This window comes from Clostridium sp. HBUAS56017 (assembly GCF_007115085.1).
Taxonomy (GTDB): domain Bacteria; phylum Bacillota; class Clostridia; order Clostridiales; family Clostridiaceae; genus Clostridium; species Clostridium cibarium.
The window spans coordinates 260938-318608 of record NZ_SULK01000002.1; the positions used below are offsets into that span (position 1 = coordinate 260938).

At 29.4% G+C, this 57671-nt stretch carries 54 protein-coding genes (1 of these 54 running past the window's edge); 49 read left to right on the forward strand and 5 right to left on the reverse strand.

Going from position 1 to position 57671, the window contains the following annotated elements; all coding sequences use genetic code 11:
- The 4 genes from FAY47_RS03550 to FAY47_RS03565 all read left to right on the forward strand — a co-directional run.
- On the forward strand, positions 1-969 hold a 969-nt coding region (locus FAY47_RS03550), incomplete at its 5' end, for a BMP family ABC transporter substrate-binding protein (RefSeq protein ID WP_243129532.1).
- A gap of 92 nt (positions 970-1061) precedes the next feature.
- Positions 1062-2600, forward strand: coding sequence for an ABC transporter ATP-binding protein (locus tag FAY47_RS03555; RefSeq protein ID WP_143315037.1), 1539 nt, complete (start codon positions 1062-1064; stop codon positions 2598-2600).
- A complete protein-coding gene (locus FAY47_RS03560) occupies positions 2587-3660 on the forward strand; it encodes an ABC transporter permease (RefSeq protein WP_143315038.1) in 1074 nt (357 codons plus the stop codon). The genes FAY47_RS03555 and FAY47_RS03560 overlap by 14 nt, the downstream gene beginning before the upstream one ends.
- A gap of 1 nt (position 3661) precedes the next feature.
- Positions 3662-4609, forward strand: a complete 948-nt coding sequence (locus tag FAY47_RS03565; protein WP_143315039.1) for an ABC transporter permease — start codon at positions 3662-3664, stop codon at positions 4607-4609.
- A gap of 70 nt (positions 4610-4679) precedes the next feature.
- On the opposite strand, the gene FAY47_RS03570 is transcribed toward FAY47_RS03565, so the two are convergent.
- Together FAY47_RS03570 and FAY47_RS03575 are read right to left on the reverse strand one after the other, a co-directional pair.
- The gene (locus FAY47_RS03570; protein ID WP_143315040.1) at positions 4680-5525 is read right to left on the reverse strand and encodes an LD-carboxypeptidase; all 846 of its coding nucleotides are present in this window, start codon (positions 5523-5525) and stop codon (positions 4680-4682) included.
- 122 nt (positions 5526-5647) lie between these two features.
- Positions 5648-6133 (reverse strand): CarD family transcriptional regulator, encoded by a 486-nt coding sequence (locus FAY47_RS03575; RefSeq protein WP_143315041.1) that lies wholly within the window; start codon positions 6131-6133, stop codon positions 5648-5650.
- 361 nt (positions 6134-6494) lie between these two features.
- On the opposite strand from FAY47_RS03575, the gene FAY47_RS03580 reads away from it, so the two are divergent.
- The 39 genes from FAY47_RS03580 (at position 6495) to FAY47_RS03770 (ending at position 48207) form a co-directional block, all read left to right on the forward strand.
- Positions 6495-7691 (forward strand): sensor histidine kinase, encoded by a 1197-nt coding sequence (locus FAY47_RS03580; protein ID WP_143315042.1) that lies wholly within the window; start codon positions 6495-6497, stop codon positions 7689-7691.
- Positions 7666-8343, forward strand: coding sequence for a response regulator transcription factor (locus FAY47_RS03585; protein ID WP_143315043.1), 678 nt, complete (start codon positions 7666-7668; stop codon positions 8341-8343). Before FAY47_RS03580 ends, FAY47_RS03585 begins: the two co-directional genes overlap by 26 nt.
- A gap of 459 nt (positions 8344-8802) precedes the next feature.
- Positions 8803-9465: a SprT family zinc-dependent metalloprotease gene (locus FAY47_RS03590; RefSeq protein WP_143315044.1), complete on the forward strand. Its 663-nt coding sequence runs from the start codon at positions 8803-8805 to the stop codon at positions 9463-9465.
- Between the two features lie 309 nt (positions 9466-9774).
- The gene (locus FAY47_RS03595; RefSeq protein WP_143315045.1) at positions 9775-10764 is read left to right on the forward strand and encodes an ABC transporter substrate-binding protein; all 990 of its coding nucleotides are present in this window, start codon (positions 9775-9777) and stop codon (positions 10762-10764) included.
- Complete coding sequence (locus FAY47_RS03600; RefSeq protein WP_143315046.1) at positions 10764-11666, forward strand: ABC transporter permease; 903 nt, start codon at positions 10764-10766, stop codon at positions 11664-11666. The genes FAY47_RS03595 and FAY47_RS03600 overlap by 1 nt, the downstream gene beginning before the upstream one ends.
- On the forward strand, positions 11632-12426 hold the full coding sequence (locus FAY47_RS03605; protein ID WP_143315047.1) for an ATP-binding cassette domain-containing protein: 795 nt from the start codon (positions 11632-11634) through the stop codon (positions 12424-12426). The genes FAY47_RS03600 and FAY47_RS03605 overlap by 35 nt, the downstream gene beginning before the upstream one ends.
- A 126-nt stretch (positions 12427-12552) precedes the next feature.
- Entirely contained in the window at positions 12553-13800 is a 1248-nt protein-coding gene (locus tag FAY47_RS03610; protein WP_143315048.1) for a replication-associated recombination protein A, read from the forward strand.
- 98 nt (positions 13801-13898) lie between these two features.
- Positions 13899-14420, forward strand: a complete 522-nt coding sequence (locus FAY47_RS03615; protein WP_143315049.1) for a hypothetical protein — start codon at positions 13899-13901, stop codon at positions 14418-14420.
- A gap of 279 nt (positions 14421-14699) precedes the next feature.
- Complete coding sequence (locus FAY47_RS03620; protein WP_143315050.1) at positions 14700-15923, forward strand: C40 family peptidase; 1224 nt, start codon at positions 14700-14702, stop codon at positions 15921-15923.
- Between the two features lie 298 nt (positions 15924-16221).
- Positions 16222-16674, forward strand: coding sequence for an Rrf2 family transcriptional regulator (locus tag FAY47_RS03625; protein WP_143315051.1), 453 nt, complete (start codon positions 16222-16224; stop codon positions 16672-16674).
- A 2-nt stretch (positions 16675-16676) separates the two neighbouring features.
- Positions 16677-17858, forward strand: coding sequence for a cysteine desulfurase NifS (gene nifS, locus FAY47_RS03630; RefSeq protein ID WP_143315052.1), 1182 nt, complete (start codon positions 16677-16679; stop codon positions 17856-17858).
- A gap of 1 nt (position 17859) precedes the next feature.
- Positions 17860-18294: a Fe-S cluster assembly scaffold protein NifU gene (nifU, locus tag FAY47_RS03635; RefSeq protein WP_143315053.1), complete on the forward strand. Its 435-nt coding sequence runs from the start codon at positions 17860-17862 to the stop codon at positions 18292-18294.
- Positions 18295-18302: 8 nt separating this feature from the next.
- The gene (gene mnmA, locus FAY47_RS03640; RefSeq protein ID WP_143315054.1) at positions 18303-19379 is read left to right on the forward strand and encodes a tRNA 2-thiouridine(34) synthase MnmA; all 1077 of its coding nucleotides are present in this window, start codon (positions 18303-18305) and stop codon (positions 19377-19379) included.
- Positions 19380-19396: 17 nt separating this feature from the next.
- Positions 19397-20035, forward strand: coding sequence for a pentapeptide repeat-containing protein (locus FAY47_RS03645; RefSeq protein WP_143315055.1), 639 nt, complete (start codon positions 19397-19399; stop codon positions 20033-20035).
- A 406-nt stretch (positions 20036-20441) separates the two neighbouring features.
- Complete coding sequence (locus tag FAY47_RS03650; RefSeq protein WP_143315056.1) at positions 20442-21116, forward strand: Wzz/FepE/Etk N-terminal domain-containing protein; 675 nt, start codon at positions 20442-20444, stop codon at positions 21114-21116.
- Positions 21117-21129: 13 nt separating this feature from the next.
- Positions 21130-21810: a CpsD/CapB family tyrosine-protein kinase gene (locus FAY47_RS03655; protein WP_143315057.1), complete on the forward strand. Its 681-nt coding sequence runs from the start codon at positions 21130-21132 to the stop codon at positions 21808-21810.
- A 37-nt stretch (positions 21811-21847) separates the two neighbouring features.
- Positions 21848-23704: a nucleoside-diphosphate sugar epimerase/dehydratase gene (locus FAY47_RS03660; protein ID WP_185966709.1), complete on the forward strand. Its 1857-nt coding sequence runs from the start codon at positions 21848-21850 to the stop codon at positions 23702-23704.
- 67 nt (positions 23705-23771) lie between these two features.
- Positions 23772-24989, forward strand: a complete 1218-nt coding sequence (locus tag FAY47_RS03665) for a DegT/DnrJ/EryC1/StrS family aminotransferase (protein ID WP_143315059.1) — start codon at positions 23772-23774, stop codon at positions 24987-24989.
- Positions 24990-25024: 35 nt separating this feature from the next.
- Positions 25025-25642, forward strand: coding sequence for a sugar transferase (locus FAY47_RS03670; RefSeq protein ID WP_143315060.1), 618 nt, complete (start codon positions 25025-25027; stop codon positions 25640-25642).
- Between the two features lie 27 nt (positions 25643-25669).
- Positions 25670-26401 (forward strand): GNAT family N-acetyltransferase, encoded by a 732-nt coding sequence (locus tag FAY47_RS03675; RefSeq protein WP_143315061.1) that lies wholly within the window; start codon positions 25670-25672, stop codon positions 26399-26401.
- Between the two features lie 35 nt (positions 26402-26436).
- Positions 26437-27639: a glycosyltransferase family 4 protein gene (locus tag FAY47_RS03680; RefSeq protein ID WP_143315062.1), complete on the forward strand. Its 1203-nt coding sequence runs from the start codon at positions 26437-26439 to the stop codon at positions 27637-27639.
- Positions 27640-27807: 168 nt separating this feature from the next.
- Positions 27808-28866 carry a glycosyltransferase family 4 protein gene (locus FAY47_RS03685; protein WP_143315063.1) on the forward strand — a complete coding sequence of 353 codons (1059 nt, stop codon included), beginning with the start codon at positions 27808-27810 and terminating at the stop codon, positions 28864-28866.
- 19 nt (positions 28867-28885) lie between these two features.
- On the forward strand, positions 28886-30007 hold the full coding sequence (locus FAY47_RS03690) for an EpsG family protein (protein ID WP_143315064.1): 1122 nt from the start codon (positions 28886-28888) through the stop codon (positions 30005-30007).
- Between the two features lie 133 nt (positions 30008-30140).
- A complete protein-coding gene (locus FAY47_RS03695; RefSeq protein WP_143315065.1) occupies positions 30141-30878 on the forward strand; it encodes a CatB-related O-acetyltransferase in 738 nt (245 codons plus the stop codon).
- Positions 30853-31728: a 6-hydroxymethylpterin diphosphokinase MptE-like protein gene (locus FAY47_RS03700; protein WP_143315066.1), complete on the forward strand. Its 876-nt coding sequence runs from the start codon at positions 30853-30855 to the stop codon at positions 31726-31728. The genes FAY47_RS03695 and FAY47_RS03700 overlap by 26 nt, the downstream gene beginning before the upstream one ends.
- 43 nt (positions 31729-31771) lie before the next feature.
- Positions 31772-33187 (forward strand): oligosaccharide flippase family protein, encoded by a 1416-nt coding sequence (locus FAY47_RS03705; RefSeq protein ID WP_185966707.1) that lies wholly within the window; start codon positions 31772-31774, stop codon positions 33185-33187.
- A gap of 100 nt (positions 33188-33287) precedes the next feature.
- Complete coding sequence (locus tag FAY47_RS03710) at positions 33288-34361, forward strand: nucleotidyltransferase family protein (protein ID WP_143315068.1); 1074 nt, start codon at positions 33288-33290, stop codon at positions 34359-34361.
- Positions 34362-34377: 16 nt separating this feature from the next.
- Positions 34378-35370, forward strand: a complete 993-nt coding sequence (locus FAY47_RS03715) for an NAD-dependent 4,6-dehydratase LegB (RefSeq protein WP_143315069.1) — start codon at positions 34378-34380, stop codon at positions 35368-35370.
- A 70-nt stretch (positions 35371-35440) separates the two neighbouring features.
- Positions 35441-36541, forward strand: a complete 1101-nt coding sequence (locus tag FAY47_RS03720) for a LegC family aminotransferase (protein ID WP_143315111.1) — start codon at positions 35441-35443, stop codon at positions 36539-36541.
- Between the two features lie 10 nt (positions 36542-36551).
- Entirely contained in the window at positions 36552-37184 is a 633-nt protein-coding gene (locus tag FAY47_RS03725; RefSeq protein WP_143315070.1) for an acetyltransferase, read from the forward strand.
- 1 nt (position 37185) lies between these two features.
- Positions 37186-38187 carry an N-acetylneuraminate synthase gene (gene neuB, locus FAY47_RS03730; protein ID WP_143315071.1) on the forward strand — a complete coding sequence of 334 codons (1002 nt, stop codon included), beginning with the start codon at positions 37186-37188 and terminating at the stop codon, positions 38185-38187.
- On the forward strand, positions 38184-39341 hold the full coding sequence (gene neuC, locus FAY47_RS03735) for a UDP-N-acetylglucosamine 2-epimerase (RefSeq protein WP_143315072.1): 1158 nt from the start codon (positions 38184-38186) through the stop codon (positions 39339-39341). Before neuB ends, neuC begins: the two co-directional genes overlap by 4 nt.
- A gap of 13 nt (positions 39342-39354) precedes the next feature.
- A complete protein-coding gene (locus FAY47_RS03740) occupies positions 39355-40047 on the forward strand; it encodes an acylneuraminate cytidylyltransferase family protein (protein ID WP_143315073.1) in 693 nt (230 codons plus the stop codon).
- A gap of 618 nt (positions 40048-40665) precedes the next feature.
- On the forward strand, positions 40666-41691 hold the full coding sequence (locus FAY47_RS03745; protein ID WP_143315074.1) for a polysaccharide biosynthesis protein: 1026 nt from the start codon (positions 40666-40668) through the stop codon (positions 41689-41691).
- The gene (locus FAY47_RS03750; protein ID WP_143315075.1) at positions 41688-42797 is read left to right on the forward strand and encodes a capsular polysaccharide biosynthesis protein CapF; all 1110 of its coding nucleotides are present in this window, start codon (positions 41688-41690) and stop codon (positions 42795-42797) included. The genes FAY47_RS03745 and FAY47_RS03750 overlap by 4 nt, the downstream gene beginning before the upstream one ends.
- Positions 42798-42799: 2 nt before the next feature.
- The gene (gene wecB, locus FAY47_RS03755; RefSeq protein WP_143315076.1) at positions 42800-43939 is read left to right on the forward strand and encodes a UDP-N-acetylglucosamine 2-epimerase (non-hydrolyzing); all 1140 of its coding nucleotides are present in this window, start codon (positions 42800-42802) and stop codon (positions 43937-43939) included.
- Between the two features lie 136 nt (positions 43940-44075).
- Positions 44076-45332 carry a glycosyltransferase gene (locus FAY47_RS03760; RefSeq protein ID WP_143315077.1) on the forward strand — a complete coding sequence of 419 codons (1257 nt, stop codon included), beginning with the start codon at positions 44076-44078 and terminating at the stop codon, positions 45330-45332.
- A gap of 108 nt (positions 45333-45440) precedes the next feature.
- Positions 45441-45938, forward strand: a complete 498-nt coding sequence (locus tag FAY47_RS03765; RefSeq protein ID WP_143315078.1) for a hypothetical protein — start codon at positions 45441-45443, stop codon at positions 45936-45938.
- Between the two features lie 430 nt (positions 45939-46368).
- Positions 46369-48207 (forward strand): APC family permease, encoded by a 1839-nt coding sequence (locus tag FAY47_RS03770; protein ID WP_143315079.1) that lies wholly within the window; start codon positions 46369-46371, stop codon positions 48205-48207.
- Between the two features lie 34 nt (positions 48208-48241).
- Here the strand turns inward: FAY47_RS03770 and FAY47_RS03775 are convergent, their stop codons facing one another.
- Positions 48242-49651, reverse strand: coding sequence for an aspartate ammonia-lyase (locus FAY47_RS03775; RefSeq protein ID WP_143315080.1), 1410 nt, complete (start codon positions 49649-49651; stop codon positions 48242-48244).
- A 382-nt stretch (positions 49652-50033) separates the two neighbouring features.
- On the opposite strand from FAY47_RS03775, the gene FAY47_RS03780 reads away from it, so the two are divergent.
- On the forward strand, positions 50034-50474 hold the full coding sequence (locus FAY47_RS03780) for an Lrp/AsnC family transcriptional regulator (protein ID WP_143315081.1): 441 nt from the start codon (positions 50034-50036) through the stop codon (positions 50472-50474).
- Between the two features lie 42 nt (positions 50475-50516).
- On the opposite strand, the gene FAY47_RS20200 is transcribed toward FAY47_RS03780, so the two are convergent.
- The gene (locus FAY47_RS20200; RefSeq protein ID WP_185966708.1) at positions 50517-50672 is read right to left on the reverse strand and encodes a hypothetical protein; all 156 of its coding nucleotides are present in this window, start codon (positions 50670-50672) and stop codon (positions 50517-50519) included.
- A 244-nt stretch (positions 50673-50916) separates the two neighbouring features.
- On the opposite strand from FAY47_RS20200, the gene FAY47_RS03785 reads away from it, so the two are divergent.
- The 3 genes from FAY47_RS03785 to FAY47_RS03795 are packed head-to-tail and all read left to right on the forward strand — an operon-like array spanning position 50917 to position 54471.
- Entirely contained in the window at positions 50917-51669 is a 753-nt protein-coding gene (locus FAY47_RS03785) for a DeoR/GlpR family DNA-binding transcription regulator (protein ID WP_143315082.1), read from the forward strand.
- Positions 51669-52574 carry a 1-phosphofructokinase gene (pfkB, locus tag FAY47_RS03790; protein ID WP_143315083.1) on the forward strand — a complete coding sequence of 302 codons (906 nt, stop codon included), beginning with the start codon at positions 51669-51671 and terminating at the stop codon, positions 52572-52574. Before FAY47_RS03785 ends, pfkB begins: the two co-directional genes overlap by 1 nt.
- 19 nt (positions 52575-52593) lie before the next feature.
- Positions 52594-54471, forward strand: a complete 1878-nt coding sequence (locus tag FAY47_RS03795) for a PTS fructose transporter subunit IIABC (protein WP_143315084.1) — start codon at positions 52594-52596, stop codon at positions 54469-54471.
- Between the two features lie 48 nt (positions 54472-54519).
- Here FAY47_RS03795 and FAY47_RS03800 read toward each other — a convergent pair whose 3' ends face one another.
- Positions 54520-56073, reverse strand: a complete 1554-nt coding sequence (locus FAY47_RS03800; protein ID WP_143315085.1) for a ClC family H(+)/Cl(-) exchange transporter — start codon at positions 56071-56073, stop codon at positions 54520-54522.
- 344 nt (positions 56074-56417) lie between these two features.
- On the opposite strand from FAY47_RS03800, the gene FAY47_RS03805 reads away from it, so the two are divergent.
- Positions 56418-57194 (forward strand): class I SAM-dependent methyltransferase, encoded by a 777-nt coding sequence (locus FAY47_RS03805; protein ID WP_143315112.1) that lies wholly within the window; start codon positions 56418-56420, stop codon positions 57192-57194.
- 328 nt (positions 57195-57522) lie between these two features.
- On the forward strand, positions 57523-57671 hold the start of the coding sequence (locus FAY47_RS03810) for a PQQ-dependent sugar dehydrogenase (RefSeq protein WP_143315086.1). Its footprint extends 949 nt past the window's final position; only the first 149 of its 1098 coding nucleotides appear in the window; its start codon is at positions 57523-57525; the stop codon falls past the right edge of the window.

Sequence of the window (57671 nt, forward strand, 5' to 3'; positions counted from 1 at the left end):
GGAACAATAGATGATAAGTCATTCAACCAAGGAAGCTGGGAAGGAATTTTAAAAGCAAAAGATGAATTTGGTATCACAGAAAAATATCTTCAACCAGATGGTCAAACTTTAGCAGATTATACTTCAAAAATTAAGGATTTGTATGATGGAGGCTTTAAATTTATAGTGGCACCTGGCTTTAAGTTTGAGCAAGCAATATTTGAATCTCAAGATAAGTATAAAGATGCTAAATTTATAATAATAGATGGATCTCCTAACAATGGATTAGAAGGAGATAAAAAGCAAGCAAAAGTTGGCGATAATACAGTTGCTGTATTCTTCGCAGAGCAAGAGTCAGGCTTTATGGCTGGTGTAGCTGCTGCAGTAGAATTAAAAGATGGAGATTTAGGATTTGTTGGTGGAATGGAAATCCCTGCTGTTCAAAAGTTTAACTGGGGATTCCAACAAGGAGTTAAATATGCTAATGAAAAATTAGGAACAAAGGTTAGTTTAAAAGCTGAAAACATAGTTTACCAAGGTACATTTAATAGTGCTGATGCTGGTCAACAAATTGCAGCTACAATGTATAGCAGAGGAGTTAAAGCTATATTTACAGCTGCAGGTGGTACTGGTACAGGTGTAATTACTGAAGCTAAGACTAGAGCTAAAAAAGGTGAAAAAGTTTGGGCTATTGGTGTAGATACTGATCAATATGATGAAGGTATTTATGAAAATGGTAAATCAGCAGTATTAACTTCAGCAATGAAGAAAATTGACAATACAACTTACAAGTTAATTAAGGATGAATTAGATGGTAATTTCCCTGGTGGGCAAACTCTTACTTTAGATGCTAAGACTGATAGTGTTGGTATACCTGATAAGAATCCAAACTTAAGTGAAGCAACTACAAAAACTTGTAAAGATGTATTTGAAAAAATTAAAAGCGGTGAAATTAAAGTTTCAAATGAACAAGGTAATTTAATTAAGTAGTTATTTAGGAAGAGTACAAAAAAGGCGGTTCTTCCGTCTTTTTTTGTATAAAACATTTAAATCGTAATTTAAGTTAAGATGGAGGATATAGAATGGAATATGTAGTTGAAATGTTAAACATTCGAAAAGAGTTTCCAGGCATAGTAGCAAATGATAATATTACTTTGCAACTTAAAAAGGGTGAAATTCATGCTCTTCTTGGAGAAAATGGAGCTGGAAAGTCAACTCTTATGAGTGTTTTATTTGGTATGTATCAACCAGAGGGCGGAGTTATAAAGGTTAGAGGTAAAGAGGTCAAAATTAGTAACCCAAATATAGCAAATGATTTAGGAATTGGAATGGTGCATCAACATTTTAAACTAGTTGAAAATTTCACTGTAACAGAAAACATTATTTTAGGTAGTGAATCTAAGCGATTTGGCTTATTTATCGACATAAAAGGTGCAGCAAAAAAGATTGAAGATTTATCTAAAAAGTATGGACTAAATGTTGATCCTTATGCAAAAATTGAAGAAATTAGTGTAGGGATGCAACAGAGGGTTGAAATATTAAAAATGTTATATCGTAATGCGGAAGTTTTAATATTTGACGAACCAACAGCAGTGCTTACACCACAAGAAATCGAAGAATTAATTGACATTTGGAAAACCTTGGTTAAGGAAGGGAAGTCAATAATAATTATTACCCATAAATTAAAAGAAATTAAAGCTGCAGCAGATAGGTGTTCTGTTATAAGAAGAGGACGATACATAGGAACAGTTAATGTTAAAGAAACTTCTGAGGCTGAGATGGCAAAAATGATGGTAGGACGTGAAGTATCATTTAAAGTAGAAAAATCACCATATGAACCAGGTGAAGTTTTAGCTAAAATTGAACATTTAAATGTTAAAAATAATAAAAAGGTTCTAGGAGTAAAGGATTTGTCCTTAGAAATAAGGTCAGGAGAAATTCTTGGAATAGCGGGAGTTGAGGGTAACGGACAAACTGAACTTGTGGAAGCTATTACTGGACTTAGAAAAATTGAATCAGGTAAAATAGATTTAAAAGGTAATGACATAAGTAACTTAAGTATAAGAGGCAGAATAGAAAGTGGTATTGCACATATACCTGAAGATCGTCAAAAAAGAGGATTAGTGCTTGACTATACAATTGAAGAAAATATGGTTTTGCAAAAATATATGAAAGAGCCTTTTTCAAATAAGTTAGGTTTGTTAAATAAAGGTGAGATAAGAAAGTATGCCAATAAAATAATTGAAGATTTTGATGTAAGATCAGGAGAAGGTGCTATATCACCAGCTAAAACATTGTCTGGTGGAAACCAACAAAAAGCCATTATAGGACGTGAAATTGAACTTCAACCAGAACTTCTAATAGCAGTCCAACCTACTAGAGGGCTAGATGTTGGATCAATAGAATATATTCATAAAAGATTGGTTGAGCAAAGGGATAAGGGAAAAGGAGTTCTTTTAATTTCTTTAGAACTTGATGAGATATTAAACTTATCTGATAAGATTGCTGTTATTAATAATGGTGAATTAATTGGAATAGTAAATGCCGATGAAACTGATGAAAAAGAGATTGGTTTAATGATGGCAGGAGTTAAAAAGGAGGATAACAATAATGAAGAATAATTCATTAAAATCAGTTCTTGCAGTTATTCTAGGACTAATAGCAGGAGCACTTTTAATGGTTGCAATGGGACATAATCCAATTGAAGGTTACATATATTTAACTCAAGGCGGACTTATGACTACAGAGAGAATAGCAAATACCATTGCAACATCTACACCTCTTATACTTACTGGTTTATCACTTGCTTTTGCATTTAGAACTGGGCTATTTAATATAGGGGCTCCAGGACAGATGCTATTTGGTGGATTTTGCGCAACTGCTGTGGCTTTAACATTCACTAATTTGCCAAGACCAATTTTACTATTATTTATTGTATTATCAGGATTAATAGGTGGAGCTTTATGTGCGGCATTAGTTGGTTTATTAAAGGCAAAGTTTAATGTTCATGAAGTTGTTGGATCAATAATGCTAAACTGGATAATTTACTGGATTGTTTATTATGTTATACCAGCATATTTCAAAGCTGATTCTATAGAAACAGAATCTAGACAAATTACTGATGTTGCATCACTTAAGACTCCATGGCTTACTCAATTATTTAATGGATCATTTATAAATTATGGTATACTTATTGCTATAATAGCAGTTGTATTAGTATGGTTTATTTTAGATAAAACAGTGTTGGGATATCAATTAAAAGCAGTAGGGTTTAATAAATTTTCTGCAGAGTATGCAGGTATTTCAGTGAATAAAAATATTATTGTTTCTATGGGAATCGCTGGAGCATTATCAGGGCTTGCAGGAGTGGCTCAATATGTAGGTAATGCAACTTGTATTCAAATAGGTGTTATGCCAGATCAAGGATTTGATGGGATTGCTGTTGCGCTTCTTGGAGGAAGTTCTCCATTTGGAGTATTGATTGCTGCATTATTCTTTGGCCTTTTATATGCAGGAAAAGGATTTATGACAACAATGGCAAGTATACCTCCTGAAATAGCAGATACAATTATGGCAACAATTATATATTTTGCAGCTACAAGTATGATTATGGATAAGGTAATAAGAAAATTTAAAAAACGAAAAAAAGAAGTTCATATAGATGTAAAGGAGGAGAAGTAGTATGTTAGATACTTTACAACAAATTTTTCCTTATGCAATAGCATATACTGTACCTCTTTTATTAACAGCACTTGGAGCTGTTTTCTGTGAAAGAAGTGGAGTAGTAAACGTTGGGCTAGATGGGTTAATGATTTGTGGTTCTTTCGTAGGAGCTTATGTTATAATAACTTTACAAAAACAAGGCAATGATTATGCTTTATGGATTGGATTATTTGCAGCAATTGTTGCAGGAATTATATTTTCACTATTACATGCATTTGCTAGTGTAACTTTAAATGCAAATCAAGTTATAAGTGGTACAGCAATAAATATGATAGCTGGAGCTTTGACTGTTTACTTAGCAAGAAATATTACAGGTAGTGGAAATATTAGAATAATGCTTGGGTTTATACCACAAGAAATACCTGTACTTTCAAGCATTCCTGTAATAGGACCGTTATTTTTCACAAAAACATATGCGACTACTTGGTTAGCCTTAATAATTCTAGTTATGAGTGTAATTATATTAAATAGAACAAGTTTTGGATTAAGACTTAAATCATGCGGTGAGCATCCACAAGCAGCAGATGCAGCAGGAATTAATGTTTATAGAATGAGATATATTGGAGTTATGATATCTGGTGCTTTAGCATCTCTTGCTGGAGCAGTTATTATAGTGACTTATGGTGGGGAATTTACTGGATCTGTATCTGGATTAGGATTCTTAGCATTAGCAGCTTTAATATTTGGCCAATGGAAACCATTAGGTGTATTAGGTGCAACACTATTTTTTGGGTTTGCATCAACAATTGCAAATATTTCACAAGTAATGCCATCATTAGCTTCAGTGCCACCAGTTTTTTTGAAGATTTTCCCTTATGTAGCTACTTTAGTGGTTCTTGTGTTCTTCTCAAAAAGAACTCGTGCACCAAAAGCTTCAGGAGAACCTTTTGAAAGTGGAAAAAGATAAGTAATAATCATTTTACAATAAAGACTGTGTTTAAGGAAATTTGAATTTCTTTTAACACAGTCTTTATTAATTATTTTATAAACTTATAGTATTTGCCTATAATAACAGCTTTAGAATTATAACTATGTCCTATTTCCTTGGTTTTAATAACAGGAATATTAGGATTGTCAATAATACTTAAAATTAGATTTTCTACTTTAGAATCTGTTAGAATATTTTCAAGTTCAGTAAAAGATCCTAGAAGCACACCGCTACACAGTTCAAAGACTCCAAGATGCTTATAATGAGTAAGCATAGTTCTTATCTTGTTTTCATCTCCACTTAAACTTTCAATTAAAACAATCTTGTTTTTAAAGTCAGGCATGAATTTAGTGCCTGCTAGTTTTAGTGTGCAGCGTAAGTTGCCCCCTATAAGAATACCCGACATATTTGAACCTTGAAGCCATTTGTAACTAAAATTTAAAAAAGCTTCAGAAATATTATTTATGTAATCATAGAAGTTTTGAAAAGAATTATTAGTTTGGTCAAGAACTATATTTTTTATTTGATATAGATAGCTTTTCTTTTGAACCTGAGAATATATACTATTAATGAAAACTGATAAATCGCTATACCCAAAAAAAGGTTTATCAAAATCTTTTATAGTATCAAAATCTATGTATTGAAGAATTTCGTTTGCTAAATCTCCTCCTGAAACATCAAAAATTCCTTGAATTTTTGGATCTTTATATAGTTTCATTAGTTCGCTCGCGCGATCTATACCGGAGTAATTAGAGTTAGATATGTCTTTATAAATTATATCTGATTTTATAACTTTTATATTCATATTTGTCAAAAGCTTTTCTAAGTTCTTGATTATCTCTATTTGCTTATTTGGTAAACCATTAGATAAGCTTATTAAGGCAACACATTCCATATTGTTTTGTCTCCTTTTATTATTTTATATTTATAATATTATATTTTTATAAAATAATAAAGCTAAATTCCAACTAAGAAATTCGTTGGAATTTAGCTTTATATATGTAACTTACATGTAATTTATAAAATATTTTCTAATAGTTCATCAGCTTCTATGTGAGAAATATCCTTCACCAAACTAATTTCTTCTATTAGAACTTTTTTTGTGGTATTGAGCATTTGATTTTCGCTAGAGTTTAGTGAATGTTGTCTCTTTATCAGAGAGAGATTAAGAAAAACCTCAATGTAGTCTTTTAAAGAACCAGATTTTACTTTTAGTGAGTTAGTAGCAAATCTATCTTTACAATTAGCTGATTTTGATTCACAATCAGTAACTTCAAGTCTTTTTACATTATTCAATAAACTGTCTAAAGTGGTTGCATCACTAATTAACCTTATGTTAGAGGTTTCAATACGACTACAAGGTAAAGTAAGTTTTAGAGAATTATTTAGTAAATGTATGCTATAGAATTTTTGAGTTTTACCATGAAATTCTTTTTCTTCAATTATATCTACAATACCTACTCCTTGATTTGGATAAACTATTCTATCGCCTGGTTTTAACAAATTAAGCACCTCCAAAGTGTTCATATTAATAGTATACCACATTTTTTGTGAAATAGCCAAAATTATTTATTTTATCATACATATAACACCATGTCAATTACTATAAAAGTTAACTTAATTTTATTAAATTAATCTTTTATTTTTTATTATTGAATTAATTTATTTCTGTAGTAAAACTGGATTTAGAATTACATATGTCTTGATAAATATACTATATTAGTGAATGTAGATTAATGTAAAAATATAAAAATTGTGCCTAAGATATAGAATGGCATGTAGTTAAAAATTGAGGAAGGTAGTTCTAATAGTATTTGGTAAATGAAATTTATTATGTTATAATTTACTATGAAAATACTATAGGATGAAATTGAATGGTGATGTTATGAGTGAAGAAATAAATAGTATAAATAATATACTATCTGTAGTTATTGATGATATTCATAATGGTAAAGAGAAAATATTTAATATTGCAGAATCTTTGAAAAGTGAATATGAAAAGCAAATAATTGAGTTAGGTGATGTTGAAGATCAAATTTCAATATTAATTAAAGAAGTAGATAGACTAGAGAAGATTGACAAAAGCATGAGAGAAAAATTAGCGAAAGCATCTATGAACTTCCAGATTAAAGAAGATGATGTGAGAATAATTTATGAAGAAGCTTTAAACATTAGAGTTGAGTATATTACCATGCAAAAAGAAGAAAAAAGATTGCAAGGTAGAAGGGAATCTTTACAGCGGTCAATAAAGAATCATTTTAATAATATTAAAGAAGCTGATTCTGTCATAGAGCAAGTTAATGTGGCATTAAGTTATCTAAAAGGTGATGTTTATAAGAATATAGAATCAGTTGAAGAAAATAGCAAGATAGCCTATGCAATTAGATTTGTAGAGGCACAAGAAAAAGAGAGAAATAGAATAGCAAGAGATATACATGATGGACCTGCACAGTATTTAGCTAGTACAATGATGAGAATTGATTTTTGCAAAATGCTTCTAAACAAAAATCTTGAAGAAGGATTAAATGAATTAGAAGATTTAAAATCAAATGTTAGAAAAACCTTAAAAGAAGTTAGAGGAATAATATTTGATTTAAAACCACCATTTTTAAATGGAATTACTTTAGAGGCAGCTATTGAAGATTTAAAAGAAGCTTTTCTTGAAGAAGCATCTACAAATCTTGCAGTTGAAATAAGAAGCAATGGACATCCTGTTGACTATGTTGTAGAAGTAGCTGTATACAGAATAATTCAGGAAATTTTAAATAATATAAAAAAGCATTCTAAAGCTGAAAATTCTGAAGTAAGATTAGAAGTTGGACAAGAGAATATATACTTAAACATTAAAGATAATGGAAGAGGATTTGATGTAGATGAATATCTTAAAAGTGCAAGAAAAAATACTAAGAATTATGGTATAACTGGAATTTATGATAGAGTTGATGAATTAGGTGGTACTATTGAGATAAAATCTTTATTAGATAAAGGAACTGAATATAAAATAAAATTGCCTACAATTAGGGGGAAAGAGAACAGTGATAAAATTAGCTATAACAGATGATCATGCACTAATAAGAGAAGGGCTTATTAGGATAATTAGTTATGAGAAAGATCTAGAGATAGTGCTTGAAAGTGACAGTGGCGAAGAGTTGATTGAAAAACTAAAGAATATAGATATAGCTCCAGATATAATATTATTGGACATAAATATGGACAAACTTGATGGAGTTGAGACTTTAAAGATTGTTAAGGAAAATTGGCCTTCTATAAAAATAATAATATTAACTGTAGAGAAGCAAAAAAGAAAGATTAAAGAGGTATTAGATTTTGGCGCAGAAGGGTATGTGTTAAAAGAATCTGCTGGAAATGAGATAACTAGTGCTATAAGATCAGTGTATAATGGTGAAAAATATATAGATAAAACTCTTATGGAGTCTGTATTCATTGACGATTACATAGGAACTAATGAAAATAAACTTGAAAACTTATCAAATAGGGAGCTAAGTATCTTAATCAAAATTTCTGAAGGTATGAAAAACAAAGAAATTGCTGAAGCTCTATATTTATCAGAAAAGACAGTTAAAAATTACGTAACAAGTATTTTTAGAAAAATTGAAGTTGAAGATAGGGTTCATGCAACTTTATATGCAATCGAGAATAATGTAAGTGGATATTACGAAGAAAAGAATAAGGGAAATAAAATACAGGACTAAAGTCCTATAAAAAAAGGGACTATTGTAATCTATTATTTTTATGAGAAAACTATATAATAAAAGCATAGGTGTTAACCTCTTGCTTCAAAGACAGACTAACCCATGGTTTGTTTTATAGTTTCCCACCTAGATGGAGCAAGTAATATTTTTTATCGTTTGCAGTATATATAAAAAAGTTGTCTCATAAGGAGATGACTTTTTTATTTTGCGAAAAGGAGAAAGGGACTAAAGTCCTATAAAAAAAGGGACTAAAGATATCTATGTTTTATAATATTATATATATATAATAAAAGCATGGGGAATACCTCTTGCTTCCAATTAAGCGTACCCATGGCTTATATCCTAGTTTCCCACCTAGATGGAGCAAGTAATATTTTTTATCGTTTGCAGTATATATAAAAAAGCTGTCTCGAAAGAGATAGCTTTTTTATGTTATAATCACTTCAAGTAGGTGATAATTTGGAGGAAATAAAATATAAGGTTTATTATAAGAAAATAAAATCAAGTTCAATTACAATTGAACCTGATGGAGAGGTAATAATAAAAGTTCCATTGGGAACAGGAGAAAATGAAATTGATGATATAGTTAGAAGAAAGAGTAAATGGATTGGATCAAAAAAAGAACTTTTAGAAAGTAGAAAAAAGCTAAATTGCAATGAAATAATGTATTTAGGTGAAATATATAAGCTAAACATAATAATACAACCATATCTTAAGAGGGAATTTGTTATTGATTATAATAAGACATTTATTATTAATACTATTTCTAAGGAAAGAGGAAATAAGGTTCTTGAGAAATATTTAAGAGAAAAGTGTAAGGAAGTAGTATATAAAAAGGTAGATAAGTATAGAAAATATTTTCCGAGTGAGCCTAAAGAAGTTAAAGTAAAAGAACAAAAGAGAAGATGGGGTAGTTGTACTTATGATAATAGAATTTTCTTGAATTGGAAGTTGATAATGGGAAGAGAATTAGCATTAGAATATGTAGTTGTCCATGAGATGTGCCATATGGTACATAAAAATCATTCAAAGCAGTACTGGGAATTAGTCGGAAAAATTATGCCAAGTTATAAAGAAGAACATAACTGGCTTAAAGATAATGGATATCTGATGGATGTTTAAAATGATTAGTAATTAACAGGTAGTTTTTTCTGACTACCTGTTTTGCTATGTAAATGATAACAAAAAGATTGGTAAGAAAAAAATCAATATTAATTAAATTAAATATTAAGTATGTTCGTTAATAGAATGTTTACAATACTGATAAATTATGATAATATAGAGTAAATTATTTTTAATATTTTAAGAATGTACTTGCATAATTGATATATTATCATAAAAATATGTATTTTTTTTATGATTATATTAAGAGTAAAGTTAGGATATGAAGTATGGTAGGCAAGGTACATAAATATTTGGAGGATGGTAAGAATGGTAGGAAAGAAGAAGATTGCAAAGATACTTTGTGGTATTTTGGCGGTATCAGTATTAACAGGTTGTGGAACGCAAAAAAAGGACAACACAAAGAAAATTGGAGTAATTCAATTTATTCAACATGGTGCTTTAGATGAAGCAAATAGAGGCTTTGTTGATGGGCTTAAAGAAAAAGGTTATGAAGATGGAAAAAATATAGAAATTGAACAACAAAATTCACAAGGAAAAATCGATGTTGCTCAGCAGTTAGCAGGACAATTTGCAAATAGTAAAAAAGATTTGGTTTTTGCAATAGCTACTCCAACAGCTCAAGCTGTATTGAATGCAACGAAAGATATTCCAATTGTATTTACGGCGGTTACTGATCCGGTAGATGCGGGACTAGCTAAGGAATGGAAAAGTTCAGGATATAATACAACTGGGACTTCGGATAAGGTTGATATTGATGAGCAGCTAAAATTATTTAAAGAATTAGTTCCGAAGGCTAAGAATATGGGAGTAATTTATACTACATCAGAAATAAATTCAGTAAATCAAGTTAAAGAACTTAAGGAATTAGCACCTAAATATGATTTGAACATAAAGGAAATAGGAATTTCTAATATAAATGAAATTAATCAAAATCTATCAAATGCTGCAGGAACAATAGATTCATTATATGCTCCAACTGATAATAATGTAGCAGCATCTTATCCTTTAGTAGGTGATATTTGTGTTAAGAATAATATAGCTGTAATAGGTGCTGAGCCAGCTATTGTTGAACATGGAGGGCTTGTATCTAAGGGAATAGATTATTATGAGTTAGGAAAGATGGCAGGTTATAAGGCAGCTGAAATATTAGATGGAAAAAATCCAAAGGATATAGAAATAGAAACCATGAAAGAACTTGCTATAACAATAAATACCGATGTTGCGAAGAAACTTAATGTAACAATACCAGATAGCATAGATAAAGCAGCTAAAAAGGTAACTGGAGGCGTTAATTAGTGGATTTAGTAATAAATATATTAGAACAAGCATCCTTATTCGCTTTAGTTGCAATGGGCGTATTTATAACATATAAGATTTTGGACTTTCCTGATCTTTCTGTAGAGGGAAGTTATCCATTAGGGGCAAGTATAGCTGCAATATTAATAGTAAATGGAGTTAATCCATGGATAGCGACTTTAATAGCCATGATAGGAGGAGGAGTTGCAGGATTTTTAACAGCATTTTTACATGTTAAATTAAAAATAACTAACTTAATGTCTGGAATATTAGTTATGATGGGATTATATTCAATTAACTTGACAATTATGGGGAAATCAAATATCCCACTTTTAAGTACAAATCATTTATTTAAAAGTTCTGTATCTCCGTTGGTAATAGCTTTAAGTATTTTAGTTATATTTAAGATATTACAAGACTTATTTATGAAAACAAAATTAGGGTTTTTATTATTTGCAGTAGGTGATAATGAGCAAGTGGTAACAACACTTGGAGTGAATAAGAATAATATAAAAATATTAGGGCTTATGGTAAGCAATGCACTAGTTTCTTTAGCTGGAGCATTAACATGTCAATATCAAGGTTATGCTGATGTTGGTATGGGAACAGGTGTTGTAGTAAAGGGACTTGCATGTGTAATTATTGGAACATCACTTCTTGGAAGGATTTCTTTTATAAAGTCAACTTCACAAGCTATAATAGGAACAGTTATATATTATACAGCTATTTCTCTAGCTTTAAAGCTTGGATTAAATCCAAATTTATTAAATTTACTAACAGCAATTGTAATTGTAATTGCATTAGCTAGTGAATCAAATCTTTTTAAAGCTAAAAGAAAATCAAAGGTAAAGGGTGGTGAAGTAGGTAATGCTAAAAGTAAATCAACTATCCAAAGTTTTTAATCAAAATACAATAAATGAAAATAGAGTTTTTGATAATTTATCTTTGTCTGTAAATAAAGGAGATTTTGTAGCTATTATTGGGTCCAATGGAGCTGGCAAGTCCACTCTTTTAAATATGATTTCTGGAACCTTAGTTGGTGATAGTGGAGTTATACTAATAGATGGTGAAGATGTTTCTAGAAAAGATGAATATTTAAGGGCTAAATATATAGGAAGAGTTTTTCAGAATCCATCTGTTGGTGTTTCTCCTAAGATGACTATACTTGAAAATCTTTCTCTTGCAGATAATAAAGGAAAGAGCTTTGGTTTGACATTAGGTATAAATAAAAAGAGAGTAAATTATTATAAAGATTTACTGAAAGAAGTTGACCTAGGGCTAGAGGATAAATTATATAATAAGGTTGAATTATTGTCAGGAGGACAAAGACAAGCGCTTACTCTTCTAATGGCAGTAATGTCAGACCCTAAATTATTATTACTTGATGAACATACAGCAGCTCTTGATCCTAAAACTTCTGAAAAGATAATGGATATTACAAAGAAGATTGTTAAAGAAAGAGGAATTACTACTTTGATGGTTACCCATAATTTAAAACATGCTATGGATTGTGGTAATAGGTTATTTATGATGCATAGAGGAAGAGTAGTTATAGATGTTCAAGGTAAAGAAAAGCAAGATTTGACTACTGACAAACTTTTTGAATTATTCGAAAAAGTGAATGTTAAAGATGATTTAAGTGATAGGACATTATTTGGCTAGATTCGTAAAATTAATATAGATTAAACATGTCAGGGACTATGGTAGATACTTTTAATATCAATCATAGTCCCTAATCTTTTTTATTTATGATAATATATAATTAGTTAAAAAATGAGGAGGATTGTAATGACACCATTAGCTGAAAGAATGAGACCAAGTACTTTAGAAGATTTTATGGGACAAAAGCATATTATAGGTAAAGGAAAACCTTTGTACAATTTAATAAAAAGCAAGAATATTCCCAATTGTATATTATATGGTCCGCCAGGAACAGGAAAAACAACTTTAGCTAATATAATGGCAAATTATATTGATAAGAAGTTCTATAAATTGAATGCTACAACAGCTTCTGTAAAAGATATTCAAGAAATAGTGTCTGATTTAGATACTTTACTTGGTTATAGTGGAGTTGTAATTTATATTGATGAGCTTCAACATTTTTCAAAACGACAACAACAATCACTTTTAGAATTCATAGAGAATGGTAAAGTTACATTAATTGCAAGTACTACTGAAAATCCTTACTTTGTTTTACATAAGGCAATAATTAGTAGATGTAATATTTTTAATTTTAAAGCTTTAACCAAAGATGATATAAAGGTTGGTATAGTAAAGAGTATTGATAGAGCAAATGATAATGAATTGAATATAAAATATACAGATGAAGCTGTTTCATATATTGCAGAAATATCACAAGGCGATTATAGAAAAGCATATAATATTTTAGAGCTAGCTATTAATTCACAATTGAGCTCTACTATAAATATTACTGTTGAATATGTAGAAGGTTTAGAACAATCACATATGTTGTCAGATTCTTCAGGGGATGAATATTACAATTTTTTAAGTGCTCTTCAAAAAAGCATTAGGGGGAGCGATCCTGATGCAGCTGTGCATTATTTAGCTAGATTAATTAAAGGGGGGAATCTTACAGCAATTATTAGAAGAATTTCAGTAATTGTAGCTGAAGATATAGGATTAGCCTTTCCAAGTGCCCTGACTGTTGTTAATTCTGGTATTGAATTAGCCCTTAAAGTTGGGCTTCCAGAAGCTCAAATAATATTAAGTGAATTAGTAATTTATTTAGCTACATTACCAAAATCTAATAGTGCATATTTAGCAATAAAAGATGCTATGAATGATTTGGAGAATAGGAACTTTGGTGATATACCAATGCACTTAAAAGATGCTCATTATAGTGGTGCGGCAAGTTTGGGGGTAGAAGGGTATAAATATCCTCATGATTATCCAAATCACTATATTAAGCAAGATTATTTACCAAAGGAATTAAGAGGGAAAAAGTATTATGAATGCCAGAACAATAAATTTGAAGATAGTATAAAAAAATACTGGATAAATATAAAAAACAGTTAGATATATTCTGAATCGCTTAAAGTAAAAATAAGAAAATAAATATAAATGTTAAGAATAATTATGCGTTTTCAAACAAAGGGTGATTTAAATAAAAAAAGATGAATTTAATTTTAAGCTTATCAATAATGGTAATATTAACTTTAATTATAGTTTCAATGTATAATAGATCTCTAGATCAAGCATTAAGTAGATATATAACAAAGAACTCATTAAATTTAGAAACTCTGAAAAAAATTGATATAAGCAAAGAAAAAACAATGTTTATTAATAAAAATCAAAATAATCAATTGAACATAACTATAGCAAATAATGAATTAATAAAAGGGTGGAAGATAGAATATTCATTATGGGATAACAATATTGGTGATTTAGACAATTTTACAACTACTGATATGAATTCCAATAAATATAATTTTACATGCGTCTGGAATAGATTAGATTACACGAAAAATTACGGAGATAGTGGTATACTTTATGGGTTTTTTACACACACTAATAATAATTATAATGAAATTTATGTAAGTAATATTAAGTGTAATATTGAAAAAGTAGATGATAATTTATATTTATACTATATTATAACTGATCCTCCTAAATATAATTTTAAAGTTGTAGAATAAGATACTTTGGTTTTTATTATAAGATATAACTATAATATACCTGATATAAGTAGATTAAATTAGAAATAAGTAAATCTTCAAGATACTAAATCTTGGGGATTTTTTTTATGTGAAATAGAAAGAATTAAATTTAATATAATATAATTTTATTGAAGAGTATAAAATGGTGAGAAGTCAAATTGAGAATACACATTGATTCCTAATAAGTAAAATGTTAGAATAATATGTAGTAACTAGCGGATAGGAAAAGGAAGGTGAAATGGTCATAGACCAAGATTTATGAAGAGAAGAATATTATCTATAATTATTATCGGAGTTTTTGTTGCTTCAGTTATACTATCAGGAGTTAGAGTAAGTGCAGCTCCTTCAGATCAGCAATTACAACAGCAAAGAAATGAGTATGAAGCAAAAAAGGCAAAAGTAAATGAAATTGATGAAAAGATTCAAAGATTTGATGACGAAATAAGTTCCCTAACAATTAAGGTGAACGATAATGATAGCAAAATTAAAGATATAAATAAAGAGATAGAAAATACAGATAAAGAAATTGAACAAACTAAAACAGATATTACTAATAAGGAAGAGCTATTAGGAAAGAGGCTAAGATCGATATATAAATCTGGTGGAGAAGCTGACTATATTTCTTTAATATTTTCTTCTAATAGCTTAGGTGATTTAATTACCAAAGTTAATTCAGCTATTAAAATAGTTAGTACGGACAAAAAAGTTTTAAAAGATTTATCAAGTAGTAAAAGCAAACTTGATGATAAGGTAAACTCATTGGAGACAAAATCAAATGAAATTCAAGGGCTTAACAATGATATACAACAACAAAAAGCTGAAATTAATAAAAAGTTAGAGGAAGAAAAGCAAGTTAGAGAACAATCTAAGGCAGAAGTAGAGCAATTTGCTAAACAATATTTAATTCCGATAGAGAGAGAATCAGTTCAAGGATTCATAGATATAGCTAACAATCCAAATAGTTCTGAAAGTCAACTTAATGACGCTATTACCGCATTAAGTGCTATTAAGAATCAGCTAAAGAGTAGTGAAGTTCAGAATGAAGTAAATAATGCCATTGAAAATGCGAAAAACGCATTGAAGAAAATTTCCGATAATAAAATTACACCAGCAGCTGTAAATCCACATGTTCCAACTCCATCACCAACTAGTACTTCAGTTGTAAGCTATGCATATAAATTTTTAGGTGTAGCTTATGTATATGGTGCAACAGGACCAGAAAATTTTGATTGTTCAGGACTTACATCTTATGTATATAGAAATGTTACAGGAATTGATATTGGTAGAACTACATACGAGCAAGTTAATGCAGGTGTAGATGTTACGGGCCAACAATTGCAGCCTGGTGATTTAATATTCCCTAGTGATGAGCATGTACAAATGTATATAGGAAATGGACAAGTAATACATGCACCTCATACAGGTGATGTGGTTAGGATAGCACCTATTGGTACTGTTTGGAAAGCAAGAAGAATATTATAAATATGTAGACAAGCTATTTGGGTGAAAATTGATCAGCTAAAATAGCTTGTTTTTTTGTTAACTATATAAAAATAAATTGGATGAAATTTTTTTGGAGCTAAGAATCAAAAAGGGTATAGATGTACAGAATCAGTAAAACATCTATTTAAAAGAATTGGAATAAAATTAAATAGTTGCTTTTCTATAGTAAATTAAATGATAATCTATGGGAAAAAAGGATGTTGACAATTCCCGAGTGTTTTGCTATGATATAAAACAGAAAGTATAGTAATTTACTCAACATTAAGGAGTGAAGATAATGAAACTATCGACAAAGGGGCGTTATGGAGTTAAAGCAATGGTTGAACTTGCTATTAATTATGGTAGTACTCCCGTTTCAATAAAGACTATTTCTACTAGACAAAATATTTCTGAATATTATTTAGAACAATTATTTTCTCCTCTTAGAAAAGCAAATCTAATTACTAGTATTAGAGGTGCTCAAGGAGGATATGTTCTTAGTAGAGAGCCAAAGGATATTACAGTGGCAGATATAATGAATGAAGTTGAAGGTCCTATTGAAATTTCTGATTGTATTGATCATGCTAGCTGCAATAATGTTGATTGTTGCGCAACTAGACTACTTTGGGAAAAAATTAAAAATAGCATTGACGAGGTTATGGTTTCTATAACTCTTCAAGATATCGTCGATGACTACAATAATATGAAAGTAAAGAGTGAAGAGTTAAAATTTGATAATAAGGGAGAATAGATATGAAAAACGTATATATGGATTATGCAGCAACTACATTTGTTAAACCAGAAGTATTAGAAGAAATGATGCCATATTTTACAGAAAAGTTTGGAAATCCATCATCATTCTATGAAATATCAAGAATAACAAAGAGAGCAATTGATGAATCAAGAGGGAAGATTGCAAAAGCGTTAAATAGTGAAAGCGATGAAGTATATTTCACTGGTGGTGGATCTGAGGCTGATAACTGGGCAATTAAAGGAATAGCTTCTGCTTATAAGAATAAAGGGAATCATATTATAACAACTAAGATTGAACATCATGCAGTGCTACATACTTGTGAGTACTTAGAAAAGCAAGGTTACAAGGTAACATATTTAGATGTTGATAAAGAAGGTTTTATAAATTTAGATGATTTAAGAAATGCAATTACAGATGAAACAATTTTAGTTTCAATAATGTTTGCAAACAATGAAATAGGGACTATTCAACCAGTTAAGGAAATAGGAGCTATCTGTAAGGAAAGAGGAGTTCTATTCCATACAGATGCAGTTCAAGCTGTAGGAAATGTTCCTGTAGATGTTAAAGATATGAATATTGATTTATTGTCATTAGCTGGTCACAAAATATATGGACCAAAAGGTATAGGAGTACTTTATATAAGAAAAGGCGTTAGAATACATAATCTTATACATGGTGGTGGTCAAGAAAGAGCAAGAAGAGCTGGAACTGAAAATATTGCAGGTATAGTTGGTCTTGGAAAGGCTATTGAACTAGCTACAGAAAATCTTGATGAACATATGAATAAAATGTCAAAATTAAGAGATAAACTAATAGATGGATTATTAAAGATTCCTCACACAAACTTAAATGGACCAAGAGGTGATAAGAGATTGCCTGGTAATGTTAATGTTTGCTTTAGATTTATTGAAGGTGAATCAATACTTCTTTCATTAGATTTTGAAGGTGTTTCAGCATCAAGTGGTAGTGCTTGTACATCAGGATCATTGGATCCATCACATGTGCTTTTAGCTATAGGGCTTCCACATGAAAGAGCACATGGTTCATTAAGACTTACAATGGGGGATAGAACAACTGATGAAGATGTAGAATATGTGTTAGAAGTTGTTCCACCAATTATAGAAAGACTAAGAAATATGTCTCCATTATGGGAAGACTACATTAAGAAGGGAGAAAAATAATATGATATATTCAGATAAGGTAATGGATCACTTTAGAAATCCAAGAAATGTAGGAGAAATAGAAAATCCAGATGGTGTAGGTGAAGTTGGTAACGCTAAATGTGGTGATATCATGAAGATATATCTTAAGATAGAGGATAATGTAATAAGGGATGCTAAATTTAAGACATTTGGTTGTGGATCAGCAATAGCGTCATCATCAATGGCAACTGAACTTATAATCGGAAAAGATATAGATGAAGCATGGGATCTTACTAATAAAGCTGTTGCAGAAGCATTAGATGGACTTCCACCAGTAAAAATGCACTGTTCAGTTTTAGCTGAAGAAGCTATTCATAAAGCTATAAACGATTATAGAGCAAAAGCAGGTCTTGAAGTTAAGGAATTTGTAGAACATGGAGATGACTTGCACGACCACGTTCATGGTGATGAATAGGAGATAAAATGAAGAAAAAGGTAGTTGTTGGTATGAGCGGCGGAGTTGATAGCTCCGTTGCTGCTTACCTTTTAAAAGAACAAGGTTATGATGTTATTGGTATTACAATGCGTATGTCACCAGATGATCCCAACTTTGCTGAAAATGAAGGCGGATGTTGTTCACTTTCTGCAGTTGAGGATGCGAGAAGAGTATGTGATAGGCTTGAGATACCTTTTTATGTTTTGAATTTTAAAGATTTGTTTAAGGAAAAAGTAATAGATTATTTTGTAGACGAGTATATGGCTGGAAAGACTCCAAATCCATGTATCGCTTGTAATAAGCATTTAAAATTTGATGCATTACTCCAAAAAGCAAGAGGAATTGGGGCAGAATACGTTGCAACGGGCCACTATGCTAAGATAGAAGAAAAAGATGGAAGAATGCTTTTGATAAAATCTGATGATGATAGAAAAGATCAAACATATGCTTTATATAATTTTACCCAAGATCAACTTGCTCATACTCTTATGCCTTGTGGTAAATACACAAAGGATAAAATAAGAGAAATAGCTAAAGAAATAGGTCTTGCTGTACATAATAAAAAGGATAGTGAGGAAATCTGTTTTATTCCTGATAATAATCATGGTAGATTTATTATAGAAGAGGTACCTGGTAAGGTTAAGCCAGGTAACTTTGTAGATAAAGAAGAAAATATTTTAGGCAAGCATAAGGGAATAGTTTATTATACTATAGGACAAAGAAAGGGACTTGGATTGGCTCTTGGAAGACCTGTTTTTGTAACAGGTATTAATGCAAAGAAAAATGAAGTAGTTATTGGTTCTGAAGATGAGATTTTTAAAACAGGTCTTATTGCAAAAGATGTTAACTTTATTCCTTTTAATGAGTTAAAAGAAGAATTAAACGTAACTGCAAAGGTTCGTTATTCAGCAAAGCCATCAGAAGCTACATTATATCCAGAATCTAATGGCAGAGTTAAAGTAATATTTAAAGATAAGCAAAGAGCTATTACAAAAGGACAGTCAGTAGTATTTTATGATGGAAATATTGTTGTTGGTGGGGGTATCATAGAAAAAATATTATAGATTTTAAGGAGACCACAATGGGAAGAAATCAAAGTACTGGCACATTTAATTATAATAATATACAAAAAAAAGATAAAAATTTTATGTATGATAACCTAAAGAGAAGCAATTGCTATAATTGTGATTTTGATACATGTAATTTTGACTTTGTAAGTTTTAGAGGAGCACATTTTAAAAAGTGTAGTTTTTATAATAGCTCATTTAAAGGTACAGAATTCGTCGGAGCTAACTTAAAAGGAAGTAAATTTAAAAAATCAATATTTGAAAATACTATATTTGACTCTGTAAATCTAGATGGTGTTGATTTTAGAGATGCTGAGTTTACTAATGTTATATTTTTAGAATCTGACTTAAGCAAGGCTATAAATATTGATATTAATGATCCTTCAATAAGAGTATTTGATGAAGTACCTGAAGTAGTGATCAGTGAAGCTTTAAAAAGTACAGTGGATAGTTTGAATGAAAATGAGTATATCAAAAATGCGAGAATTTTTGATACTAAAGATGGTAGTATTAACTTACTTACTATGATGATTCTTTTAGAACTGTTTGGAGAAGAGAGACTTATTAGAGGATTGAATACTATTAAAGAAGAAATTAAAAGAGATTTTCATACTTTAAGTTATGTTATTAGATTAATTGAAAAAATAAAATAGAGATTTTAGATAGTTGAAAGAGTTATTTGGATAAGTTTATTCAAATAACTCTTTTTTTATCTATATTTAACTTCACACATAATAAATAATTAGAAGAATTTTAGAAAGTTGGACCTAATAAGAGTTAAAAGTCATTTATTAAAATGAAATTGACAGGATCGTTAATAGAAGGTCTAAACTTACTAAAGTAATATATGAGCATAGATAAAGTTAACCAGTAAAGTTTTGTATAAAGGAGTTATTTAATATAATTATAAAATTATATTAAATAACTCCTTTTAACTTATGTAGTGACTAAATATGTTAACTAATTATGTGTATGATTATACAAAATTTGAAAAAGGTGTAATAAACGATTTTAAATCTACATAGTTTGTAAACATAGAAAGTAATTAAGGGGGATAAAGTGGAAGAAAATAATATAAGTTTTTCAGAATTATTAAAAATACTTAGAGGTAGGGTGAAATTTATAGCATTTATTACTATTACAGTAACTTTAATAACAGCAATAGCTTGTTTTTATTTTATTGACCCAAAATATCAAGCAAGTTCTAAGGTATTTATAGGAAAAGAGGAAGGTGAGAAGAGTGAAAATTATAATTACAATGACGTTGAACTATATCAAAAATTAATAAAAACATATTCTGATGTAATTATGACTAAAGATTTAGTTGAGGATGCACTAAAAGAAAAAAATATCGATGAAAATACAGACACAATACTTAAACATTTATCAGTAACTCCTAAAACAGATACTCAATTAATAGAGTTAAAGTATATAGATAAAGATAAATTTAAGGCGAATGATATAGTTGATTCAATAACAAATGAGTTTATTAGCTTTTCAAAGGAATTAATTCCAAATGCAAATGTAAAAATAGTTCAGAAAGTAATTTTACCTGAAAATCCAGTTAGTCCTAACAAGCCTATATATATATCTTTAGGATTTATAATTGGAGCGTTAGCAAGTATACTTTTATCTGTTCTTCAAGAGTTTATGGATAACACGTTTAAAGACAGAAAACAGGTTGAAGAAATGTTGGGATTGCCAGTTTTAGGAAATGTACCATGTATCAATTAATAAGGAGTGTAGAATGTTAGACTTTGAAAAAAAAATTGATGATTCAGTAATAGAGGCTTTTAAAACTTTAAGAACAAATATTTTGTATTCTTCATTAGATAAGAAATTAAAGACAATAATGATTACAAGTGCTGAACCTGGAGAAGGGAAAACTACAACTTCATGTAATTTGGCTATGTCTTTTTCAAAAGATGGTAAAAAAACTTTGTTAATTGATTGTGATTTAAGAAAACCATCTATTCATAGAAAATTTAACATATCTAATTTATCAGGATTAACTGATGTTTTGGTAGGCGAAAAGAAATTAGAGATGGCAATTTCAAGTTATTCAGAGAATTTAGACGTATTAACTTCTGGAACTAATGCGCCAAATCCTACTGAAATATTAGGCTCTAAAAATATGGAGGCATTTCTAGAGAAATTAAAAGATTTATATGAAATTATAATAATAGATTCGGCACCACTAAATGCAGTTAGTGATAGTCAAATATTAGGAGCAAAAATGGATGGTGTACTCATGGTAATTAGAGCAAATAAGACTAAGAAGGATAGCATTGTGGAAGCTAAAGATCTTTTAGAAAAAGTAAATGCAAATTTAATTGGAGTTGTTCTTAATGGAGTACAAGCAAGTCATAAAAAATCTTATTATTATTATGGTAATAAGAAGGAAAAAAAGAAAATAGTGAGTAAGTAATAAGAATTGAGGGAGAATAGTGACAATAAATAAAAAGATGAAGATAGCTATACTACTATTCTTAGATTTTCTGCTAATACAAATGTCATATTTTTTAGCTTTGTATTTAAGAATTATAAACACAAATATGAGTATTTCAAAAATTATAAACATTTATAGTGACTTTCTACCAAAGATATTATTTATGACTATTATATATATGATTATATTTACAATTTTTAAGCAATATAAAAGTATTTGGACGGTAGCAAGTATTGAGGAATTTGCTATTGGTGTTCTTAGTACAACAATTGGTCTGCTTATATGTTTATTAATATCAATTGGAGATAAAAAAAGAATCCCTTTATTAGTTACAGTAATGTCAGGAATTTTAATAATGCTAACTTGTAATGGGATTAGAGTAGGATTAAGAATTGTAAAAAGACTAATAACTTATTTAGATATAAGAAAAAATAGTAATCTTAGAAAAGTACTAATAATAGGAGCTGGTGCTGCTGGAGCATTGGTTATTAATGAGTGTAAAAAGAATCCAAGATGTAGAAAGAAAGTAGTTGCTATTGTAGATGATGACAAAGAAAAGATTGGTAAATATGTTGCAGGTGTTAAAGTACTTGGTGACAGAAATTCTATTGAAAAGATTATAAATGAAAATTCAATACATGAAGTAATTATAGCAATTGCGAGGTTAAAAAGTTTAGATTTAAAAGAGATTATTACTGAATGTAACAAAACAAATGCAAAAGTAAAAATCATGCCAGGAGTTTCGGATATAATTGATGGAAATTTTAATATTAACAGTATTAGGGATGTTAATGTTGAAGATTTACTTGGCAGAGAATTAATTACTTTAGATAATGAGGGAATAAGTAAATATATTGAAAATAAAGTGATTATGGTAACTGGTGGAGGTGGATCTATTGGCTCTGAGTTATGTAGACAACTGGTTAAATTTAAACCTAAGCAGTTAATTATTTTTGATATATATGAAAATAATGCTTATGATATCCAAAATGAACTTTTACATGCTAATAAGAATTTAAATTTAAAGGTATTAATAGGATCTATACGTGATAAAAGACGATTAAGAAGTATTCTGATTGCATATAAGCCACAAGTTATATTTCATGCAGCAGCACATAAGCATGTGCCTTTAATGGAAGAAAGTCCATTAGAAGCTATAAAAAATAATGTTTTAGGAACTTTAAATTTATGTGAACTAGCTGATGAATTCAGTTTAGAGAAATTTGTGCTTATTTCTACAGATAAAGCAGTTAATCCTACTAATATAATGGGAGCAAGTAAGAGAATTTGTGAAATGATAATACAAGCTATTGATGAAGAGAGTAATACGGAATTTGTTGCAGTTAGATTTGGAAATGTATTAGGTTCTAATGGTTCAGTTGTACCATTATTTAAAAAACAAATAGCGATTGGTGGACCAATAACTTTAACGCATAAGGAAGTTACTAGATATTTCATGACTATACCAGAAGCCAGTCAATTAGTATTGCAAGCTGGAGCTTTTGCTAAAGGGGGAGAAATATTTGTTTTAGATATGGGAGAACCTGTAAAAATATACGATTTAGCGGAAAACCTTATAAGGCTTTCTGGGTTCGAACCAGATAAAGATATTGAAATAAAGGTGACTGGACTTAGACCAGGAGAAAAGCTTTATGAAGAACTTTTAATGGGAGAGAAAAATTTAATAACAACAGAACATAATAAGATTTTTATCGATAATCCAAGTAGTATTTCATATAGCGTATTGAAACAACAAATTAATGAATTGCTGGACACCGTAAAAATGGGTAATGAGGATTTATTAAGGGATAAAATTAAGTATTTAGTTCCAAGTTTCAATTCAACAAAAGTTAATATTAAGAAGGAATCATAAAAGAATATTTTTAAAATACAGATAGTAGTTTAAATCTAAAAGAATTTATAAGAGAGAGGTAGCATCATTGAATATAAATGAATTGAGAAATATTCCTTTCTGTCCCCCAGATATTACAGAAGCAGAAATAGAAGAAGTCATTAAAGTAATGAAGTCAGGTTGGATTACAACGGGACCAAGAACAAAACTTTTTGAACAAAAAATTGCTGAATATATTGGAGTAAAAAAAGTTGCTTGTTTAAACTCTGCAACATCAGCTATGGAGCTTACTCTTCGTATTTTAGGTATAAGTCCAGGTGATGAAGTAATCACTACTGCTTATACATATACGGCATCGGCTGCTGTTATAAACCATGTTGGAGCAAAAATTGTGTTAGTGGATGTGGGGCATAACTCTTTTGAGATGGATTATTCTCGGTTAGCAAATGCTATTACTGAAAAAACTAAGGCAATAATTCCTGTGGATATAGCAGGTAGGATGTGTAATTATAATGCCATATATGAAGCGGTTCAGGATAATAAAGATAAATTTAAACCAAATAATGAAATTCAAAAGTTGTTTAATAGAGTAATTGTTTTAGCAGATGCTGCTCATGCTTTGGGGGCTGAGAGAAATGGAATAAAGTGCGGCCAAGCTGCTGATTTTACTTGGTTTTCATTTCACGCTGTTAAGAACTTGACAACGGCTGAAGGTGGAGCTGTTACTTGGCGTAATGACATTGGACTAGATGATGATTGGCTATATAAACAGTTTATGCTTTACAGTTTACATGGCCAATCTAAGGACGCATTAGCTAAAACTAGTAAAGGTGCCTGGGAATATGACATCATATATCCAGGATATAAATGTAATATGACTGATATTCTAGCCGGGATTGGGTTGATACAGTTGAATAGATATACTGAATTAAGAAGGAAACGACAAGAGATTATTGGAGTTTATGATAGAGAGTTATTACACAGTGGAATTCAAAGTTTGCAGCATTATGGTGAAACATTTGCTTCGAGTGGTCACTTATATTTAGCTAAAATATCAGGGATTAATGAACAGCAAAGGAACGAAATAATCATTAAGATGGCGAAAAGAGGGATTGCTTGTAATGTTCATTACAAGCCATTACCAATGTTTACTGCCTATAAGGAATTAGGATTTGATATTAAAGATTTTCCTAATGCTTATAATCAATATGTTAATGAAATTACTCTTCCTTTGCATACTTTGTTGAGCAATGAAGATGTGATATATGTTTGTAGAAATTTAGAAAAATGTATAAGAGAAGTTTAGACAATTGTTAAGTTAGAAGAAATCGGGAGGAATGGATGTATAAACGGTTTTTTAAAAGAGTTCTAGATTTAATTTTATCAATACTTGCTTTACCATTTTTATTAATTATAGTAGTTGTTGTTGGTCCAATAATATACATTCAAGACAAAAAATCAATTTTTTTTGTTTCACCACGCCTTGGGCATAAAGGGAAAATTTATAAAATGTATAAGTTTCGTACTATGAAAATGAATGCTCCAGATATTAGAAATGAGGATGGTTCAACATTTAATTCTAAGGATGATTATAGATTGACTTACATAGGAAAAATTTTACGTAAGACTAGCATTGATGAAACACCACAAATTCTTAATGTTATTAAAGGTGATATGAGTATAATTGGCCCCAGACCTGATCTGCCTGAACATCTTGAATTATATGTCGGTAATGAGAGACGTAAGTTAGAAATTAAACCAGGAATTACTGGCTTTAATCAGGCATATTATAGGAATACCGTAGGATGGAAGCAGCGTATTGAGCATGACATTTATTATATAGATCACTTGTCATTCGGATTTGATATAAAGATTTTTTTAAAAACAATTAAAGCAGTTCTAAAGAGAGAAAATCTTTATGTTGTAAAGATTAACACAAAGATGAATAAAAATATATAAGATCTAATATTGGAGGATTAATTTGTATTGGAAAATGAAAATATAGATGAGGTTGAAGAATTTCACAAGTTAGAATGGGATACTAAATTCTTTGGAGTCACCTGTGCTAAAGCAATTTTATATAAGCCACTTACAGAAATAGAATGGAATAAAATGAAGGAGAAATTTAAAACTTATCAATTTATTTCTATTGAGAATCGAAATTCAGATCCTACTAATGCAAAGCTAATTGGTACTGATACAACTGCTTTTTTAGCAGATGTAAATATACAGTTTAAAAAGAAAGTTCAAGCTAATTTTTATATGTCCAAATCTGTTCATATATACGAAGGTATGATGAGGGATCAAAGAGTTCTTAAGTTAGATAATTTTAAGTTTTCAAAATTTGTTGAGGATCCTGAATTCATTAAGAGAGGTGGAAGGGAAATTTATCGAGAATGGTTGATTAATTCTTTTGAAAAATCTGATAAATTCTATGCAATATCTGAAGATAAAAGATGTCAGATAAATGGATTTTTACTGCACTCTTATTCTGGTAATACTTGCATAATAGAGTTGATTTCAGTGGATGGTAAGTTTATTAGAGGAGGTATAGGAACTGATCTATTTAGAGCAGTTGAATACGAGTGCTATCAAAATGGTTGCAGTGAAATTAAAGTTGGTACACAGGTGCGAAACATAGAAGCTATTAATTTTTATCATAAGGTTGGATGCACACAAGTAGGATGTCATCAAGTGTATCATTTATGGAATTTATAATTAATTTCATTTTAAAGAATAGGAGATGAAGGATTTTGAGAATACTGTACATTGCAACTTCTTTTCCCAAGCCAGAAAAAGGGGCAACTATATATACTGATTTAGCAGAAGCGTTACATGACGCTGCTCATGAAATAACAATAGTGGTGTCTGAACAGAAGAGAAATAAGGAGAAGGCTGGAATAAAAAAGGAGCGGGGTTTTGACGTATTAAGAATTGTTACTGGGAATTATTATGATGTAGGGTATGTTGAGAAAGGAATAACTACCCTTAAAATGCCCTTGCTTATGCGAAGAGGTATAAAAAAGTATTTAGCAAATAAAGTTTTTGATTTTATACTATTTGAAGCACCACCAGTAACAAACGCTGGATTAGTGGATTGGGCAAAAAAGGAGTTTAATTGTCCATCATATTTAATGCTTAAAGATATATTTCCAGACAATGCTGTTGATTTGGGTATCATTAAGAGAGATAGTTTGTTATTTAGATATTTTTCTGCAAAAGCTAAGAAATTATTTGAAGTTACAGATTATGTTGGTTGCATGTCATATGCGAATAAGCAATATGTGATAAAACACAATTCTTGGCTAGATCCAAAGAAGGTAGATATATTTCCGAATACTAAGAAGTTGATAGAGAGTATAGATTTAGACGGATTTCCCATGAGAAAAAAATATAAAATTTCAGAAGAAGCTTGTGTTTTTTTATTTGGTGGAAATATGGGGAGACCACAATGCGTTAATCTTTTGTGTGAAGCAATAAGAGAATGCAAAGATGATAAAGGAATATTTTTTCTTTTTGTTGGTAGGGGAACTGATAGGTATAAGTTAGAACAAATTATACAAGAAAATAATATTAGAAATGCTCTTTTGATTGATAGTTTACCAAGAAATGAATATGAAAAAATAATAAAAGAATGTAATGTCGGACTAATTGTACTTGATCCACGTTTTACAATACCAAACTATCCGTCTAGAATCCTTTCTTACATGGAATATGCAAAGCCGGTATTAGCAGCAACAGATAAAGTTACTGATATTAAAGAATTAATTAAGGAAGCAGAATGTGGTAATTGGGTTTGGTCGGGGGATTCAAGAGAGTTTATTAATACTATAAGAAAAATGTCAAAGTCGGATGCATTGACAATTATGGGGAGTAACGGTCGTAAATATATAGAGGATAAATTTGATGTTAAAAATTCTGTTAAAATACTAGAAAAATATTTTGTCAAGAAGTGAAGAAGATATGCTAAAGATAAGATTATACACGATTTGTAGTGTTATACACAGAATTATAATAAGATATGTTGTAGATTATAGAATTTTTTATGCATCTCTCTGATAATGAGTTAAGGATTAATTTATCATATTTAGATTATATAAATAGAATGTTTGGGGGAGTAGGAGATGAAAATAGTATTAATTTGTCCGTCGAATATGTTGTATATGCCATATGTAGACAATTATGAAAAAATACTTAATGAGAATAATGCGGATTACGACATAATTAATTGGGATAGATTAAATATTGAAGATAAGAGTGTATTAAGATATAAAGATTCCAAGACTTGTCATCAGAGAAGCTTTTTTGATTATTGCAATTTTGGCAAATTTATCGTTAAGGCACTTGATGAGAATAAATATGAAAAAGTAATTGTTTTTGGTATACAACTTGCGTATTTCCTAAGAAGAGTTCTTATGAAAAGATATTGCGGAAGATATATCCTTGATATTAGAGATTACAATAAGATTATTAGATTTTTCGATGTTAACAAGGTGATTAGAAACTCTCTATTTACAGTTTTATCTTCACCAGAGTATAAGGAATGGTTGCATAGTAGTGATAAATATATGATTAATCACAATACAAAAATTAGTAGTTTGGAAGAATTAAAGGAAGTAGATAATAGTTTATCAAATAAAAAAGATATTTATATTGCTTATATTGGGGGAATACGAGATTATCAAGTTAATATTGAGTTTATTAATTCTTTAAGAAATGAAGACAAGTTTTTCTTAAACTTTCATGGGGAAGGAGACATAAACAAAGAGATTGAAGAATACATAAAAGTAAATAAGATTACTAATGTCCATTTAACAGGACGTTATAGTAAAGGAGAAGAACAATCATTTTACTGTAGTAACGATATGATTAATGTTTTAAGGTATAATGATGGAATTAACAATAGAACAGCATTACCAAATAGGTTGTATAATGCTGCATTAAATGGTAAACCGATGTTAGGATATAGGGGAACTTTTCTAGCTGATCAAATTGAACATTATAATTTAGGATTAGTTGTTGATTCATTTACAGATATTAAAAAAAAGATAAATGAATATGCGAATAGCTTTAGGGTAGAAAATTATGAGAAAGGTAGAAATGAATTTTTTTCTAAAGTAATTGAGGATAACGATAGGTTTAGAAACGCATTGATTAATTTTATTAAGTATAAAAATAAATAGTTTAGATGGGGGTGAATTAATGCATATATATATAATTTATTTAACAATAATTTTTCTATTAATGTTAACGGAAAAATTAATAATTTCAACTAGAAAGAATGGGAAATTTGGTAATATAGATGGAGTCAATGATAGGTGCAATAGTCTTGGGAGTACGAAAAAAAAAACAAAAGTTAAATTTAATTTTACTTTTAAACTAGCTTTAATTATCATTTTTGTATTTACAGCATTTAGATATGGCGTTGGTTGGGACTACAAAGCTTATTATAATACTATTGAGTATGGAGTAGTTACCAATATAATTAGCAGAGGAGAATATGCTACTATTTTTCTAGTTGATATTTCTAGAAGAATAGGAATTACTAATCTATATTTTTTCGTAAATACCTTTATTACTTTATTCTTTCTTTCTAAAACTATAAAAAGATACAGCAAAGATTATTGGATGAGTTTAATTATTTATTTGTGTTTCCCTCTTTTTTATTTGAACTCCCTAAGTGTTGTTAGGTCTTTTGCTGCATTAGCAATAGTATTTTATGGCTTTAAATATATTGAAAAGCGTAAATTTGTAAAATACTTAATATTAGTTGTTTGTGCCAGCATGTTTCATAAATCAGCTCTTATAAGTATAGTTTTCTATTTCATATTTAATTTAAATTTAAAAACACCAAAATTAATAACTATACTAGCGTTACTGCCAATATTTAGTGTTGGATTAAGTAATATTGTTATTAAGTATTTACCAATATATGGTGTATATACTCAGAATACATCTATTCAGGAGGGTACGAAAGCAATAATAATTTTTATAATATTAGCAATTATTTTGCTTATTTTTAGGAAGAAAATAATTGCTGCAAATACTATTGTTAATGGATACTATAATATATATTTTGTTGGAGTGAGTATATATCTTATGTTTTTCTCGCAGGGGACAATGGGGCATCGTTTGTCATTATATGGAACTATTTTTTCCGTTTTATTAATTCCTGAAATTGTATCTAAATTCAAGAGCCGCAAAGGACGGTTTATAATTAATATTAGTATTTATTTGGTATGTATTTTTATGTTCCTTTATATGATTTCTGTTAATGCTGAAACATACATTCCATATAGAACAATTTTCAGTATTTATAAATAACTAATAATAAACAAAGAGAATGTTAAAGTTTATTGGAATAGAAAATTATTAACATATTATTTAAGTTGATAAGCTTCGTAGTAATTTAAGTTATGAGAAAAGTAATAATAAATAATTAATAGGGTGTGAGAGTATGTTTTGTGGAATTAGAAGAATTTTTAGTTATCTAATTAGGCAAATACAATACAGGTATTTAAGGCATAAATATAGAGGTAAGGACTGCATTATTAGAAGAGGAGTACAGTTAAATAATAAAACAGAATTAGAGAAAAAGGTATATATATATAAAAGTTGCAGCATAAATAATACTCATATAGGATTTGGAACATATTTAGGGAATAACTGTGTATACAATAATTGTAAAATTGGAAGGTTCTGTTCTATAGCACCGTATTCAGAAGTAATATATGGATTTCATCCAACAAAAAAGTTTGTATCAACACATCCAGCATTTTATTCGATTAACAGACAATCAGGATTTACTTTTGTAGAAAAAAATTTCTTTCTGGAAAATAGAGTTGCTAAGTGTAGTAGCAATACAAGCGTTATTATTGGAAATGATGTATGGGTTGGATATGGAGTTAAAATATTAGAAGGAATAACCATTGGAGACGGAGCGATAATAGGAGCCGGAGCAGTAGTAACAAGTGATATTCCAGCATATTCAATAGTAGCAGGAGTACCTGCCAGGATAAAAAGATATAGGTATGATGAAAATCATATTAAGTTTTTATTGAATTTTCGATGGTGGAATAAAGATATGGAATGGCTTAAAAAAAATGCTCAACTATTTAATGATATAGAAGAATTTTATTCAATTTTTAGAAATTGCGAGGTTGATAATATTGATAAGGATAGAAGATGCAATTAATGTAATGTATAAGATAAGCAATATAAGAAATAAAATTAAATTTAAATTAGAGTTAGCAATGAATAAGGATTTAAGGATTGAATTAAGTAAGAATTCTGAATATAAAGGACTATATAAAGGAAAGAGATGTTTTATTTTAGGAAATGGACCATCACTAAATAAGCAGGATTTATCAAAGCTTGAAAATGAATATGTATTCACTGTAAATTTTATGAACAAAAGTGAAATATTCCATAAAGTAAAAAGTAATTGGCATGTAGCTATAGATCCTTGCATATTCAATTCAGATGGTAACTTAATTAGCTATGAAGAAAAGATAAATACATTAAGGGATATATTAAGCAGAGATATCACACTTTTTACGTTGTACGACAATAAAGGGTTTTTAAGTGATAATAAATTGTTACAAGACAATGTAAGATATATGAAAATTGGAATACTGTTGACAGAAAAATATAATAAAGATATTAATTTTTTAAATTTAGTACCGGAAGCTCAGACGGTAGTGCAAGCTGCTATTTACTTAGCGATTTATATGGGGTTTAGTGAAATCTATCTATTGGGATGTGATATGACAGGAATTCTTCAAAAATTTGTTATAGATGATGAAGATGAGTTTAATAGATATGGACATGTATATAAGGAGAGTAGTGATTATCAAAAAAAATATAAAGACTATTCCAATAGTTTTAAAAATGAGGAGATGTTAGCATGTTTTAAGAGAATGTTTGAAATATATAGAAAAATAGAATTTTATTCAAGAAACAGAGAGTTTAAAATATATAATGCAACCCAAGGAGGAGCATTAGACGTGTTTAAAAGGATTCCATTAGAGGATATATTGAAATAAGTATTATGTTATTATAAAAGTTTATAAGTAAGAGGAGTAAATGATGTTAAAAAATATAAAGAAGGTAATCAATTACAAAGGAGATTCACTCCTAGTTTCAGCTAGTTGGTATACGGTAGGAACATTTCTATTAAGGGGTATAAGCTTTTTTACTATTCCGTTATATACAAAGGTCTTGGGAATGAATACAAGCGATTATGGAATAAATAGTGTTTATTTAACATATTTGGCTGTGGCCACTGCAATTGTTGGACTAGGTATAAATAGTACATTAGGAGTAGCAAAAATTACATTTGAAAAGGATTTTGATGCATATATATCAAGTGTGTTATTTTTATCTACATTAAGCTTTCTTAGTATTTTAGTAGGAACTATTTTCATAAAAGATTCTTTATCAAATTTCACACAATTAGCTGCATTCTTGTTGATATTGATGGTAGTTCAATCTTTTTTTGATTTTATAACATCATTCTATACTAATAAACTAGTTTTTGAAAAGAAATATAAACAATACTTGCTTATATCCATAATATCTACCTTATTAAATATCATTGCTTCTATAGTTATTATTTCAATGTTTGAAAGAAATAAATATATAGGAAAAATACTAGCAGGCGTTATTTCAAGTCTTGGAGTTGGAATTTTTCTATATATGAAAATGATTATTAAAACCAAGTTTAAAATTAATATAGAATATTGGAAATTTTGTATACCTATTGCTTTACCAATAGTTCTACATAGCCTTTCAAGTATGATTTTAAGCCAAGCAGATCGAGTTATGCTGCAAAAATATACGGATGATGCAAGTGTTGGAGTATATGGAATGGCTTATAATATTGGAATGATTGTCAGTACTATATTTTTAGCAATAAATAATGCTTGGATAGCTTGGTATTATAATGCGTTAAAAGATAATTTAGTTGAAGAAATACGAGAAAAATCAAAAAAATATATTAATGTTTTTACTATATTTATAGGAGTATATATATTTATATCTCCGGAATTGATGAAATTATTAGCTAGCAAAGATTTTTGGGTAGGGATAGATATGATTCCTATAATTATTCTAGGACATTATTTCATTTTTTTATATACATTTAGTGTTAACTATGAATTTTATATGAAAAAAACTAGACATATAGCAATAGGAACAGTGGTAGCAGCAATTTTAAATATTTTGCTCAATTGTTTATTTATACCTCTCATTGGTGGTAAAGGAGCAGCTTTATCAACTGCGATTTCTTATGGAGTATTATTTTTATTTCATTATATAATTGTTGAAGTTTTATTAAAACATGAGCAACTTCCTTTTAAATATTATATAAGTTTAATATCAATTATTGTATTGGTAATTATAATTAATTATTTTATTTTAGATAGTATTTTTTTAAGGTTTGGATGTGCTCTTTTAGTTATAGTAGCTAGTTTATATAAGTATAAAGAGGCTATTAAAATATAGATGATTTTTAATACTATTTAATTATTTTAAGATAATAAGTTGTTATTAAAAGAAAAATGAATGCATAGAATTAAAATAATATGTAGTGGAGCAAATATGTATGAATGAAATTGATAGACTATATGTAAATGAGAGTTTAAATTTAAGAAATGTATTAAAGCAAATTGATGCTAACGGAAGAAAAATAGTATTTGTAGTTAATGATAAAGGAAAGTTTTTGGGAACTATTACTGATGGAGATGTGAGAAGATGGATTTTAAAAAATGGTAGTATAGATGCAATTGCTAGTGAGGTTATGAATGATAATTCTATAGTTCTATTTGAAAGTAAAAGAGAAGAAGCGAAAAAGATACTAAAAAAGAAGAATATTATTGCCATACCTATAGTAAATAAGGAAAGAAAGATAGTTGATATAGTATTTTCATCCGAATATTTAGGGTATGTTAAAAGTAGCTTGGGATTAAAGGATATTTCAATAATAATTATGGCAGGAGGATTAGGAACAAGATTGCATCCATACACGAAAATATTACCAAAACCATTAATACCTATTGGAGATACACCAATATTGGAAAGAATAATAAATAGGTTTACCTATTATGGTGCCAATAAGTTTTATTTAACAGTAAATTATAAAAAGAATATGATAAAATCATATTTTAATGAATTAGATGTGGAATATAGTATTAGTTATGTTGAAGAAAGTGAACCATTAGGTACAGGTGGTAGCTTGTCTTTGCTAAAAGGGAAGATAGGGAAAACATTTTTTGTATCAAATTGCGATATATTAATAGATGCAGAATATGATGATATATTAAAACATCATAGAAATAGTGGGAATAAAATAACGATAGTAACCTCAGTTAAAAATTTTATAATACCTTATGGAGTGTTCAAACTTAATGAAGATGGATGTATAAGTGAAGTTTATGAAAAACCGGAATATTCCTATCTAGTAAATACTGGAATGTATGTACTTGAACCTGAAGTATTAAATGATATCCCATATGGACAATACTGCAATTTGCCAGATGTGATTAAAAGCTATATAAAGGAAAATATAAAGGTAGGAATATATCCTATAAGTGAACAAGCATGGATGGATATGGGTCAGTTAAGTGAGATGAAAGATATGGTAGAGAGAATAGAAGAAAAAGAAGGATATAATAAATAAATTAGGAGTTGAATTTATGAATTTGAAAGGAAAGAAAGTTTTAATAACAGGAGCAGAAGGGTTTATTGGCAGCCATCTAACAGAAAGGTTAGTTGAACTAGGTGCAGATGTTACAGCATTAGTTCAATATAACTCTTTTAACAGTTGGGGATGGATTGATACTTTTGAGAAAAATGTTCTAGATAGTATTAGAGTTAAAACAGGTGATATAAGAGATTTAGATGGAATGATTAAAATTATTAAAGGACATCAAGTAGTTATGCATTTAGCTGCTCTTATTGCTATACCGTATTCGTATTTTTCTCCCATGGCATATGTAAGAACTAATGTAGAGGGAACTACAAATGTCCTTGAAGCTTGTAGAATGCATGATGTTGAAAAGATAGTACATACATCAACATCAGAAACTTATGGAACTGCTTTATATGTACCAATCGATGAAAAACATCCAATGCAAGGACAATCTCCCTATTCAGCATCTAAAATTGGGGCAGATAAAATAGCGGAGAGTTTTTATAAATCGTTCAATATGCCAATAGCTACTATAAGACCTTTTAACACATATGGACCAAGACAATCAGCAAGAGCCATTATACCTACAATCATATCACAAATATTAGTTGGAAAAAAAGAAATTAAATTAGGAAATCTTACTCCAACTAGAGATTTTAACTATGTTAAAGATACTGCAGAAGCATTTGTGAAAATTGCTGAAAGTGACAGAACAATCGGAGAAGTTGTTAATGCAGGATCAAATTATGAGATATCCATTGAAAGTACTGTTAAAAAAATAATAAATATAATAGGTGGAGAGGTCAAAATTATTTGTGATGAAGAAAGAATGAGACCAGAGAAAAGTGAAGTTAATAGACTTTGGGCTGATAATACAAAAATTAAAAAATTAACAGGATGGAGTAGTAAATATTCAATAGATAGAGGATTGGAAGAGACAGTTGAATGGATTAACAAAAATTTAAATATTTACAAAACAGATATTTATAATGTGTAGAATATAAAACATTTAGAGATTGCGAATAAATAGCAATCTCTAAAATATTATGGAGAAAGGAATGATTAATGTGATACCGTTGTCTATCCCCCAAATATCAGGAAATGAATGGAAGTATGTGAAGGAATGTTTAGATACAAATTGGGTTTCTTCCGTAGGAAAATTTGTTGATAGATTTGAAGAAGAATTTGCTGCATATGAGAAGGCAAAAGTAGCAGTAGTAACTAATAACGGAACCGCTGCAATACAATTAGCGTTAGAGACTTTGGGAATTAGAGAAGGAGATGAAGTGATAGTTTCGTCTATGACATTTATAGCTCCGGTTAATGCTATTAGGTATGTTGGTGCTGATCCTGTATTTGTTGATGTCTGTAGAGATACATTTGTAATGGATGCGAAGAAGGTTGAGGAGCTAATTACAGAAAAAACAAAAGCCATAATGCCAGTGCATATTTATGGATACCCTGTAGACATGGATAAAATAAATGAAGTGGCAAATAAATATAACTTATATGTCATAGAGGATGCAACAGAAGCATTAGGGACAACATATAAAGAGCAGAAGTTAGGCACTTTTGGAGATATTGGATGTTTCAGTTTTAATGGTAATAAGCTAATAACAACTGGGGCAGGGGGAATGCTTGTTACTAATAATGAGGCATGGGGAAAGAGAGCAAAGTATCTTTCAACGCAAACTAAGACAATTTTAGAAAATGGATCTTTCTACCATAAAGAAATTGGATATAATTTTAGGATGCCAAATCTATTAGCGGCTTTTGGGGTTGCGCAATTAGAAAAAATAGATGAATATTTAGTTATTAAAAGAAGATCTGCAAGTTTGTACAATGAACTTCTTAAAGAGGTAAAAGGGATAACACTAACTAAAAGTGATGATAAAAATGTAAATAATTGCTATTGGCTATATTCGATATTGGTTGAGGATAACTATCCAATTTCTAGAGATGAACTTTTAAGCATATTAAAAGAAAATGGCATTGAAGCAAGACCATTTTTTATACCAGTTCATGAAATGCCACCATACTTAAATGGTAAGATAGGAGAAATGAAAGTAACAAGTGAAATAAGTAAAAGAGGAATAAACTTACCGAGTTCTGTGACCTTAACTGAGAGAGAAATAAGGAAAGTATGTAAAATTATTAGTGAAGTTTAGTGGAGATAGTATGGAAAAGATATTATTGTTAGGTGGCGGAGGCCATTGTAGAAGTATAATAGACACTATTCAATTTAATAATAAATATGAAATATACGGAATAGTAGATCCTAACATTAAAAAGGATGAAAGAATATTTGGAATATCAGTAGTTGGAAAAGATGATGATTTAGAGAATTTGTTTAATGAAGGAATTACCTATGCATTCATTTCTGTGGGAAGTATAGGTAATACGAAAATAAGAAACATTCTATATGAAAAGGCAAAGAAGATTGGATTTAAGTTTCCGGTAATAATTGATAAATCTTCAATAGTTTCCAAGGATGTTATAGTTGGATCTGGTACATTTGTTGGAAAAGGTTCAATTATTAATTCAGGATCAATCATTGGAGAAAATTCAATAATAAACTCTGGGTCAATAATTGAACATGATTGTTATATAGGAAAACTTGTTCACATTTCACCAGGAGCAACTCTTTGTGGTGGGGTAAAAGTAGGAAATAAATCTCACATTGGCAGTAATGCCACCATAATTCAAGGAATAGGTATAGGTGAAGAAGTAATTGTAGGAGCGGGGAGTGTAGTAATTAGAAATATAGATAGTTTTAAAAAGGTTGTGGGTAATCCAGCAAGGGAGGTTTAATATGGAGAATGAGGTGTTTATTATTGCAGAAGCAGGAGTTAATCATAATGGAGATGTTAATTTAGCATATAAATTAATCGATGCAGCAGTAGATGCAAAAGTTGATGCTATAAAATTTCAGACATTTAAAGCTAGCAATATTATATCTAAATTTGCAGATAAGGCAGAATACCAGAAAGAAAATACCGGAAGGGATGAATCTCAATTACAAATGGTATCAAAATTAGAACTTTCATTTAATGAATTCGAAAAATTAAATAGGTATTGCATAAAGAAGGGAATAATCTTTTTGTCTACTCCATTTGATGAAGAGAGTATAAATTTTTTAGATTCTTTAGATATGAATATATTTAAAGTTCCATCAGGTGAGATTACAAACATACCTTACTTAATTAAGATAGGAAAGCTTAGAAAGAAGGTTATACTATCAACTGGAATGTCTAATATTGAAGAAATAGAATTAGCAGTTAAAATATTGAAACAATATGGAGCTATAGATATAGCTATTTTGCATTGTAATACAGAATACCCAACTCCATATTGTGATGTAAACTTAAAGGCTATGTTTTCAATAAAAGAAAAGTTTAATACCAAAGTTGGTTATTCAGATCATACACTAGGTATTGAAATTCCTATTGCAGCTGTTGCTTTAGGAGCAGAAATCATTGAAAAGCATTTTACATTAGATAAAAAGATGAAAGGGCCAGACCATAAAGCAAGTTTAGAACCAAATGAATTGGCTAAAATGGTAAAAAGTATAAGAAGAATTACTGAAGCATTAGGAACAGGAGTTAAAGAACCATCCAAATCAGAAGTTAAGAATAAAATTTCAGCAAGATGTAGTATAGTAGCTAAAAGATCAATAAAAGCTGGAGAAATATTTACAGAAGATAATCTTACAGTGAAGAGGCCTGGAAATGGAATTTCTCCAGTAAACTGGTTTAAGGTAATTGGGAATAAGGCTGTAAGAAACTTTGAAGAGGATCAGTGTATAGAGTTATGAAAAAAATTATAGGAGTAGTAACCAGTACAAGAGCAGAATATGGACTTTTAAAACCTATTATATTAGCATTAAAAAAATATTTTGATGTAAAAGTAATAGCAACAGGAACTCATTTATCAAATGAATTCGGAATGACAGCAAAGATGATTGAAGAAGATGGAGTAATAATAGATGAAAAAGTTGAAATATTATTAAGTTCTGATACTAATGTAGGAATATGCAAGTCTATGGGACTGGCAATGATAAGTTTTGGAGAATTATTCGAAAGATCTAAGTTTGATGCTTTACTTGTGTTAGGAGATCGGTATGAAATTTTTTCTATAGCTGCAGCCGCAAATGTATCACAAATACCAATATTCCATATGTATGGAGGCGAGACAACAGAAGGTGCATTTGATGAGGCATTTAGACATTCCATTAGTAAAATGAGTTATTTACACTTTACAAGTACTAAAGAATACAGAAGTAGAGTGATTCAATTAGGAGAAAATCCTGCTCGAGTGTTTCATGTTGGAGCTATAGGAATAGAAAATATTAAAAAGATGAAACTTATGGATAAGAATCAATTGGAAAAAAGTATAGAGTTTGTACTTGATAAGCCATTTTTTCTAGTAACCTTTCATCCAGCAACTTTAGAGAAAAATTCTGCTAAGTTTCAATTTAAGGAGTTATTGGAGGCTTTATCTGAATATAAATATATGAAAATAATATTTACAAAGGCTAATTCTGATACAAATGGTAGGATTATTAATGATATGATCGATGATTATGTCGCTAATAATGAAAATTGTATTGAGTTTACTTCTATGGGACAAGTAAGATATCTTAGTGCTATGAAATATTGTATTGCTGTCATAGGTAATTCTTCCAGTGGAATTATTGAAGCTCCGTCATTTAAAATTCCAACAATAAATATTGGAGATAGGCAAAAGGGGAGAATCCAAGGAGAATCTATTATTAATTGTAATCCAGAGAAAAATGAAATTGTAAGAGGTATAAATAAAGCAATTAGTAAAGAGTTTAATAAAAATATAGAAAATATAAATAATCCATATGGAGATGGAGAGGTATCCAATAAGGTACTAGAAATTATAAAAAAGGTAATGATAGAGGAAGATATTGAGCTTAAGAAAGTGTTTTATGATTTGAGTTAATGGAAGGTGAACTATGAAAAGTAAAATATTAGCTATAATACCTGCACGCAGTGGTTCAAAAGGACTTAGGAACAAAAATATTAAACTATTAAATGGGAAACCTTTAATGGCATATACTATCGAAGCAGCAAAGAAGAGTAATATTTTTGATAAGATAGTTGTTTCAACTGATTCAGAAGAATATGCAGACATTGCAAAATCTTATGGTGCCAGTATACCATTTATTAGACCACAATTTTTGTCTGGAGATGAAGTTAGCACAGAAGATGTTATAGTAAACTTATTAAGTTATTATGAGAGTATTGGAGAGAAGTTTCAATATTTTATGTTATTACAGCCGACATCTCCTCTAAGAAGTTCTAAGGATATATTAAAATCCTTAGAACTTCTTATGGAAAAGAGTGCCGATGCAGTTATTAGTGTTTGTCAATGTGATTATTCTCCTTTATTAATGACTAAATTAGATGGGGATACAAGATTAGATGGATTTCTTAAAGGAATAAAAAAAGTAAGAAGACAAGATCTTGAGTTATACTATAGAATAAATGGAGCTATATATTTATGTAATGTAAAGTATTACTTAAGATATAGGGATTTTTATAAACAAAATTGTTTTGCTTATAAAATGGATAAATATAATTCAATAGATATTGATGATATATATCAATTTAAGTTAGCTGAATTGTTACTAAAAGATATTAATTAATTTAATTAAGATACTAAAGTTAAGAATGTGGTAATTAAAGTTAAATGTGAAAAATTCATATTTTTATACAAGCGCAATATTATTAGAAATATTGGGAGTAGTTTTAAAGTTAACTTATACCATACATGGGAGATTAAAATACTTTATTAATAAATATTTAGACCAATTTCATATAAAACAACTCCTTTTTGTAATAATATATTATTCTAATAGTTAGAAGAAGAAGTTGTTTTTATTTGTTTGTGCAAAAATTTATTATAGATAGTCCTTCACTAATTTAATCTGGTGAAGTCAGTTGTAAGGGTAAAAATACTTTAGATATTCCATAATTACAGATTTGTAATATATGTATATAAAGTGGGTAAAAATGTAGTTTTTTTAAACAAAATCAATGGTGATTAGTAATTATTTAAACAATTTACTCATATATTTAATCGATTAGTGGATTACATATATTTAGAGAATTTCTAAAAGTATATTAGTTCATATAATCAAAATAATTTACAAAAGCTATACACTTTGATTTACGAAACTTTGAAGTTGATATTTATGGGGTTTTTAACATCCATAAGTTACAAAATTTTTATATTATGAAATGTATGGAAGGAAGTGAAGGCAATGTTCAAAAATAGAACTTTATTGATTACGGGAGGAACAGGAAGTTTTGGTAATGCTGTTCTTAATCATTTTCTTAACACTGATATTGGTGAAATTCGTATATTTTCTCGAGATGAGAAAAAACAGGATGATATGCGTCATGTCTACAATAGTGATAAGGTAAAATATTATATAGGTGATATTCGTGATCTTTCTAGTATTAAAAATGCAATGTATGGAGTTGATTATGTATTTCAAGCCGCAGCATTAAAACAAGTCCCTTCTTGTGAATTTTTCCCTTTAGAGGCTGTAAAGACAAATGTTATTGGTACAGATAATGTATTAACAGCTTGTATTGAAATGGGTGTAAGAAAAGTAGTATGTCTTTCTACAGATAAGGCGGCTTATCCAATTAATGCCATGGGCACATCTAAAGCTATGATGGAAAAATTGCTTGTAGCAAAGTCAAGAACAGTTGATTCAGCAAAAACACTAATTTGTGGCACACGTTATGGAAATGTAATGTGCTCAAGAGGGTCAGTAATTCCACTTTTTATTGAGCAAATTAAAGCAAATCAACCACTGACTATTACAGATCTTAAAATGACACGTTTTATTATGAGCTTAGAAGAAGCTGTTGAACTTGTTATATTTGCATTTGAAAATGCTGAGAGCGGTGATATCTTTGTACAAAAAGCTTCAGCTTGCACTATTGGAGTTCTTGCAGAAGCAGTTAAAGAACTTTTTAATGTAGATAATGAAATTAGAATTATTGGTATTAGACATGGTGAAAAAATGTACGAAACACTCCTAACAAAAGAAGAATGTTCTCATGCAATTGATCTTGGAAATTTTTATCGTGTACCAGCAGATAAGCGAGATTTGAATTATGATAAATATTTTAAAGTTGGTAATCAAGAACATGCACATTTGATAGAATTTAATTCTGATAATGCAAATTTATTAAATATTGATCAGGTAAAAGAGAAATTATTATCATTAGAGTATATTAGAAATGAATTAGAGATGTGGAGGAAGAGTAAATGAAAATTCTAGTAACTGGAGCAAAAGGTTTTTTAGGAAAAAATTTAATTGCTCAGTTGGAGAATGAAAAATATGCTGATATCTTAAAATACGACATTGATACAGATCCATCGTTAATAGAACTATATACAAAGGAATGTAATTTTGTATTTCATCTAGCAGGAGTAAATAGGCCTGAAAATGAAGAAGATTTTATGGAAACTAATTATGGTTTTACACTAAAATTGCTTGGAAATTTAAAAAAGCATAATAATAATTGCCCTATAGTTATATCCTCTTCAACACAGGCAGCTTTAGATAACCCATATGGAAGAAGTAAAAAAGCAGGGGAAGATTTAGTTTTTGAATATGGAAAAGAAACTGATGCTAAGGTTCTTATTTATAGGTTTCCTAATATATTTGGCAAGTGGTGCAGACCAAATTATAACAGCGTTGTTGCAACATTTTGTAATAATATTGGATTAGACTTACCTATAAAAGTAAATGATCCAATGACGATAATGAACCTTGTATATATTGACGACGTAGTCGAAGAATTAATTAATGCTTTAAAAAATAAAGAAAATAAGTTGAGTAAATATTGCTGTGTAAGAAAAGTATATACTGTAAAACTTGGAGAAATAGCAGATTTGCTTAAAAAATTCAAAGAAAATAGAATAAATTTAAATATTCCAAATATGTCAAGTGAATTTGAAAAGAAATTATATAGTACGTATTTAAGTTACTTGTCACCAAATGAGTTAGAAATTCCATTAAAAATGAACAGAGATTCTAGAGGTTCTTTTACAGAGATTATTCGTACAGTAGATAGGGGGCAGTTCTCTGTAAATATTACAAAGCCTAAAGTAAAAAAAGGAAACCATTGGCATAATACAAAAAATGAAAAATTCCTTGTGGTAAGTGGTAAAGGTTTAATACAACTTAGAAAAATTGATACAGATGAAATCTTAAATTATTATGTAAATGGTGATGAAATGAAGATAGTTGATATTCCACCAGGGTATACACATAATATTATTAATATAGGAGACATTGATTTAATAACATTTATTTGGGCTAATGAGCCGTTTAATCCAGAAAAACCAGACACATACTATTTGGAGGTATAGAGATGGAGTATTCGGAAACAAGAAGATTGAAATTAATGACTATCATCGGTACAAGACCAGAGATTATCAGATTGTCTGAAGTTATAAAGAAGTGTGATAAATATTTTGAACATATTCTTGTTCATACTGGCCAAAATTGGGATTATAGACTCAATGAGATATTTTTCGAAGATTTGAATTTAAGAAAAGCTGATTACTATTTAAATGCAGTTGGGGAAAATTTGGGAGAAACCATTGGGAATATAATTGCAAAGAGCTACAAAATATTAGAAGAGGTACAGCCAGACGCACTTTTAATTCTAGGTGATACAAATTCAGCTTTATCAGCTATACCAGCTAAGAGGCTTAAAATACCAATTTTCCACATGGAGGCAGGAAACAGATGCTTTGATGAAAATTTACCAGAGGAAATTAATCGTAGAATTATAGACCATATAGCTGATGTTAATTTATGTTACAGTGAACATGCAAGGCGTTATTTGAATTATGAAGGTGTTGCTAGAGAGCGGACTTATGTTACTGGTTCGCCATTAGCAGAAGTGTTATCAGCCAATATTAACAAAATTAATAATAGCAAGATAATTGAAAAGTTAGGATTAGAAAAAGGTAAGTATATATTGTTGTCCGCACATAGAGAGGAAAATATTGATGATGAACAGAACTTTTTTGCATTAATGAATGCTGTAAATGCCATGGCAGAGATTTATGAATTGCCTATTATTTATAGTGTTCATCCACGTAGTAAAAAGTTTATTCTGCAAAGAAGCTTTAAGTTTCATCCAAAAGTACGAAGTTTAGAGCCATTTGGGTTTTCAGACTATAATAATTTACAAATCAACGCATTTTGTGTAGTGTCTGATAGCGGGACTATACCAGAAGAAGCATCTTATTTTAAATTTCCTGCGGTATGTCTAAGAACAAGTACAGAACGACCAGAAGCTATTGATAAAGGCAATTTCATTATTGGTAGTATTACTACAAATGAAGTCTTGCAGGCCGTTGAGCTTGCTACTAAAATGTATGAAAATTGTGATATCGGTGTTGAAACTCCTGACTATGTAGATGAAAATGTGAGCGTAAAAGTGGTGAAGATTATTCAAAGTTACACAGGAATAGTCAATAAGATGGTATGGAGAAAGTAATAAATTACAAGATCTTGAGAAGAATTAAATAATTACAAATTTTCCCTCGCTTATGAAATAAACTTTATATTTAAGAATTCAAAATGGCAATGATTATTTTAAAATGTATTAATAATAATTGAAAAAGAGGAATACTATGAAGAAAGTGATCGTATTAGTTGGAGAAAGTTTATCTGCAAACGGAATTTGTGCGGAAGCAATTATGAAGGAATTGAAAAGTAATGGATATAAGGTTACATGTATAACGAATAAGGAGTATAAAACAAGCAACTATGAGGTTAGGAATGGAGTAAAATATATAAGGATAAAACCTCGATTAATTAATAGATTGAATAGTTGGTGTGATAAACATATAGGATATAGATCATGGTTAGTAAACAAATTTTCTACAGTTATAAATAAGATTAAACTAATAATTTTCATACCGCTATGGCCACTTATTTCACCAATGTACACTTATAGGTTTTATAAGGTATTGAAAAAAACATACAATGAGGAGAAATATAACTGTGTTATATCGATTTACACACAAATTGATACTGTAATTGCAGGATGCTTAATCAAAAAAAAGCATCCTGAAGTTAAATTTGTGCCATATTTTTTAGATGCTCTTTCTGGAGGGTATGGACCTAAAATTTTTTCTAATGATTGGGTAATCAAGCGAGGGTTAAAGTGGGAAAGAAAATTATTGCAAAATGCTGACAAAATAATTGTTATGAAATCAAGCCAGAAGCACCATGAGAAGTATAGCAAATTAGAAAAATATTATTCAAGAATAACGGTTTTAGATATTCCTTTGATTATTCCTAAAAAACAGGAAATAATTAATACTAATATACTTGATAAAAGTAAAATAAATTTAGTATATATAGGTACTATTCAATATCAAATTCGTAATCCTCGATATATATTAGAAATTTTTAAAAGGATTAATGTCAACAATTGTAGATTAACATTAATAGGCAATAACAACTGTCATGAAATAATAAAAAGGGCTCAAGTTGAGAGTAAAAATGAGATTGTAGTAATGAAAAGAATATCCCATACTTATGCTATAAGTGTATTAAGTAATGCAGATATTTTGGTTAATATAGGTAACAATATTAGTTCTATGGTACCAAGCAAAGTATTTGAGTATATGTCAATAGGAAAGCCTATTATATCAACATACTCGATTAATAATGAACCAAGTTTAACATATTTAAAGAGGTATCCACTTTCTTTAACAATAAAGGAAGATTTAGAACACATTAATGAAGCTGTCTTGCAGGTTGAAAAATTTATTAAAAATTCTAATGGGAAATTGGTTGATTTCAATGTAATTAAAGATGAAATGTATATAAATACACCACAGGCATTTGTCGATGAAATAAAATTAGCAATTGATCATTAACTAAAATAATGTTGGTATGAAAAAATGTTACATATATTGCATATAATTTGAATATAATGGTAATATAATATAATATCAATATAAAAAACTTTAAGGAGGAGAGAGTTTATGGAAACGGTAAGAATTAATGAAAAATACGCTAGTTTATTAAAAGGGCAAATTAGTGAAAACACAATAAATTTAAAGGATATTCAGGATTTTGATATAGAACAAATAATTATGGAAGATAAAATAATATATGATAAGTCAAAATTAAAGGATATTGGGATAGAATTTGGCAGTGAGGAGTTTTTCATATGGAAAGAAGGAAATAAGAAGTTGTTTTTCCCAGCGCTAGACGCTCCATGGGAAGTTAGAAGAGCGTGGAGAGAGCATAAAGAGAAAATATCAAAACAAACAGGGAAAGATAAAAAGAATTTTAGAAATTTAGAAAATCAAATATGTTTAAATATGACAAAATTTAATGGATTATTTTTTGGTACAAGATTAAAAGATCTTACTGATTATTCAAATCTAATTAATTTAGCTATTAAAACATATAATGAATTTTATAATAGAACAAAAAATTCTATATACAAAGAATATGTAAATATATTATCAATATAATTATTAGTTGTCTGAAATAGATGTATAAATTATTCTATTGCAGGCAATTTTTTTAATGCATAAACAAGTAAAACTTTAATAACTATTTGCAATTTGAAAGGATAAATATTAATTTTGTAATAAAAATATGTCTAAATTATTAATAAAAACTATTTGAATTATATATCTACGAAAAGAATTAGATAAATAGGATGTTTGATATAAAGAGTGAATTCATAATTTATTCACAAAATGCGAAAAATAATTGCAAACATCGAAAGAGGACGAAAAATGATAAAAAATAAGAAAAAAGAGATATTGTAAACGTATTTATAGTCTAAAAAAAGAATTTACTTTAAAATACTACGAATATATAATTTGATGGTATCTCAAGAAATACCAATTTTAAAAATAAGTATATTTGTTTTAAGTTAATTAGCGGAGGAAGAAAATGTTTAAGAAAATTCAATCCTTATTTTTAGGGAAGGCCTTAAAGACTACTGAACTTACTAGCGAAAAATATAGCATTGTTTGGGGATTACCAGTATTATCAAGTGATGCTATTTCATCAGTGGCATATGCTTGTGAGGAGATATTAATGGTATTAATACCAGCATTACAAATTGCAGCATATAAACCTTTAGGATATGTAGCTTTAGCAATTACAGTACTGTTAAGCATACTTATATTTTCCTATAGACAAACTATAGATTGTTATCCAAATGGAGGAGGATCTTACATAGTTGCAACTGATAATTTAGGAAAAACACCTGGACTTATTGCTGCAGCATCCCTTACCATTGATTATGTATTAACTGTGGCTGTTAGTACATGTGCAGGAACGGCTGCTATAACTTCAGCTTTTCCAAGTCTTTTACCGTATAAAGTCATAATAACTGTAGCTCTTATTTCACTTTTAGCTTTAGGTAATTTAAGAGGAATGAAAGATTCAGCAAAATTATTTGGAATACCTACATATTTATTTATATTATCAATACTTATTATGATTTTAACAGGAATTTTTAAAGTCTTAGTTTTAGGACAAACCCCTGAAGCAGCAGTACAATTAACTGAGCCAATGCAAGATTTAACTATTGTATTGTTCTTAAGAGCATTTTCAGCAGGATGTACAGCACTTACAGGAGTTGAGGCAGTAAGTGATGGTATACCCAATTTTAAAGAACCATCACAAAAAAATGCTAAGATAGTACTTGGGCTTTTAGCTGGAATTGTTTTTGTGATTTTTGGCGGAGTTTCTTATTTAGCAACTATGTACCAAGCTGTTCCTTTTCAGGATAGAACTGTAGTAGCCCAAATTGCTATCCAAATTTTTGGACAACATAGCATAATGTTTTATGTTGTACAAGCTACCACTGCAGTTATTCTAGTAATGGCAGCTAATACTGCTTTTGCAGATTTACCACTGCTTTTATCTTATTTGGCAAGAGATGGATATATAGCGAGGCAGTTCTCTAGCAGAGGAAAGAGATTGAGTTTTTCTAATGGAATTGTATTATTATTTTTAATATCGTCAGGGCTAGTAATAGTAGTTGGAGCAAATTCACATCATTTGATTCCACTATATTCAGTTGGTGTATTTATTTCTTTTACACTATCACAATTTGGTATGTTTAAAAGATGGTTTAGAACAAAAGAAGGAAATTGGAAACATAAAGCTCTAATTAATGGACTTGGTGGAACAGTTACAGCAATAACTTGTGTAATAATAGCTGTTAATAAATTCTTTGATGGAGCATGGATAATAATTTTATGTATTCCTTTCTTAGTTTTAGTGATGACAAGAATTAAGAGACACTATGAAAAAGTTAGAGAAAATTTAAAGGTTGATAAAGAGCCGAGCGAATTGATATTTAAACAAAAAATGCCAAACCACATAATTGTGCCTCTGCAAACTATTAATAAATCTTTTATAAAGAGCTTAAATTACTCTCTAGTTATAGGAGATTCAATAGAAGTTTATCATGTTAGCACCGATGAAGAACAAACTAAAAAATTAGTAGAAAAGTATAATAAACTTGGTATTGATATTCCACTAGTGATAGAACAAGCACCATATAGAAATGTAAATGAAACTCTTATAAATTATGTTGATAAAAAGCAAGGTGAACTAAATAAATGTGAAATGCTTACAATAGTTATGCCTCAATTTACAATATATAAGTGGTGGCATAAAATACTTCACAATCAAACATCTATGTTTTTAAGACAATCATTTAAAAAGAGAAGAAATGTTGCAGTAGTAACTATACCATATATAATACATGAATAAAAAAGTGGCTATTAGCCACTTTTTTTATTTAGAGTTATATAGCAAAACTAGTCATTTTTATTCCAGGGTCAGTCATGGAATCATAGTCTAGTATGCTATCTAATTCACTTTCTGTTAAGAGTTTTTCTTTTAATATAATAGTTCTAATTGATTCGCCTGTTTTTAAGGAAGTTTTAGCTACTTCTGCTGACTTTTTGTATCCTATGTGAGGACAAAGAGCAGTAGCAGTGCAGACACTTTTATCTAGAAGTTCCATACATCTATCTTTATTTGCTGTTATTCCAGTAATACAATTGTCAGTTAATGTTTTTACTGCATTTGTTAAGGTTTCTATAGATTCAAATAAGTTATAAAATAGCACTGGTTCAAAAGCATTAAGTTCTAATTGTCCAGATTCAGCTGCCATTGTAATAGTAAAGTCATTTCCTATTATATTAAAGGCAACTTGAGACATAACTTCAGGGATAACTGGGTTAATCTTACCTGGCATTATAGATGATCCATTTTGTTTGCTTGGTAGATTAATTTCAGCTAAGCCTGTTTTTGGACCACTTGAAAGTAAACGTAAATCGTTTGATATTTTAGAAAGATTAATAGCACAGGTTTTAAGAGTAGCTGAAATAGTGACAAACCCATCTAAGTTTTGTGTAGCATCAATTAAATCTTCTGATTGATTGAGTTTTAAATTTGTAACTTCTTGAAGGGTATGAGTAATGTTGCATATATAGAAGTTACTTGCATTTATTGATGTTCCAATAGCAGTGGCACCTATATTCAGCGAACGCATTTCATTTTGAACTTTATTAAGTCTATTAATATCTCTTTGTATCACAGCTGAAAAGGCGTGAAATGATTGCCCAAGTCTAATAGGTACAGCATCTTGAAGTTGTGTTCTACCTATTTTCACTATAGAATCGAATTCTTTTGATTTTTGAATTAATGCTTTATTAAGTTGGTTTAATTCTAAAATACATTTTGGAAGGAGTTTTAAAACAGTCAGTTTACCGGCAGTTGGAAAAACATCGTTTGTAGATTGTGCCATATTAACATGATCATTTGGATGAACAATGCTATAGTCTCCTTTAGTTCCGCCTAAAAGTTCAATGGCACGGTTGGCTATAACTTCATTAGCATTCATATTGCTTGAAGTACCGGCACCACCTTGTATAGGATCTACAACGAATTCATTGCGAAATTTTCCATTAATAATTTCATTACAAGCAGTTATAATGGCGTCCGCAATTGAATCTTTTAAAATGCCTCCATTTTTATTAGTAATGGCAGCAGCTTTTTTTATTTCAGCAAGACTAACAATAAAATCTTTACTTAGTTTTCTATTAGTTATAGGAAAGTTCTCTTTAGCTCTTAAAGATTGAACTCCATAATATGCATTTTCAGGTACATTCATACTACCTATTGAGTCAAATTCTATTCTTGTTTTCATAATGATCCCCCGTTTCATATCTTTAATATAAACGAGAATATCACTTTGAAATTACAAAGTAAATGATATATAAATAACTGTGAATAATAACTAGTTTAAAGATTTTTAACTTAAATATATTAGTTTTTTGTTAAGTTACCTTTATAAATCAAACATTATATATTTAATAAAACCTAACTAAGTAACAGGATAGTAATTGACAGAAACTTTAAAATATTCTGTGGGCTAATAAGTGAACTTAAAAAATTTAAGTTTTTAATAAATTAGGGCTTGTATTTATATCAAAAAAATATTATCATATATATAGATGCAAGGGAGCATATTATAGCGTAGCTATAATATGCTCTTTTTTTATAATTATTTGAGAAATAGGGGTGTCAAGATGGACAAGGTAGACTTAAAACTTTTAAAACTTTTACAAGAGAATGCACGTTATCCTCTTAAACAACTAGCTGAGCAAGTTTTTTTATCTCCTCCTGCAGTTTCAGCAAGAATAGATAAGCTTGAAAAATCAGGTATAATAACAGGTTATCGAGCTACGGTAAATCAATTAGAATTGGGATATAATATAGTGGCTTTTATAAATTTGGCAATGAGTCCAAAGCTAAAACCAGAATTTTATCCATTTATAAATGCTTGTCCAAATGTTATTGAGTGTAACTGTGTTACAGGAAGCTATTCCATGCTTATTAAAGTGGCTTATCATACAACTATTGAACTAGATACATTTATAGGACATTTGCAAAAATTCGGAAATACTGAGACTCAGATAGTATTTTCAACTCCTGTTGAAACAAGAGGAATATCAGTAACTTGTGATTAAATATAATTAAAATCAGCCAATTCTTTGGCTGATTTTAATTATTTAGAAGCCTCTTTTTTTTGCTTCTATTCCACTTTCATTTATTCCAGGTTGTTTAATAGTAGTATTAAAGCTATTTTTAGCATATTGGTCTTGCGATTTAAATCCATTTTTTAAGTAGTTTTCTTTAGTAAACTCTCTTTTGTTTTCATACCTCATAAAATCATCTCCTTCAATAACTGTATATAACAATAGTATTCCTTAATGAAGAGCAAACAATGCTAATAATAATTGCCTTTACAAATAGAATTATCCTTTAAAGATGGATGCGTCTAACAAATAAGAGAAATTGGTATTATTTATGAAAAAATGACTGTATTTGATTGAAAATGAATGTTTTTGATTAAAATGTGTTGACATGTGATTTGTTTTGAAGTATATTATGTTTAAGGAAGTGATGTAAATGTTAACAGAAGAAAGACATAGGTTGATTTTAAGTAAATTAGAAAGGGAGTCTGTAGTTCATGTAAACGATTTGGTTAACTATTTAAATTCATCTGAATCAACAATTAGAAGGGATTTAAACACACTTCATAAAGAAGGAAAATTAAATAAGGTTCACGGTGGTGCTACATCTATTAAACAAGTATCAATTAATACAAAAGAAGAAATAGTTGAACTTAGACAAAATTTAAATTTAGATGAAAAACTTAAAATAGCAAGGGAAGCTGCAAGGCTCATTAAACCAAACGATATGGTTTATCTTGATGCAGGTACAACTACTGAATTAATGATTGATTTTATTGAAGAAAAGAATGCGGTATTTGTTACCAATGGAATAGTTCATGCAAAAAAATTAATTCAGAATCATTGCAAAACATATATTTTGGGTGGTGAGTTAAAGCTAATTACAGAAGCTATAGTAGGTGTAGAAGCTATTAATAGTTTGAGAAAGTATAATTTTACCAAAGGCTTTTTTGGTACAAATGGTGTAGATAAACAAAGAGGATATACTACGCCAGATATAAGTGAATCAATGGTAAAAGAAGAAGCAATTAATAGAAGTAAGAAATCATATATATTATGTGATACATCTAAATTTGAGCAAATAAGTTCTATAACTTTTGGAGAAATTAATAAGGCAATAATAATTACAACAAAATTAAAAGATAAATCATACAAAGAAATGACGAAAATAATGGAGGTGGATATTTAGTGATTTATACAATTACTTTCAATCCTGCTTTAGACTATATTGTTAAAGTAGAGGACTTTAGATTAGGAGAAGTTAATAGAACTTCTTCAGAAGAAATTTATGCAGGAGGTAAGGGAATAAATGTATCAATTGTTTTGAGAAATCTAGGAATAGATAATAAAGCTCTTGGTTATATTGCTGGATTCACTGGAAGAGAAATAGAAAAAAAAGTTAAAGAATTTGGATGCAAGACTGATTTTATTGAATTAAATGAAGGAATGTCTAGGATTAATGTGAAAATTAAGGCATCTGAGGAATCAGAGATTAATGGAAGTGGACCATCTATTACCAAAAAAGACTTGGAAAAGCTTTATATAAAGTTAGAAGAATTATCTAATGATGACATTCTAGTTTTAGCTGGAAGTATTCCAAAAACATTACCAGAGAATATTTATGAGACTATAATGCAAAGATTAAATGATAGAGGCATTAAGTTTATAGTAGATACAACTGGTAAGTTATTAATGAATGTTTTAAAATATAGTCCTTTTTTAATTAAACCAAACCATCATGAATTAGCAGAACTCTTTAATGTAGAGTTGAAAAATGAAGATGATATAGTTTATTATGCTAAAAAGCTTATAGACTTGGGAGCACAAAATGTTGTTATATCTAGGGCAGGTGATGGAGCTATATTAGTAAATTCAAAGTTAGAAGTTTTTAAAAGCGATGTACCTAAAGGTGTTTTAAAGAATTCCGTAGGAGCTGGTGACTCTATGGTAGCTGGTTTCATTGCAGGATATTTAAAGAATAAAGATTTAGTTGAAGCTTTTAAAATGGGTGTTGCAACAGGAAGTGCAAGTGCATTTTCAGAAGGTTTAGCAACTGAAGAAAAAGTATACGAATTACTTAATCAGATAAAATAATTTCTAGGAGGTAAGTTTTATGAAAATAACCGATTTATTAAAGGCAACTGGAATTGAATTAAATCCTAACGTTAAGACTAAGAGTGAGGCTATTGATAAACTTGTAGACTTAATGAGTTTAACTGGAAATTTACGTGATAAGGACGCATATAAAAAAGCAGTTCTTGAAAGAGAAAGTTTAAGTACAACAGGTATTGGTGAAGGGATAGCAATTCCTCATGCAAAAACTACAGCTGTTAAAAATGCAGGACTTTCTGCAATAGTTCTTAAAGATGGTATTGATTTTGATTCACTTGATGGTGAACCAGCTAAATTATTTTTCTTAATAGCAGCACCAGAAGGTGAAAATAATTTACACTTAGATGTATTAGCTAGATTATCTACTATCTTAATGGATACTGATTTTAAGAATAAATTAATTAATGCTAAGTCTAAAGAAGAATTCTTAAGTTTAATAGATTCTAAAGAAAATGATAAGATAAAAGAACAAAATAACAAAGAACAAAAATCAGGATATAGAGTTTTAGCTGTAACAGCATGCCCAACAGGTATTGCTCATACATTTATGGCAGCTGAAAGCCTTGAAAATAAGGCTAAAGAAATGGGAGTTTCAATAAAGGTTGAAACAAACGGATCTGGCGGAGCTAAAAATGTTTTAACTAAAGAAGAAATTAAAAACTGTGAATGTATCATTGTAGCAGCTGACAAAAAAGTTGAAATGGCTAGATTTGATGGAAAAAGAGTAATTCAAACAAAAGTAGCTAATGGTATTCATAAATCAGAAGAATTAATTAACAAAGCTACTAATGGAACTGCACCAATCTATCATCATGAAGGTGGAGCATCTGAAGAAGGGCAAGATTCAGGAGAAAAAGAAGGAATAGGAAGACAAATTTATAAACACTTAATGAATGGTGTTTCACATATGTTACCATTTGTAATAGGTGGAGGTATACTAATTGCACTAGCATTCCTTTTAGATGATTATAGTATTGATCCTTCAAAATTCGGATCTAATACACCGCTAGCAGCATTCTTTAAGAATGTTGGAGGAACAGCATTTGGATTTATGTTACCAATACTTGCAGGTTTTATTGCAATGAGTATAGCTGATAGACCAGCACTAGCTGTTGGATTTGTTGGTGGAGCTTTAGCAAACGCTGGAGGTTCAGGTTTCCTAGGTGCATTACTTGCAGGATTTATATCAGGTTACTTAGTTCTTGGTTTAAAGAAGGTATTTGATAAGTTACCAGCTTCCTTAGAAGGTTTAAAACCAGTTTTATTATATCCTTTCTTTGGTATATTACTAATTGGATTTATAATAGTAATTATCGTAAATCCACCAGTATCAGGTTTAAATAATGCAATTAATGGTTTCTTAGCAGGTATGGGTTCAAGCAGTAAGATTTTACTTGGTGCATTACTAGGTGGAATGATGGCAATAGATATGGGTGGTCCTTTCAATAAGGCAGCGTATGTATTTGGTACAGCATCACTTGCAAGCGGACAATTTGATATAATGGCAGCTGTTATGGCTGGAGGTATGGTACCACCACTTGCAATAGCATTATGTACAACTTTCTTTAAAAATAAATTTACAAAGAGAGAAAGACAATCAGGTATAACTAACTACATAATGGGATTATCATTTATTACTGAAGGTGCAATTCCTTTTGCAGCAGCAGATCCAATAAGAGTTATACCATCTTGTATAGTAGGTTCAGCAGTAGCTGGAGCAGTATCTATGGCTTTTGGATGTGGGCTAAGAGCACCACATGGTGGAATATTCGTTCTACCAGTTATAAGCAATCCATTAGGATATGCAATTGCTATAGTTGCAGGTGCAGTTGTAGGTATGATATTATTAGCTATTCTTAAGAAAAGAGTAGAAGAATAAACAAAAAAAATTCCTATTGACTAAAATAGTCAATAGGAATTTTTTTATTTAATATACAGTAGTAAGAGCTTCTAATGACTCACGTATTTTCCATTCATTAGATAAATCTGTCATAGTCAAAATCTCATCTCCAGCTTTTAAAATTGTATCACCTTTGGGAACTATGGTAGCTTGCCCTCTTTTTATAGACACAATAAGTGCGTTAGGTGGTAATACTATATCTTTTATTGTTTTGTTTTCAGCTTTAGACCCAAAATGAATTATATTTGCTATAATTATTTTTTTCGTGCTCTCTTTATGATATTCATTAATATTATTTTTCTTTAATAACGAATCTAATAAAGAATCATAAATTGGTTTACTTTTAAAAGCTTCAGCTACAATATAAGCTATTATTGAAACAATTGTTAAGGATAATAAATGGCTAAGGGAATTTGTCATTTCAGTAATTAGAATTATTCCTGTAATTGGAGCTCTTACTATTGCAGTAAAATATCCTGCCATTGATATAATTATAAAGTTATTGAAAAATTCTGGATTTACACCAAAATAATTTATTACTACATATCCAAAAAGAGCACCTATGCTTCCACCAATTATAAGAAGTGGAAAGAATATTCCTCCAGGTGCACCTGAACCAAAGCTAATCATAGAAAAAATAAACTTTCCAATTAAAATCAAAATCAGTAATTCTAAGGTAGAACTAAGGGATAAACTTTCAATCACGGCATGTCCACCACATAAAACCACGGGAAAAATTAATCCTATAACTCCAGCAAAAAGAAAAGGAATTATCATTTTTGTAGAAGATTTTAACTTGATTTTTCCGTAAATTTTTTGAGAATTTAATGTGCACCAATTATAAAACACTCCTGATATTCCAAGTATAAGTCCAAGTATAATAAGAAGCCAATAGTTAGTTAGAGGAATAGGAGTAGTTTTACCAAAATTGAAAACTGGTTGAAGCCCAAAAAATTCTTTAGCTATAAAATCTGAAGCCACAGCTGCAGTTATAGTAGATAGTAGAACAAGAGGAGAGAAATATTTATAAATTTCTTCCAATGAAAACAAAACTCCTGATAATGGCGCATTAAAGGCAGCAGCAAGTCCAGCGCTAGCACCACTACTCATAAGTAATCGCCTCTCTAACCTAGAACTTTTAAATTTTTTGCTTAATATATCTCCAGTACAAGCACCTAATTGAACTGATGGACCTTCTCTTCCTAGAGATAATCCGCAGATAATAGATAAAACTCCACCAATAAACTTATAAAAGATAATAGAAATAGGTCTATTTGTTAAATAGCCTCCAACTATACCTTTTACTTGAGGAATTCCACTTCCACCTGAAAAGGGTTCTTTTTCTACAATTTTTCCAACAATCCATCCAATTATGGCTAAAATAATAAAACAAAAGGGAATTATCCACTTATTATTACGTTGAAAGTTATAAAATATAAATGAATATTCTTCAGCATAAGCTAAAGCATATCTGTATAGTATTGCTACAAAGGAAGTCATGACTCCTACCAATAGTGATTTTAATACTAGCTTAAGTTTACTAGTACTACTATTAGTAATAATGTCAAAATTGTTACTCATAATTTTCACCTCAACATCCATTATATAACTTTATAGATAATTATGAAAAGCTTGGACTTAACAAATGTATTTTTAAAAATACATTTACTTATTAAAATATTTTATATATAGGAAATAAGCATATTCTTATATGGTAATATTCCTGTATGGTAATATTCTTAAGAATATGCTGATATAATGCGGGTTTCGGAAGATTTACCTAGTATGACGATTTTATTTTAGGATTTATAAAGAAAATTTATATTTTAACTGAAATTTATAGTATAATATTTCTTAGAATGTAAAGGGAGTGTAGCTAAGAGAGTGAAGCTACCAAATTAATAATGGATGGGGAACATAAAGAGATGACAATGGAATTAGAAAAGTACTACAATAAATTTTGTGAAGATAAAAGATTAACGAGAAGACATGGACAAGTTGAATATATCACTTCCATGAAGTATATTCACCATTACCTAGTAGGTAATGATAATGCAAAAATTTTAGATGTTGGAGCAGGCACAGGGAGATACTCTGTACAATTAGCCAATGAAGGATATGATGTTACTGCAATTGAACTTGTGAAGCATAATCTAGGTGTTTTAAAATCAAAAGGAAGTTCAGTAAAAGCAATGCACGGAACAGCATTAGATTTATCAAGATTTCCAGAAAACACATTTGATGTGACATTGGTGTTTGGACCGATGTATCATTTATATAAATTTGAAGACAAAGTGAAAGCTTTGCAAGAGGCAAAAAGAGTAACCAAGGTTGGTGGTGTTATATTAGTAGCATACTGTATGAACGAGTATAGCATATTAACATATGGTTTTAAGGAAAATAATATTCGTGCTAGTATAGATAATGGAAAAGTTACTGACGATTTTCACGTTGTATCGGAACCAGAAGATCTATATGATTATGTAAGAATAGAAGATATTAATAAATTAAATGAGGAAGTAAGATTGCAGAGAATAAAGATAATTGCAGCAGATGGACCAGCTAATTACATGAGACCTATTTTGAATGCTATGGATGAAGATACTTTTAAGCTTTTTATTAGTTATCATTTTACTACTTGTGAAAGAGAAGATTTGCTTGGAGCAAGTGCACATACGTTAGATATCTTGAGAAAAGAATAAGGTTATGAAAAGATATATTTAAAATATATTACATAGAATAAATGGACAAGTAGATTTTATATTAGGTAAGATATATATTATAAAATAGTTAGTAAAATATATGAAGTTTTACTAACTATTTTTTTGGGCAAAAATTAATGGAGAGCAATCTTAAAATAATGAATATTGAAGTAGTGTTAGCTTTCTTATTATATGAGGGCTATCGATTATGGTGGTACAGTTATCCCAATATATGAATAGTATGGCAATAGTGAAAGGATTAAAGTTAATAATGTAAAGCTACAATTTTTTTGAATTTTATATTTACTTAATTTTGGAGGATAGGTGTATGAATAAAATAGTTTACGATTTTCTTGTTAAAATAGCATATAGGAGTGAAGTAGTCAAGGTTAAGGAAAAATCGAAGGTATCAAGAGAATTTCCTTATGAAATTAAAGTTATAGCTGAAAATCTTTATGTACCTTGGGCTATTGCAAT

Excerpts from the sequence above, each read along its gene's own strand:
- FAY47_RS03555 (WP_143315037.1), top strand. The coding sequence starts at position 1,062 with ATGGAATATGTAGTTGAAATGTTAAACATTCGAAAAGAGTTTCCAGGC.
- FAY47_RS03565 (WP_143315039.1), top strand. The coding sequence starts at position 3,662 with ATGTTAGATACTTTACAACAAATTTTTCCTTATGCAATAGCATATACT.
- FAY47_RS03570 (WP_143315040.1), bottom strand. The coding sequence starts at position 5,525 with ATGGAATGTGTTGCCTTAATAAGCTTATCTAATGGTTTACCAAATAAG.
- FAY47_RS03580 (WP_143315042.1), top strand. The coding sequence starts at position 6,495 with ATGAAATTGAATGGTGATGTTATGAGTGAAGAAATAAATAGTATAAAT.
- FAY47_RS03595 (WP_143315045.1), top strand. The coding sequence starts at position 9,775 with ATGGTAGGAAAGAAGAAGATTGCAAAGATACTTTGTGGTATTTTGGCG.
- FAY47_RS03605 (WP_143315047.1), top strand. The coding sequence starts at position 11,632 with ATGCTAAAAGTAAATCAACTATCCAAAGTTTTTAATCAAAATACAATA.
- FAY47_RS03610 (WP_143315048.1), top strand. The coding sequence starts at position 12,553 with ATGACACCATTAGCTGAAAGAATGAGACCAAGTACTTTAGAAGATTTT.
- FAY47_RS03615 (WP_143315049.1), top strand. The coding sequence starts at position 13,899 with ATGAATTTAATTTTAAGCTTATCAATAATGGTAATATTAACTTTAATT.
- FAY47_RS03620 (WP_143315050.1), top strand. The coding sequence starts at position 14,700 with ATGAAGAGAAGAATATTATCTATAATTATTATCGGAGTTTTTGTTGCT.
- FAY47_RS03625 (WP_143315051.1), top strand. The coding sequence starts at position 16,222 with ATGAAACTATCGACAAAGGGGCGTTATGGAGTTAAAGCAATGGTTGAA.
- nifS (WP_143315052.1), top strand. The coding sequence starts at position 16,677 with ATGAAAAACGTATATATGGATTATGCAGCAACTACATTTGTTAAACCA.
- nifU (WP_143315053.1), top strand. The coding sequence starts at position 17,860 with ATGATATATTCAGATAAGGTAATGGATCACTTTAGAAATCCAAGAAAT.
- mnmA (WP_143315054.1), top strand. The coding sequence starts at position 18,303 with ATGAAGAAAAAGGTAGTTGTTGGTATGAGCGGCGGAGTTGATAGCTCC.
- FAY47_RS03645 (WP_143315055.1), top strand. The coding sequence starts at position 19,397 with ATGGGAAGAAATCAAAGTACTGGCACATTTAATTATAATAATATACAA.
- FAY47_RS03655 (WP_143315057.1), top strand. The coding sequence starts at position 21,130 with ATGTTAGACTTTGAAAAAAAAATTGATGATTCAGTAATAGAGGCTTTT.
- FAY47_RS03660 (WP_185966709.1), top strand. The coding sequence starts at position 21,848 with ATGAAGATAGCTATACTACTATTCTTAGATTTTCTGCTAATACAAATG.
- FAY47_RS03670 (WP_143315060.1), top strand. The coding sequence starts at position 25,025 with ATGTATAAACGGTTTTTTAAAAGAGTTCTAGATTTAATTTTATCAATA.
- FAY47_RS03685 (WP_143315063.1), top strand. The coding sequence starts at position 27,808 with ATGAAAATAGTATTAATTTGTCCGTCGAATATGTTGTATATGCCATAT.
- FAY47_RS03690 (WP_143315064.1), top strand. The coding sequence starts at position 28,886 with ATGCATATATATATAATTTATTTAACAATAATTTTTCTATTAATGTTA.
- FAY47_RS03695 (WP_143315065.1), top strand. The coding sequence starts at position 30,141 with ATGTTTTGTGGAATTAGAAGAATTTTTAGTTATCTAATTAGGCAAATA.
- FAY47_RS03705 (WP_185966707.1), top strand. The coding sequence starts at position 31,772 with ATGTTAAAAAATATAAAGAAGGTAATCAATTACAAAGGAGATTCACTC.
- FAY47_RS03710 (WP_143315068.1), top strand. The coding sequence starts at position 33,288 with ATGAATGAAATTGATAGACTATATGTAAATGAGAGTTTAAATTTAAGA.
- FAY47_RS03715 (WP_143315069.1), top strand. The coding sequence starts at position 34,378 with ATGAATTTGAAAGGAAAGAAAGTTTTAATAACAGGAGCAGAAGGGTTT.
- FAY47_RS03725 (WP_143315070.1), top strand. The coding sequence starts at position 36,552 with ATGGAAAAGATATTATTGTTAGGTGGCGGAGGCCATTGTAGAAGTATA.
- neuB (WP_143315071.1), top strand. The coding sequence starts at position 37,186 with ATGGAGAATGAGGTGTTTATTATTGCAGAAGCAGGAGTTAATCATAAT.
- neuC (WP_143315072.1), top strand. The coding sequence starts at position 38,184 with ATGAAAAAAATTATAGGAGTAGTAACCAGTACAAGAGCAGAATATGGA.
- FAY47_RS03740 (WP_143315073.1), top strand. The coding sequence starts at position 39,355 with ATGAAAAGTAAAATATTAGCTATAATACCTGCACGCAGTGGTTCAAAA.
- FAY47_RS03745 (WP_143315074.1), top strand. The coding sequence starts at position 40,666 with ATGTTCAAAAATAGAACTTTATTGATTACGGGAGGAACAGGAAGTTTT.
- FAY47_RS03750 (WP_143315075.1), top strand. The coding sequence starts at position 41,688 with ATGAAAATTCTAGTAACTGGAGCAAAAGGTTTTTTAGGAAAAAATTTA.
- wecB (WP_143315076.1), top strand. The coding sequence starts at position 42,800 with ATGGAGTATTCGGAAACAAGAAGATTGAAATTAATGACTATCATCGGT.
- FAY47_RS03760 (WP_143315077.1), top strand. The coding sequence starts at position 44,076 with ATGAAGAAAGTGATCGTATTAGTTGGAGAAAGTTTATCTGCAAACGGA.
- FAY47_RS03765 (WP_143315078.1), top strand. The coding sequence starts at position 45,441 with ATGGAAACGGTAAGAATTAATGAAAAATACGCTAGTTTATTAAAAGGG.
- FAY47_RS03770 (WP_143315079.1), top strand. The coding sequence starts at position 46,369 with ATGTTTAAGAAAATTCAATCCTTATTTTTAGGGAAGGCCTTAAAGACT.
- FAY47_RS03775 (WP_143315080.1), bottom strand. The coding sequence starts at position 49,651 with ATGAAAACAAGAATAGAATTTGACTCAATAGGTAGTATGAATGTACCT.
- FAY47_RS03780 (WP_143315081.1), top strand. The coding sequence starts at position 50,034 with ATGGACAAGGTAGACTTAAAACTTTTAAAACTTTTACAAGAGAATGCA.
- FAY47_RS20200 (WP_185966708.1), bottom strand. The coding sequence starts at position 50,672 with ATGAGGTATGAAAACAAAAGAGAGTTTACTAAAGAAAACTACTTAAAA.
- FAY47_RS03785 (WP_143315082.1), top strand. The coding sequence starts at position 50,917 with ATGTTAACAGAAGAAAGACATAGGTTGATTTTAAGTAAATTAGAAAGG.
- FAY47_RS03795 (WP_143315084.1), top strand. The coding sequence starts at position 52,594 with ATGAAAATAACCGATTTATTAAAGGCAACTGGAATTGAATTAAATCCT.
- FAY47_RS03800 (WP_143315085.1), bottom strand. The coding sequence starts at position 56,073 with ATGAGTAACAATTTTGACATTATTACTAATAGTAGTACTAGTAAACTT.
- FAY47_RS03805 (WP_143315112.1), top strand. The coding sequence starts at position 56,418 with ATGACAATGGAATTAGAAAAGTACTACAATAAATTTTGTGAAGATAAA.